Here is a 57671-nt window from a genome sequence, read left to right on the forward strand (position 1 = left end):
TACTGACGTTATTGATATAATTTTTTATTGTACTTGGGCTATAACCACGTAGTTCCATATCCATTTTCATTCTTTTTCTTAATTCTGACATAAATAATAACACTTCCTCATTTTTTATTTCAACAATAAAAGTTTAAAGGAAGTGTACATTATAATAAAGAAGTATCTTAGTCAAATAGGATACTTCTTTCTATTTTATTTAAGCAAAAATTAAATTAATGTAATTAGCACTCGTCTACCACCGTTTTTAGCGGTTTAGTTCTATAAGAAAGTTGCGAACTTATCAGGATTTAAAACACCAAATACCGTTGCTAACTAAGGAAAGTAAAAGTTACACAAATGCATTGTGTAACTTTCAAAACACTCAAAATCCACATTAATAATATATTTTGACCCTAATATACCTTTTGTATATACTAATTGAAAACTCCCCCACTTTATAATTGAATTATTCCCCCACCTAATTTGCAATTGAGAATTTTAGTGTGGGTTGGCAAAGCGTACCATTTACATTGAGAGTGCATGTGGTAGCCTATAACTATTGCTAAGCCATTGTTTACAATGGTTTGATTAATGGCATATAACCATATGCACAGAGGCTCAATGTCAATGGCAACCCACATGTGCTATCAATTGATATAAGGGTGGAGGGAATTTTCGATTATAATATGGGGGAGTTTTCAGTTAGAAAATACACCTTTTTGGCGGGATAGGCCAAAATACCCTAATTGCTATTTTGGTTCTCTTCTAGCCTTATATTTTACTAGTTCATCTATAATTGTTTCTAAACAACTGTTGGTTGGGATATGTCCACTATTGGGGATTACTTTTATACTCAAATTCTTATTTTTTGTATTATCTATAAATTTAGTTACCTTCTGGGTTGAAGTTACCAAATCATTATCACTTTGAAGAATATAATAAGGTATACTTATATTCTCCAATTCTTCAGATATATTGCTTTCTATTAATTCCATGGTAATATCACATTCTTTATAATACGCGGAAGCATCAACCACAGTTCCAAACGCTTCTCGTAATGAATAGTCAGGACTGAATAGTGTTTGAAGCATTGTTTTATATATCATAGAATTACTCTGACCATTTTTTTTATAAAAATAACCATCCGTATGTGATTGTATAAATCCATCAATCTTAATTAAATCATCGTAGGATAATTGTTCTTTCTTTTTGATACCCTCAACAAATAACTTCTCTTCTGTACTCATATCACTACTTAAAAATGTATTCAATAATTCCTCTGACCGATATAATTCATCTATTACTTGACCATAAATAATAACCCCATCTATCTTTTCTGGAATTCGATTTGCTGCTCTGCAAGTAAGTAAGGATCCCCAAGATGCTCCGAAAACATATAGTTCATTATCTGGATATCTAATTTTCATCTCAGTTACTAAATCGGTAAGCATAGTAACATATGTATCAATTGTAAAATTATCATTTAATACCGCATGATTTTTCCCAACTCCATATTGATCCCAATACACCATAATATATTCACTTGATAATTCTTTAAACAATCCTCTACAACCTGCATTAAATGGAATCGATTGTCCAGGACCACCATGAACATAAACCATAACCGGAAGGTCTTTACTTTCCCCCTCTAATAATACTTCTTGTTTAATTTCCCCTAAGTCAACAGTAATAACCTCACTTACCTCATTCATTGATATCGCATTCCTCTTTCTTATACCTCGTACAACAAACCTCACAACTAGAAAGAATACAAACAATGCTACTAATGTGATTATTAGCCACTTTAAAAACGCAAATATTTTCTTGCCTACTTTTTTCATAATTCATCATCCTTTTATTTTATTAGCGATTTCCCACTTTTGGGCACCTACTTTGTTCCTCAGAGATATTTCTCTATTTTGCATTGCTCATATATTTTTTTCCTAACAGGATTCTCACCAACATTTCCGACTTATCTATACTAAAGAGTAAGAAACGAGTAATTTGAACCTAACTCTATCAGCACCATAAACGACCGTTTATGGTACTTAAAGAAAAAAAATAAGATCATTTATTTAAACTCCTGTCGCACAACATTATATAAATATTGCGTCATATAGAAGGATGTGCCTATTGTTAGGAGACATCTTAATTTGCAGTAATCCTTAATTTTTAGACACGAATGTTAGCAGTTAAAAATATATAAACGAAAAGCACAGGATGTATTGAATACAACTTGTGCTTTTTGCTTAGGCTTAAATTACAAAAGAAAACCTATGAATATAATAATACATTTACCCATTAATTTCAATACGTTTTTGAAAGAATATGAAGAAAAGTATTTTAAAGGTATTTGAAGGCATCAATCCGAAAGGAATTAAATATACCAGAATTAGATAAACTCAAGAAAAATGGTACTTTTGAACGTGGACTTTATTATATAGTAGAGAACAACTTAAATTATACAAAGATTAGCATACAAACTATGTTATGGGAAAAAGCCTCCGGCGAAAAAATCTACATAAGTATATTCCCATCATTTGCAATTAAATATAATAAAGTTTCCACGGATTTAATAGAGTTCATCAGTAATAATGTGAGAAAGGATGAGAGTGTTTTTAGTTACATAGATGATTTTGGGAATTTATTAGAGTGTGAAACAGAGTAGATAAAGCGGTAGCTTGCAAAAAATTCACTGCATTAGTTAATGCTAAGTATATAGAAATTTTTAATAGTATTCTATGCCCTATTAATTTTGTTCAGTATATGGAGCTTACGCTACGATTCAAAGATATTTTTGTATTTATTCATTCATTTAAAATATCAGAAGAAATTAGAAAAGGTATGTTAAGACCTTTTCTTACTTTAGAAACTGAAATAGAATAATTTTAATATGGTAATACCTAATAAGTATAGTATATTACCATATTTTTACATTATTATATCCGTTTTCTGTTCCATTACTACCTGTTCCCCAGTTACTGAACTTGTGTGAAAAAAAAAACTGCAAGCCCTAATCGCTCCTAAAAATTCCGAAACATCTTTCTTTTCATCCCTGTAAAAATCCAACTCTCTGTATTTCCTCATTTAATTTAATAATTTCTTTCTATTTAATTTAGATAGAGTCAAACGAAGCCAGATAGAAATGAGTCAATTTCACTCCATATGGATTTTTTTATCTGCTATTGTTATTAGTTTCTATAAAAACAGTTGGGGATTTCTCTTCGGCTACGTCTTACTACATATAATTGTCTATTTTTTATGCCAGTTATAAAACTCCTTGAGTTCTACTTTTCTCTCATCAGGCAACAATGTTTTCTTTATGCCCGGAATAGCACAGAGCATAGAGCCTATTAATACAAGCTATTTCATCAATCTCTTGAATTTCAACCACAATGCTTTTGCCCCAAGCAGTATTAATTGTTCATAAGTTGTTATTTCTACTTCGTTCAGTTGCCGTTCTACTTCTTTGCCTATATTAGTTATGTTAGATAAATGTTCACTGTTACTTTCAATCAATGAAAAACATGTATGGGATGCCATAGTCAACGAGAACCTGTTGCAGGACATGATAATAGCCATTCAGGGTTTCCTGTTGGTCAAAATATGCGCCTGAAATATGTATCTGACTCTTCTCAATACCAAACCATTTATGAAGAGAATCATCCATCTGAAGCATTTCACCAGTATAGGCACATCTGGGACGTCCTTGATGTGAATCTTCTGCATCAAGCGTCGCCAATTGTATTTCTTTTACTTTTTTTTAACTTTGTTTATTTAGCTAATTCTTTCAATTGAACTTTCACCCTTTTCTTTGTAGAACGGTTCGCCTTAGGAGACAGGATGATTACTATATTTTTGAAATTCGGGACATAATCAAAAACGGTATACAAGTACATTATCATAAATCAATCATAAATTTTTTGGATTATTTTTTATTTTGTTGACAAAATTAATATCTCTGCATATAATAAACGTATGAACATATATTCATCTGTTCAGATGAAAGAGATAAAAATATAAAAGAAAAAAATAATTTAGATCATTGTAGTTGTTTTACTATACATGAAAGTTAATAAAGTTAAAGAATACATACCACAAGAGGAAATACTTTATGACTTAGCTGATTTATTTAAGGTATTTGGATATACAACTAGAATAGAAATATTATGTTCTTTATTTCAAGCAGAAATGTGCATCTGTGAAATAGCTGTATTACTTGGAATGACTCAATCAGCTATTTCACATTAATTTAGAGTATTGAAACAAGCTCGACTCATAAAGTACATAAAAGATTGGAAAGTAGTTTATTATTCATTGGATGATGAACAGGTTAAGGGTATTTTTGACCAAGGCTTAATTCATGTATCTGAGAAAAGATAAATTTTATCGGAGGGGAGTAAAATAATGGACAAAGAAGTAAAAAAATCTAATACAAAAGGTAATATTAAAATATCAGCAAAAAATATTAAATTAATTAATGAAAATATGAAACCGTTAGAAAGTAGTATTAAACTAAGTACTAAACTTAGTTTAAAAAAAGAATTTATATTAGAAGGATTAGGATGTGCTAACTGTGCTACTAAAATGGAACAAAAACTTAGTAAATTAAAAGGCATCAAATCAGCAAGTATAAGCTTTGTAACTAAAACATTATTTTTAGAAATTGAAGAAATTAATAGAACAAAAGAACTAATTACTGCAACAACTGAAATTGTTAAAAGTGTAGAAAGTCATATATAAGTAATAGAAAAACAGGCGGCAAAGGTGTTAAAAAAAGAAGTATTGCTTCAGGGACTATGTTGTGGTAACTGTGCTGCAAAGATAGAAAGAGAATCAAATAATATAGACGGTGTAAAATCTGCGGTTGTGGATTTTGTATCTACTAAACTTATTATGGAGATAGATAGTCCATCTAAACAAAATGCAATTATTGAAAAAGTTAGGGAAATTGTTAAAAGAATTGAACCAGATGTTAATGTGATTGTTCTTGAGGGTAAAGTTAAAAAGGTAAACAATAAAAATGAAGAAATTAAAGAAGAAAATACTAAGAATGAAATAATTAAATTGGCTGTTGGTGCAACGATCTTTGGAGTAGCAACTGCTATGAAGTTTCCTAGTACTTTAGAACTTATTCTATATGTAATAAGTTATTTAATTGTAGGTGGAGAAGTAGTCTTAAGAGCTTTAAAAAATATAAGTAAAGGTCAAGTATTTGATGAAAACTTCTTAATGGGTATAGCAACCATCGGTGCGTTTACAATTGGTAATTATCCAGAAGGTGTAGCGGTAATGCTTTTCTATCAAGTAGGAGAAATATTCCAAGGGATAGCTGTTAATCGTTCAAGAAAATCTATTACAGCACTAATGGACATAAGACCTGATTTTGCTAACTTAAAATTAGGTGATGATATTAAAAAAGTATCACCTGAAGAAGTTGCTGTGGGAGATATTATAGTTGTTAAACCTGGAGAAAAAGTTCCAGTAGATGGTAAAGTAATTGAAGGTAGCTCTATGGTAGATACTTCTGCTTTAACTGGTGAATCAGTGCCTAGAAGAGTAGGGGCAGGTGACAGCATCTTAGGTGGAGTTATTAATACAAATGGACTTTTAACAATAAAAGTAGAAAAAGAGTTTGGAGATTCTACTATTGCAAAGATATTAGACTTAGTTCAAAATGCAAGTAGCAAGAAAGCTCCTACAGAGAATTATATAACAAAATTTGCTAGATACTATACACCTGCTGTTGTTTTCTCAGCATTAGCATTAGCTGTAATACCACCACTTGTTATAGAAGGCGCAACATTTTCAGAGTGGATATATAGAGCATTGGCATTTCTAGTAGTATCTTGTCCTTGTGCTTTAGTTGTATCTATACCACTTGGTTTCTTTGGAGGTATAGGTGGTGCTTCGAAAAATGGTATTCTTATAAAAGGAGGTAACTACCTTGAGGCATTAAATAATGTTGAAATTGTAGTGTTTGATAAAACTGGAACGCTTACAAAAGGTGTATTTAAGGTAACAGAAATAGAATCACAAAATGATATTTCAAGTGATGAACTTTTAACCTATGCTGCCTATGCTGAAAGCTATTCAAATCACCCAATAGCTACTTCAATATTAAATGCTTATGGCAAGGAGATAGATAAGGGTTTAGTAGAAAATTATGAAGAAATAACAGGTCATGGTATAAAGATTATTGTGGAAAGCAAAGAAGTATTAGCTGGTAACTGCAAATTAATGGACAAAGAAAATATTGTTTATAATCAAATAGACACTATAGGTACAGTGGTTCATGTTGCTGTGGATAACAAATATGCTGGATATATAACAATATCTGATGAGGTTAAAGATGATTCAGCAAAGGCAATTAAAACTTTAAAAGCAATAGGTGTTAAGAAAATAGTTATGCTTACAGGCGATAATAAAACTGTTGGAACTAAAGTTGCAAAGGAATTAGGTTTGGATGAAGTTTATGCTGAATTACTTCCAGACCAAAAAGTTGAAATGTTAGAATTGCTGTATAAAGAGAAATCAACAAAAGGTAAGTTAGTGTTCGTAGGTGATGGAATAAATGATGCACCAGTTCTAGCAAGATCTGATATAGGTATAGCCATGGGTGGAATAGGCTCTGATGCTGCAATTGAAGCTGCTGACATAGTAATAATGACCGATGAACCTTCAAAGATTTCTACTGCAATAAAAATAGCAAAGAAAACAAGAACTATAGTAATGCAAAATATATTCTTTGCTTTAGGTATTAAACTTATTTTATTAGTCTTTGTTGCATCAGGATTAGGTACTATGTGGGAAGCAGTATTTGGTGATGTTGGAGTTACACTTATTGCAGTGTTAAATTCCATGAGAGCTATGAAAACAGAAAATATATAATCATCTTTTGTACATTCTTTTTTTGTATGAATAAATGGTATTGGTATCTATTGTAATAATAAGTTAGGATGAATGGTTTAATGCAAAGACTACTAAAAGATGTTATGCAGCAAATGTTGGAAGGGTAAATGGAGAAGTTGTTAGGTAGATTAGGTAGAGAAAAGTACAAAGGAGTAGAGGAATGTTAGAGTGAAAAGAAATTTACACCCAATACAACGTAAGCTGCTTTGATAGCGTGTAAATAATTTTGTGTATTCTCTCTATTTAGGCTAAAATTAGATTTAAGCGGTTATTCATCTTCTATACAGGAACATGTAGCCATTTAGGTTGCCCGTTTTTATCGTTCCTGTTAGAACTAAAGCGATAAACCTCAGGGATTAGGGGACGGAGTCCCCTAAGCTACGCTCCAGCATTTAAAATTCCACTAAATAATATATTGAGTTGGCTGATAACAAGATCCCAATTTGTATATACGCGAGTTCATTTCTTACTTACTTTTTCAGTTGCTAAATATAACATTTTCATAAGACTCCCGTAATTAGGAAATATAAGCTTCGTTTTTGTGACCTTTCTAAACCTACTATTGAGGCTCTCTATAATATTTGTGGTATATATACTTCTACGAATATACTCTAGAAATATAAAGAAAGCTGAGAAGATTATCCCAATTATCTTCCCAGCTTTTTATTGCATTTGGATATTTATTGCCCCATTTTTCTTTTGCAAAATTTAGATTTTCAAGTGCAAGATCTTCATTTACTGCACCGTAAACAGCTTTCAAATCTTTTGCAAATGCCTTCGTATCTTTATGTAGTATATATTTCATACTTGCTTTCAATTGGTGTATTATACAACGTTGTATTTTTGCAAAAGGATATACAGCACCAATTGCTTCTTTGAAGCCACTTAGGCCATCTACACAAAACACCAAAACATTCTTCATGCCTCTGTTTCTAAGGTAATTAAGCACTGAAAGCCAGAACTTACTGCTTTCATGCTCCTATCCAAATAACAATCACCTCTTTTTCAACATCCATATTCACGCCTAATACAGCGTAAGCTGCTTTGATTATAATATGCTTGTCATCACGTACTTTGTAATGTATAGCATCTTATCTGTAGTAAATTATTATGTGGAGTTGTTGGATAAATTGTACCATGTTACTATAAATTTTCTTTTTCAACTCCACATAATATTATGCTTATATGATGGTTTTCAACCAATCGAGCATAGATTTAGTTTCCTCTTTGGTATATTTATTTTTTGAAAGAATACCTTGGCTAGCCTTTTCAATTGTCTTACGTTTTAATTCTGGATTTGCCTTGGCATAAATTTCTGTAGTAGATACTGATACATGGTTTAAAAAATCCCTTATGTATATAATGTTTACATTGTTCTGTACTAATATCATTGCTTTGCAGTGTATCAGTACTGGTGTAATTTTTAGTTTGAATAAGTCTGGAGATTTAACTCGCGCTACTTCAACATATTTGTCTAATATATAGGCAATGCCTTCTCTTAACAGCTTTTTTGTTTTTATTAAAAAAAGAGGAATATTCTGATCATCACTCAAAGTATATTATAATCCTCCATGTACATTTTTAAAATCTCAATAGTTTGAGGCATTAATAGAATTATTCTACTTTTATTGCCCTTCCCTGTAAGGGTTATAGATGGCGGCTTACTGAATCGTATATTTCCAACTGTCAGGTTGGTAAGCTCTGATACACGTGCACCAGTTTCTAAAGAAGTGCGATTGTAGCAAGCTCCCTGCGCCCCTTTTTACTTGTCGTATCAATAGTTGCAAGAAGTTCTTTTATAGCCTCTAGCGTTAAATATTCAACTGGTTTTTGTGATACTTTTTTTGAGCGAACAGATAGGACATGACTACATAAACTCATATATTTTGGTGCTTGTGTTTGGATATATCTAAAAAGTACATGGACTGCAGCAAGTCGTTGGTTTCTAGATGGCTGAGTAGTTTTTTTCTGATTCAAGCCATAAAAGAAACTCATAGAGTAACTGTTCAACATCAATCCTAATGTATGTCTAGGTACTGTTAAAATTATCATGTCCCAAAATTCCTGTAATCACATGAATTGGTGTGTTATTTACCAAAAGATTTCCCGCCAAGCTACTTCTCATGGAATGCATACCATGCTTTTTTTTACCACTATTCCCGATGACGTAATATATTGGTTAATGCAACCATAAAGTTTATTACCATTTACAAATGTTTCAAAAAGTGCCCTGTGTCGCAAGAATATATGATAATCACTAGATGCCAGTCTGCTGTTCTTAATGTAGTCTATGATTGCAAACTTAAGGTTGTCTGGTATAAATGGATATGTTTACCTGTTTTCCTTTATGAAAATTCAATGCAGTTCCTATCCCATTTAATATGTTCTATTTTTAAGTTTTTAATGTCGCTTACACGCATACCTAACTGAATGGCAAGAATCATCATTGCATAATCTCGGCATCCAGTCGCCATATTCCTATTAATTGATTCTACTATCTTATTAAGTTCACACTTTTAATAAAGAGATGGGTTCTTTTCGTATCTATATGTGGTAATTACATGAAACAGTTCACCTAATGGTTCTGTTATATATCTATTTTCGAACATAAAAGTGAGAAATTCACATAAGGTACATAAAAGTGTTGATTTAGTTCTACTTGAATATTTGTATAAAGATTTTGAAAATCCCAATACTTATTCTAAATTTAGATTTAAAATGCTGTCTATGTGCTCGAATTCTAGATATTCCATAAAGAGTTTCATCTGATCGTATTTAATCATAATAATATTATGATGTAGACCTTTTCTCATTCCACACTCTGAAAAATCAGATAGAATACCCTTAAATTGATTGGGAGCATCTTTTTTTGTATACCTATAACATTTTTTTAATTGGCCATGTACCATATAATCATAAATCACCCTTATAATTCTGACTTTATATACCTGGGAAGGTTTTAATTTAATTTCTTTAGTAATCTTGTAATAATCTTCTGAGAATTCATCTCCCAATTTGGGAGAATAGAAGCTATGACTTTTAGACGACTCTGAATAATCAAGGAAATGTTTCCATAGTCAATTATAGTCCAAAATGCTTTTTCTACTGTAGTTCAGTTTATCCATATATACAGTAGCATCGGATATTAAATTGGTTAGTGAATAATTAACAGTATTATTAGACATAAATAAATGACCTCCATTCTAATTAGTCATACTGATATTTTACTATCTTATTATGCAAAGTTAAACGAATAAAAACAGTTGAAGATAAAAATTATTATATAGTTACTCCACATAATAATTTACTACAGATAAATTTAAAACTTGTTCAGCTATATCTCGTTAGTCATTCGAGCTGCATAAAGAGCAATTATTTTATCTCAAATACCAGTTACATTTATTTGATGCTTAGTCAATATTTCGGGTTCAAATTCACCTATTTTTACCACGTGGTATATTAAGTTCTACTGTTCCAAGTTCTGCTTTTACAGTTTTTTTAGAGTGACCATTTCTACTATTTAAGGATTGTTTTTCTAATATATCATATTTGTCATAATCAAGTTCTAGATCCATCACCGCTTCTAAATCATCCTGAAGAACGTCTCTGAACATACTCTTTATTGCAGCTACAACCTCATTTGGTTTTGTAAACTTTCGCTCGTTGATATAATTTCTTAAAATTTTCTTTGAATTATCTTACATAAAAATACTCCTCCTTACAATATTGGATAATTAGCTTATCTCAATTATTGCCAAGAAAATTCGCTACGCTCATGACCTTTTACAACTCCCTATAGGGAGCCTTTTTTTATACCTTCAAATAATCCATACCCTCTAATAATAGACCTTGATTCTTTTTCTTTCATTATACCAATATCACATTTTTCACATTTAAATTGATGACCTCCCAAAAGTAATTGTTCTGGATATAGTTCATCAAGTTCCTCTAAAACTCCTACTGGTATTTTTTCTTCTATTCCACAGTTAGAACATACATAACTGACTCCATTCTGCCTTTTCGTTACATTGATTTTTTTCTTTTTCTTTGTTTCTGCTTCCTTTTCAAGCTCATATACTTCCCTCACTCCTAATTTTTTTAACAACAAATTAACCCCACCATATTTCTTCATTTCTCCTTTTTTATTACAGTAGGCTATTTCAAATAACTTCATTTGTCCTCCACACTTCGTGCATTGCAGTGGATCTTTTCCTGTATATTCTATTATGTGCTTTCTCCATGAAAATGAGTTTATTACGTACTTTACAAGCTTACCTAACTTACCCATTACTTTTCTCACTCTTTTTTTAGCTCTTCTCGCATGGATTCCATAGTATCTTACCATCTTAAAATTCGCATCTGGAATATGTTTTATTACACTATGAATAAACTCATATTTATCCATTATCACCTCATGAGATATCCCATCCCTTTCATATTTAAATATTACATTCTTCGTATCATATCCTATTATCCTACTATCCGCTATCGCAGGATGCCTTACATACCTTGCCATATATCTTGCCGCTTGCTTTGTTTTTCCTTCTATTCTTCTTTTTGCTTGTATGTTAAATCCATTTGTTCTCTCTTTAAAACACCAATCTATTATTTTATTTAATTCACTATTTCCTGGCATTGCTTTTCTCATTGCTGTCAATATTCCATACTGCCATTTCTTTCTTATTATCCTATAATCAATATATGGCATGCTTATCCATTCTTCTTTCTTTGTTAACCCACCTTCGGTCATAAGCATATGCACATGCATATTTGTTTTTAAATCTCTCCCGAATGGATGTAGCACCATTATTATTCCCGGTTCTGCTTCTTTATTTTTACCATTATATTCTGAAACTATTTCTTTCATTACTTTTGATGCTGTTTCAAGCATTACTTTCTGCATCATTGAATTACCCTCAAAAAATCTCCATAACTTATCTGATACTGTAAATATTATATGTCTGTAGGGTACTGCGTACATTTCCGAATTTATCTTTTCTGCCCATTCATCTGCATGCCTTTTACCACAAGTACTGCATATATTCTACTTTTACAACTATGCGGTATATATATTATTTCTCCGCATGCTTCGCATATATAACTTGTGTATCCTTTTTTAACATCCATGCAGCCTAACATTTTTTCTACTTCTTTAATTTCCACCTCTCTTACTTCATATTTATCATTTTTCTTATATTCTTCCCAATTATCATTTAAATTCAATATTAATTTAAACGTTAGCATATCTGATTCTACATTCTTATTTATCCAACTCATAAACTTTATTTTACTCTTTTCCCTTACATTTTTCTAGTTTAATTTCATCATGTATATTAAACCCATTTTTATTGATTATATGGATATTCTATAAATTCCTATACTTCAAGAAAAAAACATAATAAAGTATGGTACCCATTACGCTAATGAAAATTACATTTACAAAGAACGTAATAGGACCTATACAAATACTGACCTTTTATCTACACGAGAAAATGGTGAACTTATTTCGACTGAGAGTTTGAAATACCTAAGCCGAGTAATTAATTATGAGCTTGGAATTAAATATAGTTTTCACTCATTTCGGCATTATGTAGAGTGTTTGATTATGGTGAGTGTAACTCCACAACATCAGCTGTTTAACAACTTAACCTAAAAACACTCACCATAATATTACACATTTTTACTCACATAGGCTGTTAAGCCATTTCATTAAACCTGCATCTTTCTCCCACTTTGGCAATTCATCAGTGACTAAATCTATATATGAATTTTCTAATGCCTTTCGTTTCATTTCACTATCTGCCCTTGCGTAAATCTCACTTGTCGCCACATCAACATGACCCAAGAAATCACGAATATATATTAGATTTACACTCGCTTGGAGCAAACACATAGCTTTGCTATGGCGAATAACATGTGGCGTTACAGGAAAGTCAATGCTGAAGTGTGGATTCTGTTTTGCCTTTTCTACATATTTATTTATAATATATGATACGCCCCAACGTGAGAGTTTTCTATGCTGTTGATTATAGAAAACGGGCAATTCCATTTTTGAGATTCCAGTGCTTTGTTTACTTTCATCTAAATATTGTTGGAGTATCTTCTGAGTTCTTCCCATGATTGGAACCTGCCTGCTTTTATCGCCTTTTCCATGTAATGTTATTACGGCTGGAGACGTAAGACGAATATCATGTAGCCTTAAATCGACCAATTCCTGTACCCTTGCAGCTGTATCATACAATGTGGCCAACAATACTAAATCTCTACGCCCATCTTTTGTTTTTAAATCGGGCTGCTCCATTAGAATTTTTAATTCATTCACAGTAAGATATGGAATCATTGGCTTCGCCGTCTTTTTATTCGGGATATAAAGTATTTTTTGTATTTCATATAAATTCTCTGGACTTTCCTTTTGAATATAATGAAAAAAAGAATGGAGTGCAGCAAGCCGTTGGTTCCTCGTAGATATAGAACATTTTCGTTCACACTCTAACCATTTAAGAAACTCAATAACCAGATCTTTTGTCAGTTTTTCTAATGTTATCTTTTCAGGTTTAATTTTTTTGATTTTTTCACAGAAAATAAGCAACAACTTAAATGCATCCCGATAGGAAGAAATGGTGTTTATGCTGACATTTTTTTGACCGGGTAAATAACGTGACAAGAAGTTTGTTAAGTACCTTGAGAAATCATTCTCCTTCATAACTGTCACATCCTTCAGGAATTAAATATCCAAATTGGGCTTCTGTTTTGTTTATTATGTCTGGATATAAGTCTGCTGTTAAACGAAGATAATATTGTGTACCCCTAAAATCTGAATGCCCCATGTATGCAGCAAGATAAGGCATTAAATTAGTCAGCTCTTTACCTGAAAGCACCCATTTTTTTAAGCAGTGAACCGCAAAGGCATGCCTTAGATCGTGTACCCTTGGTCCACGTTGGGTGTGAGATATCTCAGCCATTAAAAGATAATCACGGAATCTACAGTATACGGTGCTTTTATCAATTCTTCCACCGGTCGTACTGATAAAAAAGTAGGTGGATTTATCACTAAAGGTGTGTAATTCGGAGAATAATTTTCGAAATCTTTAGTTAGACTTGCTGCAATAGGTACAAGTCTATCCTTATTATTTTTCGCTTGGAGTATAGTGATAGTACCAGTTTCAAAATCTATGTCTTTACATTGTAGATTCAAGGCTTCTGACACTCGCAATCCAGAACCATATAACAGTCGGAACAATACAGGGTCAATAGTATTGCGATTTGTTCTAGTAGTTTGTGGATACTGATCGATTGCCAAAAAAAATCGTTTTAACTCTTCTTTGGAAAAAATATATGGTATATGTGAGCAACGTTTCTGCTGTGCAGATTTAATTAAAGGTATATAAACTGAATGTCCCTGGCGCATTATGAACTTTGCTAAACTGTTTAATAGGACTTCTTTTTTGTAATGAGTTGATGACTTTTCATAATTGATGCCATAAATAAATCCATCCGCCATAGACTTTGTTAGCCGGATACCTGTATATCCATTTCTGTGGTAATAACTATCAAAACGTTCTAGTTCTCGGCCTTGTTTTTCAAATTTAAATCCTGTCATCTGTTTTTCTGTCAAATATAGCTGCAAAAGTTGTGCCATATCACTTATCCATTTATAGGTGTTTTTCATAACTCAAACACCTCCTCCGGATCTAATGCACATTTTTGCAGACCTATCAAATCAATTTTAATATAAATGCTTGTAGTCTGAATGCTCTGATGGCCAAGAACTGCTGAAATAGTAGTAGGAGGAGTTTTTGCTTCTAACATATTTTTTGCCAATGTACTTCTTAATGAATGGAGTCCACAATGTACATCCAACGGAATTTTAAGCTGAGCTTTTACCATATAGCGATGTAGTTCACGATAAAAACTTTCATTTTCGCCAAATGAATCAAAAGGTGCCCGATGTCTCACAAATACCCTATTGGATTTTGTTTCTGGTCGTCCATTCTTTAAATAATCTATGATTGACCAACCAATATCTTCGAGCAGCGGTAATTCCAGTGGTTGCTTTGTTTTCTGCATCACAAATGAGATTGTTTTCCGACTCCAATTTAAGCTTTGAAGCTCTAATCCCCGAATATCGCTAACGCGCAATCCAAGACGTACTACTAGAAGTATGATTGCATAATCCCTCTTTCCTTTTGGATCACCTCTATCAATAGCTTTAAGAAGTTTCTTAACATCCTCTGAATTCCATGAATAAGGAATAAATGCATTTCTCATAATTCTTACTTTTGGAAGTGACTTGCTTATGTCTTCATTTATAAATCTATGATCATATAAAAAAGTTAGATAGTTTCTTAAAACATAAATAATTGTAGAAATATACTTAGGTTTGCATTTTTTATATTCAGAAAGAAAAAGAGAAAGATACTTCGCATAAATTAATTTTGAAGAATAAATTTTATGCGAATCTAAAAGTATTAAAAATTTATTTATTAATTGTGTGTTAGAAATGACAGTTGATCTAGCGTACTCCCTATAAATGAGCTCTTCTTGAAAAGCAGAATATTCTTCTTCAAACTGAATAGGGCATTGGTAAGTATTAATTTTAGATCGCATCTTAAACTTAACAGTTCCCGTCTGGATATAATCCAGTAGTTCTTGGAGTGGTTTCATTACAGTATTAACTTTACGATTGCCAGTACCATAAAATCCATCGATATTATAGCCTGTACGAAAAAATACATAGTTAATGCAAACTTGTTCATTGATAGAAGAAATCTTATTTACATTTATGTATTTTAAAATTCCATTATAAATCATACTATGAGTTTTAATAGCACCTTTCGAATATTTTTGGCATTCCAGCTCTCTTAAAATTGATTTCATAAATTCTTGGATTACTTGAATTTCATTCATAATAAGCTCCTTTCATAAAACATTGATATGCTTATTATGAACAATTATGGTGAGTGAATAACAGAAGAAGCCCACAGATAGGCTAATTTATTAAAACACTCACCATAATCAAACACTCTACATAATCGCCACACTCATGCAACTATGCTTCTAGATTCTGATGCTGGTTATAAATACACTCAACTTAGATTAGGTCATAGTAAGTTAGCGACAACCATGGATACCTATTCTCATATTACAACAAAGATGAAACAATCAGCTATAAATAAATTTGAAAACCACTTTTCCGACATGCTAACGTAACCGTCGGAAAAATGTCGTAAATTACTCCATAAATAGCATTAATACTATTGTCAAATCCAGTTATGCCTTCATTAAGTCCACAATAGTCTCAATGTGAGGAGTGTGTGGGAACATATCCATTAGTATTACCTTTTGCACCTTATATCCTGTATTTATCATTTCCTTAAGATCAACTACTAGACTTTTAGGGTTGCAAGAAACATAAACTATGTGCCTGGCATCAAATTTTATTACATAATCTAATGCTGTAGGATGTACTCCAGCTCTTGGAGGGTCTAGAATAATGCTATCTGGTTTATCTTTTACCTCTTTAATAACCTTCGCTATATCCCCTGCTATAAACTCACAATTGTCTAATTTATTAATTTTTGCATTTTCATTTGCAGCAGCAACTGCTTCTTCTATTAATTCAATTCCCAAAACTTTTTTTGCTTTAGCTGCAACAATTTGTCCTATAGTTCCCGTTCCACAATATAAATCAAAAACTACCTTTGATTCTGATTCACCTAAAAAATCTCTAACTAAGCTATAAAGCTTTTCTGCTCCTTTTGTATTAGTTTGAAAGAAAGCAAAAGGATTAATTTTGAACTTAAGATCTAATAATTCTTCCATAATATATTCTCTTCCATATAATGTTTCAGTTTTATCTGCTTGAACTATATCTGATAATGAGTCATTAAATGTATGTATTATTCCTGTAATGACTCCCTCACATTTTAAATCCTTAAGCATATTAGTTATTTCACTAAAATCAAAATCTACTTGAGATGTAGTTACTATGTTTACTAATATTTCACCAGTGTTTTGGGCCTTTCGAATAACTAAGTTTCTTAAATATCCCTCACGCTCCATTACATTATAGTGTGTAAATTTTAACCCTTTAAAATAGTTTAATACTAATTTCAGAATTTCTCTAAAATCCACATCTACTATTCTACAATCATCAACAGTAACTATACTAAAGCTTCTTCCTTTGGTATGCATTCCTAGAGTTAATTCTTCACCCTTTCGAAAGTCACCAAATGTAAATTCCATCTTATTTCTATATTCGAACTGTTCAGGACTCTTTTCTATACCTAGAAACTCAAAATCTTTTATTTCTGCTTGTTCAAACAACTTTAATACCTGTTGCTTTTTAAATTCTAATTGTTTTTCATAAGAAAGAAATTGATGGCTACATCCTCCACATAAATCTGTAATCTTGCAAAGAGGCTCAATTTTGTAGTCTACATCTTCAAGTATTTTTACAAGCTTTGCTTCTACTACATCTTGTTTCTTTTTTGCTACTTTAGCAATTACCTTTTGCCCTGGCAATGTATTTTTTATCAAAACTTTTTCACCTTCGTAAAATGCTATGCCCTGTGCTGGAAATTCTAAGTTTTCTATATAAAATTCATATTCTTTTCTTTTTTGCATATTGTTTTCTCAAACTCCTATCTTTTTGTAATAATTAGTCCAGATACTTTGTTACCAAATGTAGCAGACGTTTTTCCACTTTCCATAATGCTCATGTATAGTACCATAACAACCATAAAGATTATAAATGACATTTGGAACTTTTGAGCTACAGCATATCCTGCTAATTTAATCACCGCATCTATCACAAATACTCCTACTGTTGATATTGCCCCTATAACTATCAAATCTATAAGGCTAGCTGTAAAAGCATCTACAAAAGTAGGTTTAATAGCTTTGACCTCATTTGAATTTCCACATCTAATACCCTGTTTGTTACTATCCGCTTCAATTGTTTTTTCATTTTGTTCTACCATTTTAAATCCTCCCCATATTATATTATTTTCATAAAGTTTATTTTGTTAATTTCGCATTAGAGAAATATTTATAATTTTTTAATCCCATCTATATATAATACGTATATATTACATATAAATCAATAGGCTATTAAGGAGTATTCAAATAAATTACAAATTAGTATGCTACTCTATTTTGATTATTACTTGACTTAAATCATCACTGTACTCCTTTACAACATCTTAGAAATCATATATATTAATAGTAGGACTTTATATTCATTCTTAAATAATAAAACTTAGGTAGGTGCCATATGATTACTAAAATTATTCTTCTATGCATAGCTGGTTTTTTAGCATCCTTTGTAGATTCCATAGCAGGGGGTGGTGGTTTAATAAGCGTCCCTGCCTTTATGCTTGCAGGTCTGCCTCCTCACATGGTGCTTGGCACTAACAAATTCAGTGCCACTGCTGGTTCTTTTACTAGTTCTCTCGGATTTATAAAATCAGGCAAGGCTGATTTTAAGCTTTTAAAATATCTTATTCCCTTTACATTCATAGGTGCAATGTTAGGTGTTAGAACGGTACTAAATATAGACCAAAAATTTCTAAATGGATTGGTATTAATTCTCATCTTATTTATCGGAATTTATACTCTTTTTTCTAAATCTTTAGGACTTGAAGATAAATTTCAAGGGCTTACTAAAAAAAATGTTATATACGGTATAATCCTTGCTCTCTCTCTAGGTTTTTATGATGGTTTTTTCGGTCCTGGAACTGGTTCCTTTTTAGTATTTGGATTTATAAGTATCTTCGGGTTTAACTTTGTAGTATCTTCCGCTAATGCCCGCATTTTAAACTTTATAAGCAATATTACAGCCCTAATTTTGTTTGCCATAAGTGGTAAAATAAATTACATGATAGGAGTACCTGTTGCAATATCTATGATTTTAGGGGCTAAAGTGGGTACAAGCGTTGCGTTAAATAAGGGTTCAAAACTTATAAAACCTATATTTGTAACCATGTCTTTAGCTGTTGCCGTGAAAATGCTTATAAGCATTTTTTAATAGTCTTACATAATGAAAAGGTAGATGATTTATAAATCATCTACCTTTTTTGTTATTTTAATATCCCAATATCCATTCTATAGTACATTCCATCAAACTGAATTTTCTTCATATCATCATAAGCTATTTCCCTTGCTTTTTTAAGTGTTTGCCCAAGACCTGTTATTCCCAAAACCCTACCACCAGCTGTCCTCATAATACCATCATCGCATGTGGCACCTGCTAGAAATAGCTTGCCTTCTAATTTACTACGCTCACTTATTTCAAATCCTGTATCGTATTTTCCGGGGTAACCCTTCGATGCCGCAATTAGGCAGCAAGAATATCCTTCATTCCATTCTAATCTAAAGTTTTTAAGTTCACCATCTATAGCGCTAATCACAAGCTCTGTAAAATCACTTTTCATAAGTGGAAGAACCGCTTGCGTCTCTGGGTCTCCAAACCTTACATTATATTCAAGCAAATATACACCCTTTTTCGTTATCATTATACCAAAAAATATTATGCCTGTATAATCCATTTTTTCCTCTTGAATTCCTTTAAGAGTAGGCTTTAATATATTTTCACAAAATTCATCTAATACCTCTTTATCACAATATGGATTTGGTGCTATAGCTCCCATCCCTCCTGTATTAGGTCCATTATCATCGTCAAATATTTGTTTATGATCTTTTGAAGATACAAAAGGAATTATAACTTTTCCATCTGTTATGGAGAGTATCGACGATTCTACGCCTTCTAAAAACTCTTCAATTATAATTTTCTTTCCGCTACCTTTAAATATATCTAACACCATAAAATCATTTATGCCTTTCTCCGCCTCAGTAAAGTCATTACATATAATAACTCCTTTACCTGCTGCCAAGCCATCTGCTTTAATTACTATAGGATATTCACAGTTTTTCAAATACCCTATAGCTTCATTCTCATTTTCAAAAACTTCATATACAGCTGTTTTTATACCATATTTTTTCATAAACTCTTTAGAATAAGCTTTACTTCCTTCAAGCCTTGCCGCTTTTTCACTAGGTCCTAATATCTTAAGTCCTTTTTGTTTAAACTTATCTACTATACCTTGTACCAGCCATTCCTCTGATCCAACTATTGTGATATCTATCTTATTTTTTATAGCGAATGCTAAAAGCTCATCTATTTGCCTAATATTAATATTCTCACACTTATTTTCTCTGCATGTGCCACCATTACCAGGCGCACAATACACCTTCTCGACAATGGAATTCTCTGCAACCTTTGATACTAAAGCATGCTCGCGTCCTCCAGAACCAATAACTAATACCTTCATAAATCAGCCTCCTAATGTTTGAAATGTCGAGTGCCCGTAAACACCATGGAAATTCCATTTTCATTACATGCATCTATTGATTTTTGATCATTTATAGATCCACCTGGTTGTATAATTGCTTTTATGCTGTATTTTGCAGCTAGCTCCACAACGTCTCCAAATGGGAAATATGCATCTGATGCCATTATTGTAGCATCTACTGCCCTTTCTAATGATTGCTCTGCTGCCCATATTCTATTTACCTGACCTGCACCAATCCCCTTAGTCACCCCATCTTTAACCACTACAATAGCATTTGATTTAACATACTTAACTACTTTCATGGCAAATATCAAATCTTTCATTTCATCATTTGTTGGGCCCTTCTTTGTAACTACTTTTATATCATCTATTAATTTATCATCTGAACTTTGTACCAATATTCCACCATCGACGTTAACAATATTTTTTGTGCCAACTGCTTTACTTAAACATTTTATGACTCTTAAATTTTTCTTACCTTTTAAAACTAGTAATGCTTCCTCATCAAACTCTGGTGCAATAATAACCTCTAAAAATATTTTTATAAGTTCTTCTGCAGTTTCTTTATCTATCTTTTTGTTAAAAGCAACAATGCCCCCAAAAATAGACATTGGATCACATTCATATGCCTTTTTATATGTATCAAGTACGCTGCTACCAGTAGCTACGCCGCAAGGGGTATTGTGTTTTAACGCGCAACAAGCAATTTCATCAAATTCGCATACTACCTTCCAAGCAATATCCATGTCCTTTATATTGTTATAAGATAATTCCTTGCCATTTAATTGATTAAAATCCTTCATTGCTCCATTTCCTGCAGCCGATATATAATAAGCTGCGCTTTGATGAGGATTTTCACCATATCTTAAATCCATTTGTTTTTTATAAGAAACAGCCAAATAATCTGGATATGAATCCTCACCCAGTAAAAAATTACTTATTGCTGCATCGTAAGCTGATGTTAAATTGAACACTTTGCCTGCTAGATATTTTCTAGTTTTTAAATCCACTTCTTCTTTAGCATCCATTTTCTTTATAATATTTTGATAATCTGTTGTGTCACTTAGTACAATAACATCTTTGAAATTTTTAGCTGCTGCCCTTAGCATAGTTGGTCCACCGATATCAATAAATTCAACTTTCTCTTGAAAATTTATCTCTTCGCATACTTTATCAAAGAAAGGATAAAGATTAACTACTACCATATCAATAGGTTTTATTCCTTTAGCTTTTATAGTTGCCATATGTTCTTCATTATCTCTCACTGCTAGTATTCCACTATGAATAACTGGATGTAATGTTTTAACTCTCCCACCTAATATCTCTTCAAATCCTGTAACATCAGATATTTCCGAAACTTTTATGCCATTTTCTTTTAAGTACTTAAAAGTTCCACCTGTAGATATAATCTCTACTCCATTTTTTTGAAGGGATGTAGCAAGTTCTAAAATATTCTCTTTATCAAAAACACTTATAAGCGCTGTTTTAATCATTATTACTCCACCTTTCCAATAGCTAATACTTTTCTTCCTTTAATTTCTATTTCATTCTCACTTATTAATTTAATGGCTTCTGGTAGTGCTTTATGTTCCTCATTTAAAACCCTTAGCTTCAAATCTTTTGCTGAATCTTGACTATAAACATCTACAACCTTTTGAATTATAATTGGTCCTGAGTCTGTACCTTCGTCTACGAAGTGGACAGTACATCCTGAAACTTTAACACCGTATTCTATAGCTTTTTCATGAACTTTCATACCGTACATTCCCTCCCCACAAAAAGATGGAATAAGCGCTGGGTGAATATTAATAATTTTATTTTTAAATACACAAAGAAGTTCCCCTTGAAGTATAGATAAAAACCCAGCAAGCACTATTAGATCTACTTTTCCGTCGACAATTCTTAATATTTCATCTGAAACCCCAGTACCTAACTGTTTTCTATCTAATATATATGTCTTTATATTTTTAGATTTTGATCTTTCTATGCCATATGCATCTTTTTTATCACTAATTACTGCTTCTATAGAGCAGTTTAAGTATCCACTTTCTATATTATCTATTATTGCTTGAAGATTGCTTCCGCTCCCTGATATCAGTACAGCTATTTTAAGCAAACTCCTGCACCCCCAGCTTCAACGTGCCCAATTTTATATGCTCTATCCCCTAAATCATTAATTGTCTTTATAATCTTTAAAGTATCCTTATCTTCAACGCATAATACATATCCTATTCCCATATTATATGTATTAAACATATGTTCCTGCGTTACCCCGAGAGACATAAGATGCCTAAAAATATCTGGAGTATTAAAACTATTTTTATCTACCACTGCTGTGAATTTTTCACTAAACATTCTAGGTATGTTTTCATAAAAACCACCACCTGTTATATGTGCCATTCCCTTTATATCAAATTTTTCTAAAAGACTTAATATAGTTTTCACATAAATTTTTGTTGGAGTCAAAAGTGTCTTTCCAATCTTTTCACCATTAAAATCAATATCTAAATCTGGTATTAATTTTCTAACTAATGAATACCCATTGCTATGAAGACCTGTTGACTCAATACCTATAAGTGAATACCCATCTTTGATTGCAGATCCGTCAATAATTTTGTGTTTATCCACTATGCCAACAGTAAATCCCGCCATATCATATTCCCCATCTCTATAGAACCCTGGCATTTCCGCAGTTTCACCACCTATAAGTGCACATCCTGATTGAATACATCCATCAGATACACCTTTTACCAGTTGTGATGATACTTTAGAATCTAATTTACCACAAGCTATATAGTCTAAAAAGAAAAGTGGTTTTGCGCCATGGCAAAGGACATCATTTACACACATAGCAACACAATCAATTCCTACAGTGTCATATTTATTCATTCTAAATGCAATATCAAGTTTTGTACCTACTCCATCAGTGCCTGAAACTAAAATAGGATTTTTATAACCCTCGCCTATTTCGAACATACCAGCAAAACTTCCTAAATGGTTTAAAACACCTTTTGTAAATGTGGCTGCCGCATATTCTTTTATAAGCTTTACTGATTTGTATCCTTCTTCAATATTAACACCTGCATCTTTATAAGTTATCATGAATATCCCCTACCTTTCTAATCTTTCTTTTTCATTTTCATATGGAGCTGATACTGGATATGTACCATTAAAGCACCCTAAACAAAATTCAGTATGACCAAGAGATTTTAATAATCCATCTATGCTTAGATATCCTAAACTATCTGCACCTATTTCTTGTCTAATTTCATCTACGGAAGTATTCGCCCCAATTAAATCTTTTCTATAAGGTGTATCTATTCCAAAATAACATGGATATTTCACTACTGGTGAGCAGACCCTAAAATGAACTTCTTTCGCTCCAGCTTTTTTTAATATTTCAACTAATCTTTTACTTGTGGTTCCGCGAACTATTGAATCATCTATTAGAATAACTCTTTTACCTTCTACATTTATTTTTAATGCGTTTAGTTTTACAGACACTGCCCTTTCCCGAATTTCTTGAGTGGGACTTATAAAGGTTCTACCTACATATCTGTTTTTTATAAGACCCATTCCAAAAGGTATTCCAGATATTTTAGAATATCCTATTGCTGCGGCCATACCTGAATCTGGAACCCCTATAACCATATCGGCATCGACTGGTGATTCTTTAAATAGCTGTTCTCCAGCTGCCACTCTTGAAGTGTACACGTTAATCCCATCAATAGTACTGTCTGGTCTTGCAAAATATATATATTCAAATGAACAAGTTGCATTTTTAATTTTTTCCGCAAAATTAATTGATGTAAGTCCATTTTTATCTATTATTACTATCTCACCAGGCTTTACATCTCTTAAAAAGTCTGCACCTACTGCATCAAGTGCACAACTTTCCGATGCAAGAATATAATTATTACCTATTGTCCCGATGCAAAGAGGCCTAATACCATTTTGATCTCTAACTCCTATTAACTTTTCCTTTGTAAGCATTACTATTGCATAAGACCCTTTAATAGCCTGTATTGCATCCACTACGGCCTTTTCAATTCCTTTTTTTGCGCCTCTAGCAATTAGATTTAATATAACTTCTGAATCTATGGATGTTTGAAACATATATCCACAATCCTCTAGTAATTCTCTTATGACATCTTCATTTACTAAATTACCATTATGCGCTATAGCTATGTCACCAAGACTAAATTTACTTAAAAGTGGCTGTGCATTTTTTACTTCACTGCCTCCTGTCGTTGAATATCTAACATGCCCTATGGCAGCATGACCCTTCATTAGTTTAATCTTTTCATCATTAAAAACATCACACACAAGGCCCATAGCCTTTTCACAAGTGAGGGTAGTTCCATTCGAATATACTATCCCAGCACTTTCTTCTCCCCTATGCTGCAAAGCATAAAGTCCATAATAAGTTAAAGATGCAACATCTAAGTCTTTATCCGGTGAAAAAACCCCAAAAACACCACATTCCTCTTTAAACTTATCTTCATCTTTTAGCTTATTTTCATCATTAATGGATATTTGGTTTAATTCTACAACTTTATTCAAAGAAATCCCTCCCCACTATTTCTTGTATATATCTTATTTATTATTTATTCTACTTAATATTTCCTCGTAAGCTTCTGTAACATTACCCAAATCTCTTCTAAATCTATCTTTATCCAATTTTTCTCCAGTTTTAACATCCCAAAATCTACAAGTATCTGGTGATATCTCATCTGCCAAAATTATTTCTCCATTAAATCTCCCAAACTCTAATTTGAAATCTATTAAATTAATATCTTTTTTAAAGAAAATTTCCTTTAGAATATCATTTATTTTTGAAGCCATTTTATATATTTCTAATAATTCGTCAAAAGTCGAAAGGCCCATTGCTACTGCATGATAATCGTTTATAAGTGGATCACCTAATTCATCATTTTTATAACTTAACTCGAGGACTGTTGTTTTTAGCTTAGTTCCTTCCTCTATTCCATATCGTTTTGCCATGCTACCAGCGGCAACATTTCTTACGATTACTTCTAGAGGCACTATTTCAACCTTTTTACAAAGTTGTTCTCTATCGCTTATTTTTTTAATAAGGTGAGTTTTTATACCTTTTTTCTCTAATAACTCAAATAACATAGTAGTTATGCTATTATTTAAAATTCCCTTTTTCTCAATTTGAGCTTTTTTAATTCCATTAAATGCTGTTGCATCATCTTTATAATATACTCTGACCTCATCCTTATTATCTGTGCTAAACATTTTTTTTGCTTTTCCTTCATATAACAATACTGAATTTTCCACTAACAATCACTCCTCAAATTTTAATTTATAAACCGCATTCCTTAACTTTCATTTTAAAATTCTATATCTTCTTCATTCTCTGCTATAAATTTTTCTTTCATTTCTTCTCTATATTTAATTAATTTATTTTTAAGTTCAATATACTTAAGGGATAAAATTTGAACTGCAAGCATTCCAGCATTATAGCTGTTATTGATGCCCACAGTAGCAACCGGAATTGCTTTTGGCATTTGAACAATTGAAAGTAGTGAGTCTATACCACCAAGAGCCGCTTTAATGGGCACTCCAATCACCGGCATTACTGTATGTGATGCAATTACACCTGGAAGATGCGCTGCAAGTCCTGCCCCTGCTATGATACATTCTACCCCATTATATTCCATTTCATTTATTACTTCCTTTAATTTTTCTGGTACTCTGTGAGCTGAGAGAATATGTACTTCATAATCTACATCAAATTCCTTAAGTGCTATCGCTGCATTTTTCATTATATCCTTATCTGATTTACTTCCAAAAATAACTCCTACCTTCATTTTATTACCTCCCCAATGTAATTAAATAACAACTTTTATAATTTCATCTTAACAGTTTTTTTTCGTTAAGTCAATGCATTAATGCCATTTTTATTATTATCGTTCGTGTTTCTTCTGCATATATGTACGTTTAATTACTATCATTAATAAATTGTTCGCATTTTTAAGTTCAACTAGTTTTTTATATCCGAATTCCAAAAAAATAAAAAAGAAGCAGCAAGGGCACAATTTGTACCCTTACTGCTTCTTATCTTTTATTTAAAATAATTTACTCCTGCCTCAAATATCTTTTGATCCTTCTCACCAATAATATTTTTTAAAGTGTTAACGCCTACTCTTTCAGAGTGACCCATTTTACCGAAAACCCTTCCATCCAAACTAGTGATTCCTTCAATAGCATGCATTGAACCATTAGGATTAAAGTTTATATCATAACTTGGCATTCCGTCGAAGTCTACATATTGAGTGGCTACTTGACCACTTGCGAATAATTTTTTAATTACTTCTTCATTTGCTACAAACCTACCTTCTCCATGTGATACTGGAATTGAATGCACATCTCCAACTTTTAAATTACTAAGCCAAGGAGACAGGGTTGAAACCACTTTAGTTTGCACTGTGCAAGATACATGTCTACCAATTTCATTATACGTTAAGGTTGGGCTGTTTTGTGTTATATCCGTTATTTCACCAAAGGGCAGTAACCCAAGTTTTATTAAGGCTTGAAAGCCATTGCATATTCCGAGCATTAACCCATCTCTATTTTTTAATAACTGATGTATACTTTCGCGTATTATAGGATTTCTAAAGAATGTAGCAATAAATTTACCAGACCCATCTGGCTCATCACCAGCACTGAATCCACCTGGAAGCATAACAATTTGAGAGCTTTTTATTTTTTCTGCTATAGCTTTTATAGATTCTTCAATATGCCTTGATGATAGATTCTTTATTACCATAATTTCCACTTCAGCTCCAGCCCTTTCAAAGGCTCTCATAGAATCATATTCACAATTAGTACCCGGAAACACAGGAATTATAACTCTAGGCTTTGCTATTTTAATTGCAGGAGCCGATTTAAATTTTGGATTTTCAACACTTGCATAAATTTTATCATTTCTGATATTTAATTTACTAGTATTTACTTTCGTGCTAAATACACTTTCTAAAGGTCCTTCCCAATTACTTAACGCTTCTTCTAGACTAATAGTTTCCCCTAAGACTTTGATAAATGGTTCTACCTGAGTATGCCCAAGTATCTTAATATTTAAATTCTCTTTAATTAGCTCTGAAAGCGTGCATTTATCTATTTCCATTACAATGCTGCCATAATCCTCTTTAAATATGCTTTCCACCTGAATATCTTCTTTAAATTCAAATCCTATTTTATTACCAAAGCACATTTTTGATATAGCTTCTGACAGACCTCCCATCCCTACTGCATAGGTTGATAACACCTTGCCACTATCTATTAACTTCTTTACCAATTTATAGTTTTGACGAAGCTCTCCAAAATCAGGTAATCCATCTTCACAAGTATTTGCATAAACTAAAACAACCTGACTATCTCCATTTTTAAACTCTGGAGATATAACCTTATCTGTATTTATAACATCGACAGCAAAGGATATAAGCGTTGGCGGTACATTCATATCATTAAAGGTACCTGACATACTATCTTTTCCACCAATAGCCGCTATGCTGAATTGTTTTTGTACATGTAATGCCCCTAAAAGTGATGAAAATGGTTTACCCCACTTATACGGTTCTTTTGACAATTTTTCAAAATACTCTTGAAATGTTAGTTTAATATTTTCATAATTAGCACCACTAGCCACTACCTTTGTTACAGAATCTATTACTGCATAAGCAGCTCCATGGAATGGACTCCATTTTGATAATTTAGGATTGTACCCATAGGACATTATTGTACCAGTGGTTGTATCTCCGCGAAGTACAGGTAATTTTGCTACCATGGACTGAATTGGTGTTTTCTGAAATTTTCCACCAAAAGGCATTAACACCGTTCCTGCTCCTATTGTGCTATCAAACCTCCCAGCTAATCCTTTTTGACTACAAACATTTAAGTCTGATAGATTAGAATTCCATAAATCTTTTATTGATTTTAAATTACCTTCGCTCCATTTTAAATCTTTTGAAAAGTAGTATTCATTCTCTTTAGGTGCTGCTACTTTTACATTAATACGCTGATTAACTCCATTTGTGTCTAAGAAACTTCTACTCACATCAACAATAGTTTTTCCCTTCCATACCATTTTAAGCCTATTATCATCAGTTATTTTCGCCACCACTACAGCCTCTAAATTTTCTTCTTCTGCTAGCTTTATAAATACGACAGCATCTTCGCGCCTAACAACAACAGCCATACGTTCTTGGGATTCTGATATAGCAAGCTCCGTACCATCTAAGCCCTCGTATTTTTTAGTGACTTTGTCTAAATTTATTATAAGTGAATCTGCGAGTTCCCCTATAGCTACGGATACTCCGCCTGCACCAAAATCATTACATCTTTTTATAAGCGTCGTAACCTTTGGATTTCTAAATAATCTTTGAATCTTTCTTTCTGTAGGCGCATTACCCTTTTGAACTTCTGATCCTGAAGTTAGTATTGAGCTCTCGCTATGCTGCTTAGATGAACCCGTAGCTCCTCCGCATCCATCACGTCCTGTTTTGCCACCAAGAAGTATAACAACATCAGATGCCATTGGTTTTTCACGGACTACGTTCTTATAAGGTGCAGCTCCAATAACTGCCCCTACTTCCATTCTTTTAGCCACAAAGTCTTCATCATAAACTTCAGAAACGAGTCCTGTAGCAAGTCCTATCTGATTTCCATAAGAACTAAATCCATGAGCAGCTTCAAGGGTTATTTTTCTTTGAGGAAGTTTGCCTTTTATTGTATCTGAAATTTTCGTCCTTGGATCACCGCAGCCAGTAACACGCATTGCCTGATACACATAGCTTCTACCTGATAATGGGTCTCTTATTGATCCACCGAGACAAGTAGCTGCACCACCAAAAGGTTCTATCTCAGTAGGGTGGTTGTGGGTTTCATTTTTAAACATTACTAGCCACTTTTCCTTCTCTCCTTCAATGTCTGCTTTCACAATTATACTACAGGCGTTTATTTCGTCTGAAACATCAAGGTCCTTTAATTTCCCTTGTTTCCTTAAATCTTTCATGGAAATAACAGCCATATCCATAAGTGTTACGTCCCTATTTGATTTATCATAAACAAACTCTCTAGTATTTAAATATTCCGCGTAAGCCATCTTAATTGGTTTAGAATATTTACCATCTTCTATGTAAACATCCTCAATTACAGTATTAAAAGTTGTGTGCCTACAGTGATCTGACCAATACGTATCTATAACTTTTATCTCCGTTATAGATGGGTCTCTCTTTTCAGTTTCTTTAAAATAATCTCTACAATATCTCAAATCCTCAAAGCTCATAGCAAGTCCATTACTTTTTAAGAACTCTTTTAAATCCGTATCATTCATCTCAATAAAAGATTCTACTGTTTTTACTTGTTCTGGCTCATTAAACCTTTGCTGTAAATCATTCTGTTTATCAAACCCTGTTTCTCTAGAGTCTACGGCATTTATGCAATACTCTTTAATTTTATTTAGTTCGTCATTAGTAATATTTCCCTTTAACACTATAACTCTTGCACTTTTAACTATATGTTTATCCTCTTGAGTTAAAATTTGTATACATTGAGCAGCTGAATCTGCCCTCTGATCATATTGTCCAGACAAAAATTCAATAGCAAATACAGTATCGTACTTTTGAATATCTAACTCTCCATCATAAACCTGATCTACTGTAGGTTCTGAAAATATTGTATTCCTTGACATTAGGTACTGCTCCTTGGTTATTCCCATAACATCATATCTATTAACTAGTCTAAGCCCATCCAAGTTCGATATACCTAAATTTATTTTTATATCTCTTAATTTTTTTTCACCTTCAACATTATAGTTCGCTTTTTTCTCTACATATAACCTATATATCTTATCTTTCATGATTAATACCTCCAAAATTTATATTTATACGAATATTAAACAATGATTTTCTTTTATAATTCGTTATAATCACATTATAATATACTTCATCTAATTATAAAAGCATATTTTAGAATAAAGTTGTTTTTAATTTTTCTATAATATTATTAAATTACGAAATTTAATAATATTATAGTAATTATGAAATTTCTTATCTTAATGTAGTTTCATACTTCATTGTTTTAATACTAACAAAAAAACAGGATGGCATAAATCTGCCATCCTGTTTTTTTCTAAAAAGAAAATTATAAAATTTAGTTTTTCTTTTCAAAATCATTTTCGTAATTTTTCAAAGTCTTTTTAACTAAAGCTCCAAGACCTAATAATGCAATTAAATTCGGTATAACCATTAATCCATTAAAAGTATCAGCGAGTTCCCAAACTAGATCAACCTTTAGAGCTGCTCCTAATACTATAAATACAAGAACCAATCCTCTATATGTCGTTAACGCTTTTTTTCCAAATAAGTATTTAACATTTGCCTCTCCAAAAAAATACCAAGCTACTATGGTAGAAAAAGCAAAGAAAAATAACGCTATAGCTACAAATGGACCTCCAAGACTTCCCATACCATTCGAAAAAGCTTTTTGAGTTAACGCTATACCAGTAGTTTTTCCATCTAATGCTCCTGTAGTTAATATAACAAGTGCAGTTAATGTTAAAATTATAAAGGTATCAATAAATACACATACTATTGCAACGAGTCCCTGCTCAGTTGGATGATTAACTTTTGCAACTGCGTGTGCATGTGGTGTTGACCCCATTCCAGCTTCATTAGAAAATAAACCTCTTGCAATGCCGTATCTCATAGCTTCTTTTACGCCAACTCCTATTAAACCGCCAGTAGCCGCTTTAGGGTTAAAAGCTCCTACAAATATCATTTTAAATGCTGGTCCTAAATTAGCAAAATTCACTATAATGATTCCTAAACTACCCAGTATGTAAAATATAGCCATAAACGGAACTACTTTTTCAGTAAAGGCTGCAATTCGGCCTACTCCTCCAATAAAAATCATACCCGCTAATGCTGCAACTATCACACCAATGATTATACGAATATTGGTATTTGGGCTTATTGCTGCACTTATTGAGTTAGATTGTACCATATTCCCTATAAATCCTAATGCAATTATTATAGTTACTGAGAAAAATGCTGCCAACTTTTTACTCCCAAGGCCTTTACTAATATAGTAAGCAGGTCCTCCCGTCACCTCACCGTCAACTGTCTGTTTATACTTTTGACCAAGCACTGCTTCCGCAAAAATAGTTGCCATGCCAAAGAAAGCACTTAGCCACATCCAGAATATAGCACCCGGTCCTCCTGATGCTATAGCAGTTGCGGCTCCTGCTAAATTTCCTGTTCCTACTTGAGCCGCTATTGAAGTTGTCATGGCTTGAAAGGATGACATTCCATCTTTTCCTGCTTTATTGCCGAATTTAGCTCCTCCAAAAGTCTTTTTAAATGCATCTTTAAATTTTCTTACTTGAACAAATTTTAACGTTATTGTAAAGTAAATTCCAGTACCACATAACAAAAATATTAGTACATACCCCCACAAAACACCGTTAATACCTTTAATAATTGATAAAAAATCCATAAACACACGCTCCTTCTAGTTATTAAAATTTTTTCAGATAAAAAATTTCTTGTGTAAAGAATATATTTATACCAATTAATACTCTGTGAGACCATTATTTTTTAAAGCACACAAAAAATAGAGATCAAAATAAAATGACCTCTTGAAAATAACCCTGTCCTTTTACCTGAGAGTTTCACTAATGCACTATTAAATTTCATACAAATAATATGTAATTAAATAATGTTTAGCTTTCTCCTTCGGTGCTTATATAAGTCTCTCCAGAGGTTCGTCCGATATCAGTACTTCTCCAAAAATGGATACCTGAAAGTTTAACTTCTTCGGTGGATGTTATACATCTCTCTCCAAATATCTTCATCCGAAATTATTAATTTGTAATACTTCGCATGACTATAACATATTTTGAATTTTTAGTCAATAAAAAAAACACTCACTGTAAAGTGAGTGTTTTTTGGTACGACTAAGCCTATAAGCCGAGTCCTGTATTAGACAATCATCTATCTAGGCCCATTGTTACCAATAGGCTCAAGCGATACACCCGAGAACGAGACGGGCAGCCTCATAATGTTCTCCTATTCGATCTTGCTCCAGGTGGGGTTTACATAGCCGCAAAGTCGCCATTGCGCTGGTGAGCTCTTACCTCGCCTTTCCATCCTTGCTAGTACATTCAAAAATTTAGAAAAACTAAACTTTTGAATGCCTTTAGCGGTATATCTCTGTTGCACTTTCCTTAAAGTCACCTTCACTGGGTGTTATCCAGCACCCTGCCCTATGGAGCTCGGACTTTCCTCTCCTAATTATCGCACGCAATAATTAGCAGCGATTGTCTGGCTTACTCGTAAAACCAATGATATCATACTATTAAAATAAAAGCAAATAGTATTTTATTATTACTTAACTTTATATGGATCATGTGTATTTTTAGAAATTATAACCTCATTGTCATATCCATTTTCTATCAGTTGCTTTTTGAACTTTTCTGCAAATATTATGAGTGGTGTCCACTCAGTTGCAAAATGCCCAGCATCAATCAGCGCTATGTTTTCTTCTAATAAATCACTAACATGATGGTATTTAGTATCTCCTGTAATAATGCAATCTGCACCCAATTTTATGCTCTCCTCAAAAAAGTCTTCTCCACTGCCATTTATAATCGCAATGGTTTTTATTACTTTATTATGGTCGCCTGCATACCTAATATACTCAGTATTTAAAAGTTCTTTAACCTTTTCACATAAGGGCATTAATAAAATTGGGGTATCCAGAATCACTAGCCTTCCAATACCATTATCACCATTATTATACCCTTGAATTGTTGAATTCTCTATTACCTTATAATTAGTAAACCCTAAAATTTCTGTGACAATATCATTAAGTCCGCCTTTAACTGAATCTAAATTTGTATGACTAGCATATACATTTATACCATTCACAATTAGCTCAATAATTTTTTTTCCTACTAAAGTGTCTGTGGTAATAGTTTTGGGTTTAACAAAAAGAAGAGGATGATGAGTCAATATAAAATTGCACCCCTTATTCTTTGCCTCGCGAATTACGTCCATTGTACAATCTAATGCAATTAAAATTTTTGTAACCTGCGCATCTTTGTCCCCAACCATTAATCCTACATTATCATAATCCTCTTTTAGTATATGTGGAGCAACCTGCTGCATAATATGCTCAATAGTACTTACTTTTAAAAGCATTTCAAAAACTCCTTAAGCCGTATTATAACAAGATAAAGTTGTTGTTTTCTATTTTTAGATAAAATTGTATCTTCATTTAAAGTATCATATATTTTTGAATATTTTTGCAACTTATATTCTATAAATTTTTGCATTACTAATTGTTTTTTATCTAATAATATTTTACTTATCTCGTAATATATACTGTCTACTTCTACTGGTTTAGTATTATACCTTGCCTTGATAATTTCATAAAACCTACCATCATCATTGCAAATTTCTTCATCAAGGATATCATACCCAGCGACATATAAATATTCTCTCAAAACCTCAGCATTTTGAACTGGCTGAAGTATCATATAATTAAATTGTTTAACAACATCTAAGTCAGCTTCTAAAATGTCTCTTATTAAATTGCCACCCATTCCTGCAATAATAGCTACCTGGACTTCTCCCTTTTCAACTGTAGATAGTCCACTTCCCAGTCTACAAGTAATTTGACCACGCATATTATTGTGAATAATATTATTTTTGGCCTTCTCAACAGGCCCTTTATTTATATCAGAAGCAATAGCTTTTTTTATTACACCATTTTTCACTAAATTAATAGGAACATACCCATGATCCGTGCCTACGTCGATAACACTATCACATTCTTCTATCATACTTGCAATCCATTTTAATCTTATACTAAGCTCCATATCTCTCATCCTTATCTAAAATTTATTAATATTTTAAACTGCAATATTAAAAATATCATTGCCACAATTAGTGCCATATAAATATATTTATATGCTGATTTCCTATCATGTTTTGCGCAAAAATAACTTGCATAATACATACAAAAAAGCAACGCCATATTTAATACCCCGTAAATCATCTGAGTAAATGCAAATTGTTTGCCTGTCCCCATTTGTATTGGATTAAAATTCGCATCAAAGTTTAAGGGCATAATATTAGGTATATTACGTTTCAAATATAATATAAGTGGATTTAAGGTTAATATTATTATTATTATACTTACACCCATTAAAGGTAAAATGAAGTGCTTGTCTTTATGAAGATTATAGCTATTATTTACTTTATATTTCCACTCTACCACATGTATATCATGATGTATTAAAGTTTCCTCAAATTTTTTATAATCTAGAGGCGAAACTGCATAATTCATGTTTTTAGTTTTTATGTAAAAAACATTTTTATTATTTGTAACAAACATTCTACACATTCCTATTTTTTCAATTACAAATCTACCCATTGCAAAATTATTAGTAGCTATACCATTAAGCTTAACCCCCTCAATTGTACCAGTTGAGATAGTGTATCCTCCAATTTCATTTAATGGTATAATTATTTTTTTTAATGATCCAACAGCATAAATTTTAAGATTTTCGTCATCAATAGTACATTTAAGTGATGCATAAAGCAAGATGTAATATCCTTGATATATATTACAAGACACTAATAATACCTTTAATAAACTAACTACGATGTATGAATTAGTAAACCTGAGCACTATTAATATTAATATATTATATAATGCAGTCGTGAGCAAAATAAACCCTAAACCGCGTCCCCTCTTTGATATGTACTTTCCCATTTAATCACCTTCTAAAGCATATTATAGCATATTTAAACCGACCTTGTAAATATTCATACATGATTCTACATGGAGTAGAAAAAACACCTTAAATAAGGTGTTTTCTCAGGTTGTTTACAAACCCAGTATATTTTTTTTATTATACTGGTTTTTTTACATGCAATTATGCGATAGCATTTTGAGTTATGGATAAATTTAAAATAACAACTATCTTCTTAGTTAGAAAATCAAAAAACAGTAAAGATAGCAGGCTAGCTATCTTTTTCATATTCTGCACTGCTGCTGTAAGCAGACACTGCTCTTGCACATTTTCTAATCCACGCATATGGCAATAGCGAAGCCCATGCAGTTGTTTTGAATCTGCGAAGCTTCGCTCTATAGTTTCTTTTCTTCTTCTATATATATTTCTGCCTTTATCTGTTCTGGTGAACTTTACAACATCTTCTTTATACGTTTCCCAAACATGTCTTCTAATAGTTTTAAACTTGCTTTTTGCAGAAAAGCATTGAGCTCTATTTGGACATATCTCGCAATATTTTGCATTACCAACATATTCTTTATATCCTTCTCTTGTTGTCGTTTTATAATGTAAAGCCCTTAAGTCAGGGCATACGTAAATGTCCTGCTCTTTAACATATTGGAATTTATTTTTTGTGTACATTCCTTTTGTATGTGGAGACCTACGGTATCCCATTACAGATTTTAATTCCCTCTCATATAGTTCTTTACATATAAGATTTGTAGCATAACCAGCATCTGCACCAACATATTTTGTATTAAAATTAAACTTTTTTATTTGCACATCTAATCTATCGATATAAGGATCAACATCATTTATGTTTCCAGGAGTAACATACACATCAGTAATTATATTATGTCTGCTATCGACAGTTCTGTGATCTAAATATGAGAAGCCTTCCGGCTTGCCATCTCTCATCATATATCCACTGTCGGGGTCGGTTGTGCTAACTTTAGTTTCTTTTATTTTGGTAACAGGTTCTTTTTCCTTTAAAGGTTTTTTACCATGGTTTATTCTATCTTCTTCCACTGCTTTATTAAGTTCAGCTACATATTCTTTCGGCGTTTTTTCAACTTCAATTTTCACAAGCTTTCGCTTATTAGCATTTGCTTTTAGGTGTGTAGAGTCTGTGTAAAGTATTTTACCGGTTACCATCTTAAGATTTATAGCCTTAAATACTACTTCGTCAAATATTTTTTGAAACACATCTGTACCTTTAAACCGTCTACGTCTATTTTGGCTAATTGTTGAATGATCTGGAATAGGATCAGTAAGACTTAGTCCTAGAAACCATCTATAAGCCACATTTACTTCAATGTCCTTTACAAGTTGTCGTTCAGATTTTATTCCAAATAAGTACCCAATAAACAGCATTTTAAAAAGTATAATAGGATCTACGCCAGGTCTTCCATTATCTAAGCAGTAATATTTTTTAGTCAGTTCTCTTATAAAAGAGAAATCCATGTATTTATCTATATTTCTCAGAATATGGTCTTTAGGAACTAAATCTTCTAAATACACCATTTCTAGTTTTTGTTGTGTGAAGTTCTTTTCATTAATCATAATAATGCCCTCCGAATTATAAAGTTTGTATCCTATATATATTCGACATTGATGTCCTAAAATCCTTTTTGAATATGAAAAAAACACTCCAATTTTAAATTAGAGTGTTTTACATTTTATGTTTGTCAACGGTCTGAAAAAACACCTTAAATAAGGTGTTTTCTTAAGTATACTGTTCTAATCTAAGTAATCTTTTAGTTTTTTACTTCTACTTGGGTGCCTTAATTTACGTAAAGCCTTTGCTTCAATTTGTCTAATTCTTTCACGAGTTACATTAAACTCTTTTCCAACTTCCTCGAGGGTCCTTGCCCTTCCATCATCTAGTCCAAATCTTAATCTTAAAACCTTTTCTTCTCTAGGAGTCAAAGTATCTAAAACGTTGATTAATTGCTCTTTTAACATTGTAAATGCAGCAGCTTCTGCTGGTGCAAGAGCATCATCATCAGGAATAAAATCGCCTAAATGACTATCTTCTTCTTCACCTATAGGAGTCTCTAGCGATACTGGCTCTTGTGCAATTTTCATAATTTCTCTAACTTTTGCTACAGGCATTTCCATTTTTTCAGCAACTTCATCTGGTTGGGGTTCACGTCCAAGTTCTTGTAGCAATTGCCTTGAAACTCTAATAAGCTTATTTATAGTTTCAACCATATGTACAGGTATCCTTATAGTTCTTGCTTGGTCGGCTATTGCTCTAGTTATTGCCTGTCTAATCCACCATGTAGCATAAGTACTAAATTTAAAGCCTTTTCTATAATCATATTTTTCTACGGCTTTTATTAGTCCTAAATTACCTTCTTGAATAAGATCTAAAAATAGCATTCCGCGACCAACATATCTTTTAGCTATACTTACCACGAGTCTTAAATTAGCCTCTGCTAGTTTTTTCTTAGCAGCTAGATCTCCTTCTTCATTTCTTTTAGCAAGATCAATTTCCTCACTTGATGATAATAAAGCAACTTTTCCAATTTCTTTTAAATACATCCTAACAGGGTCGTCTATAGATACGCCTTCGGGTATGCTAACATCCAGTTCTTCAGTTTCTGGTTCAGTTTCAGCTTGAGCTCCAGTCGCAGGTGCAGCAGCTTGATGCATATCACCAATAACCTCTATCTCCATTGATTCTAAAACTTCATAAACCTTTTCTATTTGTTCTGGACTTAAATCTATCTCATAAAGTTCTTCCATTATTTCTTTATAAGTTAAAGATCCTTTTTTCTTCCCTTTTTCCATAAGTTTTTTGACTATAGTCATTTTCGAACTTTTATCCTTCATCATATTACCTCCTTTCAAATTACTATAATTGTTTTAGATCTTTTTGCATTTCTATAAGTTTTTGGGCTAATTGTATAGATTCTTCTAGCAAACCTTTTGATTCATATTGTTTGATTTTATTCATAATTTCTTTTTTCGACTCCTCTAACTTGAATTTTTTAAGTTCTTTAATGCAGTCATTTATAAGTTTTTTATGATCCTCTTCATCTCCTGAAAATTCAATTTCCATAGTATTTATCCACTCTTTTGTACATTCTATATCATTACATATAAATTCAATTTTTTTAGTTTTTTCATCTTTTGTTAAGTTTTTATATTTAACAATTAATGTATATATACTTTTATGACTTTGAAGTACCAATTGTTCTAGGTCCAAGTTTTCTGTGATATAATTACAATTTTCTTCATTTATAAACATAAATTTCAACAAATTTCTTTCAGCCTTAATATAAGCTGGCTCTAAGTATAATTTTTGTCCAAAATCTTGTTGCATATTCATTTTTTTGGTTTTTTTTGCATTTTTGTTGATTTCGTCACTTAGTAGGTCATATATTGCCTGTTCTTTGATGCCTGTTTCCTCAGAAACCTTTTTTATATAAACATCTTTTTCGACAGGATCTAAATCTGCAATAATTTCAGTAACCTTTTTCACATATTGTATTATCATTTCACTATTCGAAAAATTTATTCCGTCACCTGCTCTTTTAATCCTATAATATATTAAGGGGAGAGCATCATCCACTAATTTCTGAAAAGCCTGCTTTCCGTTGTTTTTTATATATTCATCAGGATCCTTATCCTTTGGAACTATCAGCACCCTTAAATCAAAACCTTCAGTCCTTAATATCTCAAGGCCCCTTAATGTTGCTGCTTGGCCTGCTACATCAGCATCATATGAAATAATAACTTTGTCTACATGTTTTTTCAATAATTTTGCTTGATTAATAGTAAGTGCCGTCCCCAGGGACGCAACGGCATTTGAAAACCCATATTGATGAAGTGAAATACAATCCATATATCCCTCTACAATTATTATTGTTCGAGACCTATTATTTTTTATTACAAAATTCAATCCATAAAGATGTAGCCCCTTATGAAATAATGGTGTCTCAGGTGAATTTAAATATTTAGGTTTTGAATCATCTAAAACCCTTCCTCCAAATCCGATGACGCTGCCTTTATAATCAAACACAGGAAACATTATTCTATTTCTAAACCTATCATAATAGGAATTTTTAGGACTTTTAATAATTAATCCTATACTAAGTAAATCTAATTCGGAGTAGCCTTTCCTTTTCAGGTATAATAACAATCCATCCCATTTATCAAACGAAAACCCTAAACCAAATTTTTTCATAGTAACTTCCGTAATTCCTCGGTTTAAGAAATATGTTTCAGCCTTCTTGTCCTTTCTTAAATTGTCATAAAAATACCTAGCCGCTGCTACATTAATATTGTACATTTTTTTATACATGTCTTTTTGAACATTATTTTCCTCTTTGTCCATTTCTATACTAATGTTAGCTCTCTCAGCGAGTACCCTTGCTGCTTCAGGAAAATTTACATTCCTATCCTTCATAATATAACTAATTACATTCCCAGCTTCACCACATCCAAAGCATTTATAAATTTGCTTTTCCTCAGACACTGTGAAAGAAGGACTCTTCTCATTATGAAAAGGACAAAGACCAATATAATTTCGCCCCGCTTTCTTAAGTTTAACCCTTTCAGATATTACATCCACAATATCATTTTGTTCCTTAATTTTTCGGATAACATCTTCAGCAATCAATAGATTATTACCACCTTACTTATATAAGTTCACAATATAATTTTATTCGACAAAAAAGTGTATTATCCTTCTTTAAAATCATTTTTTTTAAAAAAAATTATGTTTGCTTATACTATATTCTTTATAAAACACAAATTTCCTTCAATATTTGTATTTTTTATTTTTTATTTATAAATTTTATATTAATATGTTTTCCAAACCCAATATTTGTTTCTATCATATTTTAATAAATAACAACCCTAGGCACATATAAATCATTAAAAAGCATTAAACAATAGTCATCACTCATACCAGAAATATAATCTGCTACTCCTATATGTAGACCTTCATACTTAACTATGCTTTTATAAAAGTCCGGCATAGCCAGTGGATTATTATAGTAATGTTTAAATACATGAGTTACCACAAATTGTGATTTTTGTCTTTCTGCCTTTAAGATTTCACCTTTGTATATATTTTCAAACATAAAATTTCTTAATTCACCCAATGCACTTCCAACACCTTCACTAAGTGATACACCTATATCCCCTATATCTAAGTTATTTATGGTGTTATAAATACAGTCTTTAACTAAAGTATCAATTCGCTTGCCATGATTTGCCCCTAATACTTCAATAGCACCTGGAGGTAGCATTGCTTCAGTTAACAATCCTACTCTTATAGAATCGTCTATATCATGATTTACGTATGCAATCTTGTCACTATACCTAACAACCTGACCTTCAAGTGTTGAAGCCTTTCCAATTTTAGAAGAAAACCCACTATGATTGAGAATTCCATCTAGCACTTCCGCGCTCAAATTAAGACCAGCACCTAATTTTTCAATTTTTGTTAAAACTCTAATACTATTTTCATTGTGCCTAAATCCTTGTGGCAAAATATCATTAAGCACCTCTTCACCATTATGAGCAAAAGGTACGTGCCCTATATCGTGACCCATTGCTATAGCTTCTATTAAATCTTCATTTAAGCCTATGCCTCTCCCTATAGTTTTAGCTATCTGTGCAACTTCTAAGGTATGTGTTAATCTTGTTCTATAGTGATCACTACTAGTCTTTATGTATACTTGAGTTTTATGCTTCAATCTTCTAAATGATTTACTATGTATTATCCTATCTCTATCCACCATATAACAGGTTCTTACCTCATCCTTATCCTCTAATACTTTCCTTCCTTTTGAGTTTAGAGATAACGCCCCATATCGTATAATGCTATTACCTTCATTAGTTTCTATTTTTTTGCGAATATCCATGGTTTTCCTCCTAAATTTAGGCATCTTCTAAAAACGGTTGATAAGTATGCATATTATTTTTTAAAGACGCTTTAGTTAGTATTCTACGAATCAAATTAATTTCCCTTTTTTAATGTTAAATGTATAATATTAAAGTTTTATTAATATCCTAATAATGTAATAATTTTTTAGGAGTGTTAAGATGCCATCTACGGCTAAAAACTTTAATAACATAAATTTATTGTCTGCCGAAAATGTAAAAAGACACATTCTGCCTCAATATAACTTAACTAATGCTGATATCACGCAAATCAAATTTAAAGATACAGATAAACAAAGGGCTGTATATAAAGTGCAAGACTTTGGTAAATGCTATTGTTTAAAAAAAGTTTATTATTCTATAAACGATTTATTATTTGTATACTCAGCTATAGAATGGTTATACAGAAATAATATCCATGTACCTCGCATACTTCCTACAAACACAAATAACAGATTTGTAAACTATAATAATATGTTATTTATACTCACCCCCTGGATTAATGGTATAAAATGTGATTATGATAATATTAATCATATTCTATTATGTAGTACCAACCTTGCAAATATGCATAAAGTCAGCATTAACTTTATGCCTATATATGGAAGTTCCATAAAAGAGGACTTTAGCCCTTTGAGCCCTTCCATATATAAACACTATGAAGGCCTTCTTAATTCCTCTAATTTGGCTTATAAATATAATGATGCCTTTTCAACTCTATATCTTAATCATTTTGAAACAAGTAGTAAGCTAGCTAAATATTCTGCAAACATTGCTTATGATATCAACCCCAATAATCTTACAAAATCATTATGCCACCTTGACTATGTTAATAAAAATATTATATTTGATACTAATAATGAAATATGGGTAATTGATTTTGATAAATGTAGAAATGACTTTTGCGCCCATGATATTTCCTATTGTTTAAGGCGCCTACTGAAAAGAGATAGTACAAAATGGGATTTAGAGCTAGCAATAAATTTTTTAGAATTATATGATAAAATCCTACCTTTAACCTTGGATGATTACAAATATATTTTTGTTTATTTGGCTTTCCCCCAAAGATATTGGAAAATATCAAGAGATTATTATAGTAATATTAACAAATGTAATAAAAAAGCCTTCTTACGCCTGCTAGATAACGCAACTAACAATAATGAATATCAATTAGATTTTGTTGAAAAGTTTAAAACGTATATTAAAAGTAAATTTAAAATAACATAATAAATTTGATATTTTAATTCTGTTAAAAGTAAAAAGCCACTGCTTTGCAGTGGCTCAGGTTGTTTACAAACCCAGTATATTTTTTTTATTATACTGGTTTTTTTACATGCAATTATGCGATAGCATTTTGAGTTATGGATAAATTTAAAATAACAACTATCTTCTTAGTTAGAAAATCAAAAAACAGTAAAGATAGCAGGCTAGCTATCTTTTTCATATTCTGCACTGCTGCTGTAAGCAGACACTGCTCTTGCACATTTTCTAATCCACGCATATGGCAATAGCGAAGCCCATGCAGTTGTTTTGAATCTGCGAAGCTTCGCTCTATAGTTTCTTTTCTTCTTCTATATATATTTCTGCCTTTATCTGTTCTGGTGAACTTTACAACATCTTCTTTATACGTTTCCCAAACATGTCTTCTAATAGTTTTAAACTTGCTTTTTGCAGAAAAGCATTGAGCTCTATTTGGACATATCTCGCAATATTTTGCATTACCAACATATTCTTTATATCCTTCTCTTGTTGTCGTTTTATAATGTAAAGCCCTTAAGTCAGGGCATACGTAAATGTCCTGCTCTTTAACATATTGGAATTTATTTTTTGTGTACATTCCTTTTGTATGTGGAGACCTACGGTATCCCATTACAGATTTTAATTCCCTCTCATATAGTTCTTTACATATAAGATTTGTAGCATAACCAGCATCTGCACCAACATATTTTGTATTAAAATTAAACTTTTTTATTTGCACATCTAATCTATCGATATAAGGATCAACATCATTTATGTTTCCAGGAGTAACATACACATCAGTAATTATATTATGTCTGCTATCGACAGTTCTGTGATCTAAATATGAGAAGCCTTCCGGCTTGCCATCTCTCATCATATATCCACTGTCGGGGTCGGTTGTGCTAACTTTAGTTTCTTTTATTTTGGTAACAGGTTCTTTTTCCTTTAAAGGTTTTTTACCATGGTTTATTCTATCTTCTTCCACTGCTTTATTAAGTTCAGCTACATATTCTTTCGGCGTTTTTTCAACTTCAATTTTCACAAGCTTTCGCTTATTAGCATTTGCTTTTAGGTGTGTAGAGTCTGTGTAAAGTATTTTACCGGTTACCATCTTAAGATTTATAGCCTTAAATACTACTTCGTCAAATATTTTTTGAAACACATCTGTACCTTTAAACCGTCTACGTCTATTTTGGCTAATTGTTGAATGATCTGGAATAGGATCAGTAAGACTTAGTCCTAGAAACCATCTATAAGCCACATTTACTTCAATGTCCTTTACAAGTTGTCGTTCAGATTTTATTCCAAATAAGTACCCAATAAACAGCATTTTAAAAAGTATAATAGGATCTACGCCAGGTCTTCCATTATCTAAGCAGTAATATTTTTTAGTCAGTTCTCTTATAAAAGAGAAATCCATGTATTTATCTATATTTCTCAGAATATGGTCTTTAGGAACTAAATCTTCTAAATACACCATTTCTAGTTTTTGTTGTGTGAAGTTCTTTTCATTAATCATAATAATGCCCTCCGAATTATAAAGTTTGTATACTATATATATTCGACATTGATGTCCTAAAATCCTTTTTGAATATGAAAAAAAACACTCCAATTTTAAATTAGAGTGTTTTACATTTTATGTTTGTCAACGGTCTGAGCCACTGCTTTGCAGTGGCTTTTTACTTTTAATTGATTAATTACATTTAAATATTATTTTTTTCTCGGATTATTTATTTCAGCCTGAGCCGCTGCAAGTCTTGCAACCGGAACCCTAAATGGTGAACATGATACATAATCAAGTCCTACATTATGACAGAATTCAACAGAAGATGGATCTCCACCATGTTCTCCACATATCCCAAGTTTTATACCCGGATTAGCCTCTCGTCCAAGATCAGCTGCCATTTTGACGAGTTTGCCTACTCCTGTTTGATCTAATTTTTGGAATGGATCAAATTCATAAACTTTCTTTTCATAGTAATGTTTTAAGAAGTTTCCAGCATCATCTCTTGAAAATCCAAAAGTCATTTGCGTTAAGTCATTTGTTCCAAATGAGAAGAAATCTGCTTCTTTTGCTATTAAATCAGCTGTAAGTGCGGCTCTTGGTATTTCAATCATTGTACCAACCATGTATTTTAAATCAATGCCTGACTCAGCTATGATTTGATCAGCTACCCTTACTACTATATCTTTAACATATTTTAATTCTCTAACTTCCCCAACTAAAGGAATCATTATTTCTGGAACAATATTGTATCCTTTTCTAGTTTTAACATCTATAGCTGCTTCAATAACCGATCTAGTTTGCATCTCAGCTATCTCAGGATATGATACTGCAAGTCTGCATCCTCTATGTCCCATCATTGGGTTAACTTCATGCAATGATTCAACAGTAGCTTTTAACTCTGCAAAAGTTATTCCCATGTCTCTTGCTAATTCTTTTATATCTTCATCAGCATGCGGTAAAAATTCATGTAGCGGTGGATCTAAAAATCTGATTGTAGTTGGTCTTTCTTCAACTTCTTCATAGATTCCTATAAAGTCCTCTCTTTGCATTGGTAATAATTTTTGTAATGCTAATCTTCTTGAATCTTCATCTTTAGCAACAATCATTTCTCTTATAACCATTATTCTATCGGCATCAAAGAACATATGCTCTGTTCTACATAGTCCTATACCCTCAGCTCCATATTTAACTGCTTGAGCAGCATCCCTTGGAGTGTCGGCATTAGTTCTAACTTTTAATCTTCTTATTTCATCAGCCCAGCCCATAAATATTTCAAAATAACCATTTATTTCAGGCTCAACCGTTTTAATTGTTCCAGCGTATACATTTCCTGTACTTCCATCCATTGAAATAAAGTCGCCTTCATTATATATCGTTTGTCCAATTTGGAAACTCTTAGCTTCTTCATTAACTTTTAAGTCTGAGCATCCAGCAACACAACAAGTCCCCATTCCTCTTGCAACAACCGCAGCGTGCGATGTCATTCCACCTCTCACTGTTAAGATACCTTCTGCAGCAACCATACCTTCGATGTCTTCTGGTGAGGTCTCAAGCCTTACAAGGATAACTTTATTTCCAGCTTCATGTTTAATTTTTGCATCTTCAGCCGTAAAGTAAACTTTTCCACAGGCAGCTCCAGGAGATGCTGGTAAGCCTTTAGCTATTACTATAGCTTTCTTTAATTCTTTTGCATCAAAGTTAGGGTGGAGTAATGTATCTAGTTGTTTTGGCTCAACCTTCATTATAGCTTCTTTCTTTGATAACATTCCTTCTTCAACGAGTTCTACCGCAATTTTTAATGCGGCTTGCACCGTTCTCTTACCGTTTCTTGTTTGTAAAAAGTATAATTTTCCATCTTCGATTGTAAACTCCATATCTTGCATATCTTTGTGGTGAGTTTCGAGGGTCTTAACAATTCCCATGAATTCTTCATATACTTTTGGCATATCTTTTTCAAGTTGTGATATATCTTGTGGTGTTCTTATCCCTGCAACAACGTCTTCCCCTTGTGCATTCATTAAGTACTCAGCATATATTCTTTTTTCTCCTGTAGATGGATTTCTTGAGAAAGCAACACCCGTTCCTGATGTTTCTCCTTTGTTACCAAATACCATTTCTTGAACGCTTACCGCAGTTCCCCAATTTCCTGGAATATCATTTAATCTTCTATATACATTTGCACGAGGATTATCCCATGATCTAAATACTGCCGAAACAGCCTCTATTAACTGACTTTTAGGATCACTTGGAAATTCTTCACGTTTATATTCTTTGTAGAATTCTTTAAATTGTTTAACTAATTCTTTTAGGTCACTCGCATCTAATTCTGTATCAAATTTTACGCCTTTTTCTTCTTTCATTTTATCCATCATGTTTTCAAAGTTTCTTTTTTCAATATTCATAACAACATCAGCAAACATTTGGATAAACCTTCTGTAAGAGTCATAAGCAAATCTTGGATTATTCGTTAATTTTGCCATAACTTCTACTGTATCATCATTTAATCCAAGATTTAAGATCGTATCCATCATACCAGGCATCGATGCTCTTGCCCCAGATCTAACTGATACAAGTAATGGATTTTCTAAACTTCCAAACTTCTTTCCTGTAATGTTTTCAAGTTCAGCCATTTTAGCATGAATTTCATGAATAATCTCGGATGCGATCAATTGACCATCTTCATAGTATTTATTACAAGCTTCTGTAGTTACTGTGAATCCCTGTGGAACTGGAATCCCAAGACTTGTCATATCTGCAAGATTTGCACCTTTCCCACCTAAAAGGTTTTTCATTGACATATTACCTTCACTAAATAAGTATACATATTTTCTGTTTTCCATTTTAACCCAACTCCTTCTAAATTATATATGATAATTAGTATATAAATATACCATTAACTACATTAACACCATATTAACGAGATTTCGGAAGGAAAGTCTCCTTATGAATTCGTTAATGTTACAGCTTCGCAGAAGATTATTTAACCTTACTCAGGCTTTTTAAAATGGTATATACTTGAAATAAAACGTTTCCACAAAATGATGTTATACTAAATTTTTACATACCCTTCCTAACATTATACCACGTTTTTACAATCAAATGTATCATGATTTAATCACTTTTTGTTTAAGATATAGTTAGATTTTCACTTATATAAAGCCAGCAACTAATAAGTTGCTGGCTTTATATAAGTGAAAATAGCATTGATCAAAGTTTTAAAATATAGAAAAGAGAATACATTAGTTACTCTTTTCTTCTTCTTTTTTCTGCTCATCAAATTTAACAGTATATTGATATACATTTTCATTATTGCTATCTTTGATATCTTTGCTACCTTTGCTAAGACTGTCTTTTGTTTCATTAATTTTTTCTATTACATCTTCACTTATATCACTCACTTTGCCTTTTACTTCTTCAACTGTGTTTTTAATAATAGTATTAATAAACTCCACAGAACCGTCCTCTTTAGTTATCTCAATATTAACCTTTGTGATTACTGCTGTTAATAATCCTATGCCAATTAAAGAGGGCATATATAATCCAACGAGACCTGCTGCAATACCAGCATTAACAGGTATATCTATAATCACAGTTTCATCTTTTTTTATTTTTATTCTTGTTACAGTTCCTTTTCGTGCTGTATTTTTTATCCAAGTTACAAATTCATCCTTAGTCGTGTACATTTCTTTCATATTAAATTTTTCAGTTTTTTTTTGTTTTGCTTCGATATAAATCAAAGCATTAACTACATCACCATCACATTCTTCTAATGCTTCCTTAGCATCAGTGTACGTAACTCCTGTTCGTTCTTTAACAATATCAATCTTCTCTAGTGTAATTTCTGCCATTAAAATATTCCTCCTTATAATTTGTCCAGTTGTAAATAACAATTATTCATTGTTATTCACCCACTTATAAAAGTGGGCGACTTTCCTTTTGAAATGTCATTAAGTAATTAAACATTTCTAAGCTCTTCGGCTTACGTGTATAATTTTGGGAAATAATAAAGGATAAAATTTTATACAACTCGAGCTTGGATGTTTTTGAAACAATAATTCTATTAATTTTATCCATACCAAAATTGTTTAAGAATTTTAATGTATTATATGTAGGATTTGAAATATATATACTATTTAATTTTTCACACTCTTTACAAATTGGACCATAAGATATTAAATCAATGTTATTAGACATGGTTATTTTTTTTCTACATTTAACGCAGTAGTTAAAATTTAATGCATAACCTGTTGCCTTTAGAATTCTTATTTCAAAAGTTCTGGCTAGGACTTCTATATCCATAACGTCATTTTTTATGAAATAAAAGGCAGTAACTAAATTTATAAAAAGTTCTTTATTAACCTCTTCATTCTCCATTGTTATATCAATTAATTCATTAAAATACGAGGCATAAGTAATTGTATCTAGGTCCCTTAATAATTGCTGAAAAGAATCTATAATTGTAATTTCATTTATTGTATATAAATTTTTCCCTTTAAAAAGCACAAATTCTCCATAGCAGCAAGGTAAGGTCGATGATATATATCTGCTTTTATTTTTTCTGCCTCCCTTTGCTATGGCTGTTATTTTTCCAAATTCTTCAGTAAAAAGCCAAACTAACTTGTCAGTCTCTTTAAACTCTTGTGTCTTTATAACAATGGCCCTAGTTTTTAAAATTGACAGAAAATCATCCCCTATTTATATCCTAACTCTTTCAAAATACTCGAAGTATCTCTCCATTCCTTCTTTACCTTTACCCATAATCTCAGATGTATGTTTTCTCCTAATAATTTCATTATATCTTGTCTTGCATAAGTAGAAATTTGTTTTAGGGTTTTTCCACCTTTTCCAATTATTATTCCCTTATGAGAATCTTTTTCGCAAAGCAAGTTAACTTCAATATTGTAGATCTCTTTTTTATCTCTTTTCATAGAAATAATTTCTACTGCTATTCCATGAGGCACTTCTTGCGATAATAATTTCAAAGCTTTTTCTCTTATAATTTCAGTAATAATGAATCTTTCTTGCTGATCTGTAATCATATCTTCTGGGTAATATAAAGGTCCCTCTGGAATGTGCTCTTCTACAAGTTTAGTAACTATATCAATATTTTTACCTTTTATAGCTGCAATTGGTATTATTTCTTTAAAATTAAAATACTCAGAATAACCTTGAATAGTTTTAGCTACCCTCTCTTGAGTATTCTCATCAATCTTATTAACTAATAAAAACACGGGTATCTTAGTATCTTTAAATTGTTCAAGAATATGCATATCACCTTTATCAATTTCATCTCCTGGCGTAGTTATAAATAATATAACATCTACTTCACTAGCAGATTGCTTTGCTACTTTAACCATATATTCTCCTAGTTTATGTCTAGGTTTATGCATTCCTGGAGTATCTACAAATATTATTTGAGATTCTTTAGTAGTTAAAATGGTTTGTATGTTATTTCTTGTAGTTTGGGGTCTATTAGACACAATTGATAATTTCTCCCCCATAATATAATTTATTAATGTAGATTTTCCTACATTAGGTCGTCCTATAATAGTTACGTATCCCGATTTAAACATATATCCTCCTTTTGATTATCTTTAGTAAATAGTATTTATTAATTATTTGTTATCTTACTTTAATAAATCTTCTTTAGTAAAAGCACCTGGTAAAATTTCATCCATAGTCTTAATTATATAATTTTCTTCATTTTTTACCAATATAATATCAATATCATTTGTGGCAAATTCTACTATAACTTGTCTGCAAATACCACATGGATAGGTATTAGTTGACATATCTCCAACTATAGCAATAGCCTTGATTTTTTTATGCCCCTCAGATACAGCTTTGAAAATTGCTGTTCTTTCGGCACAATTAGTAGCTCCATAGGAAGCATTCTCAATATTGCATCCAGTATATATTGACCCATCTTCAGTAACAACTGCTGCGCCTACCTTGAATTTCGAATATGGCACATATGCATTTGCTCTAGCATCTATTGCTATTCTAGCTAACTTTTTATAATCCATTAGTACACTCCTATTCAAATAATTTGACAGTTATTCTTCACATATACACGAAAAATCACGTATACCAATTATATCACTAAATATTAGTATTTCAATAATATTATAATTATATTTCGGATATTAGTCATTAGACATAAAAAAATTAATTATCCTAAAATTTTAAATAGTAGCAATGTTAATAAAGTCCCAAAAACACCACCAAAAACCACTTCCAAGATAGAATGAATTTCTGAATCAACCCTACTTTGTGCAACAATTACAGCTAGCAAGTATGATAACACCATAATTAAAGGTTCATTCGTTAATAATGTTATGGCTGTAGCTACTGAAAAAGCTATGGTACTGTGACCGCTAGGCATTCCTCCTCTGAGTGGTGTTCCTTCTCCATAAATTGCCTTAACTATTACTGTAGCAATGCAAATTATAACCAGCATAAAAAAGATCATGTCAGGGTCAGATTTTTTAAGTTTTAACATAACTGTCATGTTAAAAGGAGTTATTCTATCCCAAAATATCACATAACCAACTAAGACTGAATTTATAGCGGTTACTAGTACTGCGCCAGCAGCGACATTTTTAGCAATTTTGGCTAGTGGATGATAAAAATTTGTTGTAGCATCTATGGCACATTCTACTGCCGTATTTATCATTTCAGCAACTATGACCATTGTTATAGTCATGGTAATAATTAAAAGTTCAATCTTTGACAAATCATAAAAAAAAGTGGCAGTAAGCACTACTATTGTAGTTAACATATGTATCTTCATATTTCTTTGCGTGCGAATGGAATATATGATTCCTTCAATAGCATAATTAAAACTATCAACTAATTTCTTAACCTTCATCCTTAACCACCTTTAAAAATATTCTCATGCAGTAAGACACATGAAACTAACCATAAGTGTATCCTACCTAGATATTTTAAAATTGTTCAATATTTCTTCTTCTCTTTTTCTCATAATATCTTTTGGGTCTTCCTCCATGTGGTCATAACCTAACAGATGTAAAATTGAATGCACTGTAAGATACGCACATTCGCGAGTAAATGAATGACGGAACTCTTCACTTTGCTGCTTCGCCTTTTCCAGGGATAATGCAACATCCCCAATTACTAGCCTTTCATCATATAAATCACTTTGGTCAAATTCATAATTTACATACACATCTTTAAACACCTTATTTTCTGGATAATGTAACATAGGGAAAGATAGCACATCTGTAATTTTATCTATTCCCCTATGCTCTAGGTTTATTTTTCTGATTTCTTCGTTGTCAATAAAGATAACACTTACCTCATTATCTATAAAAAGTTTTTCTTCTTTAAGCGTATACTCAATGACATTTTTTATAACAGTTTCAAGTTCACTCGAAACTTCAATCTTATTTTGCCTATTATCAATAAAAATCATACTTATTTTTACTCCTTTATTCTAGCCTCATTTTTTTATCTTCATGTTCCTTATCTTTTTGCCATTTGTCCATTGGATACTCTATTCTCTCATGGTATATTCCAGAAAGCGCTTTTAAAAATGCCTTTCTTATCTTTTCTAAATCTTTTAAAGTTAAATCGCAATTATTTAGTTGTCCATCATTAAGTCTGCTTTTTATTAGCTTATTAACCATTTCCTCAACTTTACCTTTCGTAGGATTTGGAATTGATCTTACAGCTGCTTCCACTATATCTGACAACATTATAATTGCCGCTTCCTTGCTTTCAGGACTCGGTCCCTGGTATCTAAAATCTTCTTCTTTAACTTCATCTGGATTGTCACTAGAATTTTTCATAGTTATATAAAAATAATTAACTAAAGTCGTCCCATGATGCTGCCTAATGATATCTTGAATTACTTTAGGTATTTTAAATTCTTTTGCAAGCTCTAACCCATCCTTTACATGAGAGATAATTATAAGTGTACTTAAATTTGCAGTTATTCTCTCATGTGGATTATCATTTCCTAATTGATTTTCTTTGAAAAAATATGGTCTCTTTATCTTCCCAATATCATGATAATATGCAGCAGCCCTTGCAAGAACAGGATTCGCTCCAACAGCTTCTGCTGCAACCTCTGACAAGTTAGCTACAAGCACAGAATGATGATAACTTCCTGGAGCCTCCAAAAGTAGCCGCTTTAGTAGTGGGTGATTAGGGTTTGATAGTTCCAAAAGTTTCACTGTAGTCACTATATCAAAAAAGCTTTCAAAAAACGGCAAAAATCCTATAGTAAGTACTCCAGATATAAGACTTGCGAGATACACTAGTCCTGCCTTTTTTAAAACATCAATTATACTATTGCTTAGCAAAAATCCCATAGATAGATACACCATAAGGTTTATTATTGCAATATATATAGCTGAATATAATATATCGTTTCTTTGTTGCATTTTCTTTAATATCATAACCCCAACAATAGAATTTAGCACAGCTAATATTGTTATTTCAAAATTAAAATTAACTGCAACACTAATTAGAATGCAATTAAGAATATTTAGAGCTATTGATACTTCATCATCAATTAAAATGGTCATAAGCATTGGCACGCAGGCTAATGGAATTACAAACAAAGAAATTATACCTAATGTTCTAGCCAGTAGTATAGCTATGATGCTAAGAAGATTAATCATAACTAATTTTTTTGTATCATTAAAAATTGCCGTATGATACTTATATAAATAAAACCATTGAAGTAATATTACTAGACATACAAGCGCTGCTACACTTGTATATAATGACCATTCAAAATTACTAGTATTATCTAGAAGCCCTAAGGATTCTAAAAGTGCCTTTTGCTCAGAGGTTATTGGTTCCCCCTCTTTTACAATGATCTGTTCCTTCTTAATCATAACAGGTTTAACACTTTTCCTTGCTTCTTCTATTAACACATCTGTACTTTTTTTATCATAAATTGAATTAGGACGAACCTCTACATTTGCGATAGACATCCCTATTGTTCTTATTTCCTTAGGAAAATTTGAGTTATTAATAAGTGTAGCAATAATCCCCTTTGCCAATATAATTTCCTCGGGTTTATTTTCATTTATTGTGGTTATATCATAAAGGGTTGTTATCGTATCTTTAAGAAATATTTCTAATTCCTTGGCTTTTTTAATTTCTAAATTTACTAAAGTCTGATAATTCTCATCGGTAAAATTAGGAATTGGGTTGCTCTTTTTGAGTGAATCTATTTTTTCCTCTTCCGATAATGTTTTTTTAGATGCGTCTACGCTATTATTCTCGGGTGATTTACTAGTGTTTAACTGGGACACTGCTGAAAATAATTTACCGATATTTTCTATAGCCTTGTCATTTACTGAAACTTTAATTGTTTTTTTTCCTACGCTCTCTACAGCTTTTGTTCTATTGATTTCTGTGGCTCCTTCATTTTCAACTTCCCTAGGAGCTTTTATATCTACTTTTGCAATACTTCCCACATTTATTGTATACTTTTTTGGAACTAAAGCTGTTACTAAAATTGAATACATTATAATCGCCGTAACTATAAAAATCAAATATGATTTTGCTTTATTAAGCTTCATAAGTTCCCTTATATTTTTCATATCCCATCCCCACCTTTTCTTCTCGAGTAAACTATAAAAACATATTTTCTTTCTTAATGTTTAATGTTTTTTGAGATGCACTATTTTTTTTCGGGTATACTCACTTTTTCGGGTGTTATTTCTCCTTCTGAAGCAATATTTTCTTCAGCAACTACCACCACTCTTATTAGATACTTATCTTTCTCCTTTTTTACATCTTTAATTTTATCTATTATTTTTACACTTTTGTCTAAATTTTTTAAAATATTAGAATACATCCCCTCTACTACCTTACCCTCATCCGCAGGTATATTTTTTTCTTCAATTTCATAGTAGATTTCTTTTTTTATAAACTTACTGTTATTTTCTATTTTATCATAATTACTATATGGAATTATGTTATTTTTTAGATAAATTTTTTTATTTGCAAATTTAATATATAAATTGCTTATACTGTTTCCTGTTTTAACCTTTGATATATTGTTTAATGGCACTTCTTTAATCTCCTCGTAAAAAGTTTTTGCTATAACTTCCCCCTTCGCATGTACAGGATAAACATTTTCCTCCTTGCCCTGCTCTCCTTTAACTAACAGCTCCCCCTTTTGTATCATTTTCCCGGCTTCTACAACGGCTGTACCTTCCGTAGTGTATACTCTAACTACCATACCATGTTTGCTTGCTACTAAATTACAGGGTGTTTGGTTACTAATTATAATAGGCGGTGATTGTCTTTCTATTACATCAACCTTTAGCTTAACACCGTCAATCCTTGCTTTTACCCACATTATTTCATCATTACTTCTTGTGATTTTATTTTCAATATCATAAACATCTATATTTTTCTTTTTAAGTCCTGGTCTTATCCCAAAACCTTTAATTTGTTGACGCAATTCATATGGGCTTATATAATTTTCCGTATTGATTTCTATATTCCATACAAATGTAGATAAATAATATATTACGCTCCCAAACAAGATTACTCCGAGTAGAAGTGCAGATCGACTTCTTAACTTTATTAAAAAAAATGCTGCTCCGCTCCTTACTATAATTTTAACTCTAGTGTCTGTTCGTTTTGCCACTTTACTAATCTCTCCATAGTCGCTTAATCTCACTTCTAAAACTACAGTTGTTATATTTATTTTTTTTATGTTCTTAACTTGAATACCATTTCTCCACAATAAATTTATAAACTTTTCTGGCATTAATGATTGTATTTCCATTGTGATATTACCTTTTTTATATTTTTTAAAATTATTCATGACTTTCATACACAACCGACTTAAAGTTGCCACTCAAAGTTATTGTGTTTCCCCCTATAAATAGTATTTTAAAATTTTTACCGTATATCGAAATCGGACCCACATTGGAATTTATTTTTATTTCTTCTTCTTCAAAGATTACTACACCCTTATGGTTTTCTATATTTATTTCACTGTTAGCTAAAATAGTTATTTTCGGTAAATCTAACAGGATATCTCTTGGCAATTCTAACTTACTTGCTATAATTTCTTTCGTTTTATAAAATTTATTATCCATACACTCACCTCATAAAATACTTCATATTAAATTTATGAAAAAAAAGTCTAACAAATTACAGTTTTTAAATTTTATAATTTTTTTCAATAAAAAAAAGACTCAGCAATCGCTGAGTCTTTCATTTATTCAAATACTATTTTACTATTTTACTATTTCACTAATAAGCTTACCATCTGCATTACTTATAACTTTAAGCAATAAGGCAAACATAATTTTTTCAATGTATTTTATGCCATTATCCACCAATTACACAACTGCCTTTTTGAATAGCTCTATAATTTCTAATCTAGTTAACTGCTGAGGAAGGCACTCTAACATTGCCTGTTTCCATTTTAAAAATTTTATTTAAATTTTCTCTTTCTTGCAGCTTCTGATTTCAACTTTTTCTTAACGCTTGGTTTTTCATAGTGTTCTCTTTTTCTTACTTCTCCGAGCACTCCACTTCTTGCGCACTTCTTCTTAAACCTTCTTAAAGCATTCTCAATTGTCTCGTCTGCTCCAACCTTAATTTCTGACATCATTATCCCTCCCTCCGCTAGCTCAATTCAATTTAAAAGCAGCTAATGCGGGGCCTAAATAGCACATTTTTTATTATACAACACACTTTTACATTATGTCAACATTTTCATTGCTGTTTTGTTATATATAAAATACTTTTAAAAATTCAACATTTTGTAAAGTAAATTAGAATACCGCCTCATTATTTGTTTGAATAAACCTTATATGCTAACCAGGTGGCCACTTAAGCATTCTTCCACCCAACAGATGAAAATGTATATGTTGAACGGTTTGTCCCCCTTGTTCTCCACAATTAGTTATAATTCTATATCCACTATCAGCAATTCCTAGAATTTTTACAATTTTCTTTGCGACAATAAATATATGACCTATTATTTCTGATTCCTCTTGTTTTAAGCAATTTAAGTCAGCAATATGCTGCTTTGGAATAATTATAACATGTACTGGTGCCTCAGGGCTTATGTCCTTAAATCCTATAATTTTTTCATCCTCATAAACCATTTCACAAGGGATTTGCTTTTTTACTATTTTACAAAAAATACAATCTTCCTCTTCCACATAATCACCTCCTTGCATAACCTGAGCTTTCACGGAAACTCCTTAGCTCCTGTGATTACTCATTTTTAGTATCATTAATTTTTGTTGATTCCCCCACTTTTTTTGCATAAAACACTTGACAAGCCTGTAAAATTTTGCGGTCCTCCTCTTAAAGACATGTTTTAATAGGAGGATTATTTTATGCTTAAAAATTGGAGCTCTCATGCTGATTATCAGCAATTTATTATTTTAAATCTCTCATGTTTCTACAAAGCTTTTCCTAAAAAAATTATAGAACTTGAACCTTCTATCTCTAAGTTGTATTGCTTAGACTTAGATATTCTTAGAGAGATATTAAAACCTTATTATTCTAATATTGGTAGACCTGCAACTCTTCAACCTGAGATATTTCGTTCATTTTCTTTAATGCTTTTTCAAAAGGAAACAAGCATTACCAACTGGGTTAAAAAGATTCATGCCTGTGAGTTACTTGCAACCTGTATAGGCTGCACTAAAAATAATGTCCCATCACTTGGTGCTCATTATGATTTTATCTCTAGATTATGGCTTTCAAATCTGTCTACCGACAGGGTAAACCTAAAAAAAATATATTCGTATAAGAAGAAACCCTCTAAAATTAAGGCACCCGGGAAAAATAAAAAGCTTCCTAATAAAAAAACTGGTGTTGTTAAGAGAATTTCAGATTTTTTTGAAGCTGGTCGCTCATTTTCCCTAAGAGCCGAAAGGCTGCTTCAAAAAATATTCTCATTAGTTGCTGTAGAACCCTCTTTTAATCTTAACTTAATAGAAAAAGATAACCTTACAGTTGGCGGCGATGGTACTTGTGTTCACTGTAAGTCTTCTTACTATGGTTCTAAAGTTTGTGACTGCCGTGAAAATGGAATTTACGATTGCAAATGCCCTCGTAGACTTTCTGACATAAATGCTAATTGGGGTTGGGACAGCCATGAAAATCGTTGGTTTTATGGCTACACTCTCTATGCTTTATCTGTCTATAATAAAAAATATAAGATAGATCTACCTATTTATCTACGATTTGTAGAGGCAAGCAGACACGACAGTGTCACTGGAATAGTAGCATTAGCTGAATTTAGAGAACTGTTACCGCAGTTCACTATATCAAATTATGTTCTTGACTCAGCTAATGATAACTACCCTACATATGAATTATGTTCTAAATGGAACATTAATCCCTTTATTGATCTGAACTCCAAAAACAAAGGAAATTCAAAATATCCAGTTACTCTAGATATTAATGAAAAAGGATTTCCTATCTGTATTGGTGGCCATGAAATGGTCTATAACGGTTATGAAAAAAGTCGTTCACGCCTTAAATGGCGTTGCCCTTTAGTTTTAAAAAAGGTTGCTAGTTGCTCTTGCTGTGAACAGTGCTCACCTTCACCTTATGGGCGAGTAATCTACACTAAACCATCATGGGATTTGCGGTTGTTTACTCCTGTGCCTCGCGGCTCAAAACAATGGAAAACTATTTATAAAACTAGAACCTGCTCAGAACGTATAAACAATCGTATTCTAAATGATTATAAAATTCATACTTTACGAATACATGGTAAAAAACGTTATTCATTTATGACTATGATTGCTGGAATTAATATTCATCTAGATGCAAGACTTAAAGTTTCAGGTTTTAGTATTTTAAATTTATTAGAGTAGCTGTTTGACAATTAAGTACTTTTTTCTGAAAATTCCTGCATCGTGTAGGCTTGTTTGCTATACCTATTTTTATTCCTAACTGCTCTCTGAACATAAAATTTATA

The 57671-nt window shown here is 31.9% G+C and carries 51 protein-coding genes, 1 other RNA gene, 4 pseudogenes and 1 riboswitch (1 of these 57 only partly in view); of the genes and pseudogenes, 8 read left to right on the forward strand and 48 right to left on the reverse strand.

What is annotated here, in order from left to right:
- Both ACWJKS_RS12015 and ACWJKS_RS12020 read right to left on the reverse strand, forming a co-directional pair.
- On the reverse strand, nucleotides 1-91 hold the start of the coding sequence (locus tag ACWJKS_RS12015; RefSeq protein WP_462959521.1) for a site-specific integrase. The gene continues 713 nt to the left of window position 1, outside the view; only the first 91 of its 804 coding nucleotides appear in the window; the start codon lies at nucleotides 89-91; the stop codon falls past the left edge of the window.
- A 640-nt stretch (nucleotides 92-731) separates the two neighbouring features.
- Nucleotides 732-1823, reverse strand: coding sequence for an alpha/beta hydrolase (locus ACWJKS_RS12020; RefSeq protein ID WP_462959656.1), 1092 nt, complete (start codon nucleotides 1821-1823; stop codon nucleotides 732-734).
- Between the two features lie 512 nt (nucleotides 1824-2335).
- Between ACWJKS_RS12020 and ACWJKS_RS12025 the strand changes: the two genes are divergently transcribed.
- Nucleotides 2336-2650, forward strand: coding sequence for a hypothetical protein (locus ACWJKS_RS12025; RefSeq protein WP_462959657.1), 315 nt, complete (start codon nucleotides 2336-2338; stop codon nucleotides 2648-2650).
- 584 nt (nucleotides 2651-3234) lie between these two features.
- Here ACWJKS_RS12025 and ACWJKS_RS12030 read toward each other — a convergent pair.
- Nucleotides 3235-3525, reverse strand: a pseudogene (locus ACWJKS_RS12030) (TfoX/Sxy family DNA transformation protein).
- Between the two features lie 476 nt (nucleotides 3526-4001).
- Between ACWJKS_RS12030 and ACWJKS_RS12035 the strand changes: the two are divergent.
- The 3 genes and pseudogenes from ACWJKS_RS12035 to ACWJKS_RS12045 all read left to right on the forward strand — a co-directional run bounded on the left by ACWJKS_RS12035 (nucleotide 4002) and on the right by ACWJKS_RS12045 (nucleotide 6873).
- A pseudogene (locus ACWJKS_RS12035) lies at nucleotides 4002-4365 on the forward strand (ArsR/SmtB family transcription factor).
- A 24-nt stretch (nucleotides 4366-4389) separates the two neighbouring features.
- Complete coding sequence (locus tag ACWJKS_RS12040; protein WP_462959658.1) at nucleotides 4390-4725, forward strand: cation transporter; 336 nt, start codon at nucleotides 4390-4392, stop codon at nucleotides 4723-4725.
- Between the two features lie 24 nt (nucleotides 4726-4749).
- Nucleotides 4750-6873, forward strand: a complete 2124-nt coding sequence (locus tag ACWJKS_RS12045; protein ID WP_462959659.1) for a heavy metal translocating P-type ATPase — start codon at nucleotides 4750-4752, stop codon at nucleotides 6871-6873.
- Nucleotides 6874-7272: 399 nt separating this feature from the next.
- Here the strand turns inward: ACWJKS_RS12045 and ACWJKS_RS12050 are convergent.
- The 13 genes and pseudogenes from ACWJKS_RS12050 to ACWJKS_RS12110 form a co-directional block, all read right to left on the reverse strand.
- Nucleotides 7273-7985 (reverse strand): annotated as a pseudogene (locus tag ACWJKS_RS12050) (IS256 family transposase); the annotation flags it as partial.
- A 90-nt stretch (nucleotides 7986-8075) separates the two neighbouring features.
- Entirely contained in the window at nucleotides 8076-8447 is a 372-nt protein-coding gene (locus ACWJKS_RS12055) for a site-specific integrase (RefSeq protein ID WP_462959660.1), read from the reverse strand.
- Nucleotides 8444-8584: a hypothetical protein gene (locus tag ACWJKS_RS12060; protein ID WP_462961073.1), complete on the reverse strand. Its 141-nt coding sequence runs from the start codon at nucleotides 8582-8584 to the stop codon at nucleotides 8444-8446. The genes ACWJKS_RS12055 and ACWJKS_RS12060 overlap by 4 nt, the downstream gene beginning before the upstream one ends.
- A 32-nt stretch (nucleotides 8585-8616) precedes the next feature.
- Nucleotides 8617-8946 carry a hypothetical protein gene (locus tag ACWJKS_RS12065; protein WP_462959661.1) on the reverse strand — a complete coding sequence of 110 codons (330 nt, stop codon included), beginning with the start codon at nucleotides 8944-8946 and terminating at the stop codon, nucleotides 8617-8619.
- A gap of 293 nt (nucleotides 8947-9239) precedes the next feature.
- Nucleotides 9240-9392, reverse strand: a complete 153-nt coding sequence (locus ACWJKS_RS12070; protein WP_462961074.1) for a tyrosine-type recombinase/integrase — start codon at nucleotides 9390-9392, stop codon at nucleotides 9240-9242.
- 198 nt (nucleotides 9393-9590) lie between these two features.
- Nucleotides 9591-9803 carry a hypothetical protein gene (locus ACWJKS_RS12075; protein ID WP_462959662.1) on the reverse strand — a complete coding sequence of 71 codons (213 nt, stop codon included), beginning with the start codon at nucleotides 9801-9803 and terminating at the stop codon, nucleotides 9591-9593.
- A 525-nt stretch (nucleotides 9804-10328) separates the two neighbouring features.
- Complete coding sequence (locus ACWJKS_RS12080) at nucleotides 10329-10577, reverse strand: transposase (protein ID WP_462961075.1); 249 nt, start codon at nucleotides 10575-10577, stop codon at nucleotides 10329-10331.
- Nucleotides 10578-10687: 110 nt separating this feature from the next.
- Complete coding sequence (locus ACWJKS_RS12085) at nucleotides 10688-11935, reverse strand: IS91 family transposase (RefSeq protein ID WP_462961076.1); 1248 nt, start codon at nucleotides 11933-11935, stop codon at nucleotides 10688-10690.
- Nucleotides 11884-12171, reverse strand: coding sequence for a transposase zinc-binding domain-containing protein (locus ACWJKS_RS12090; protein WP_462959663.1), 288 nt, complete (start codon nucleotides 12169-12171; stop codon nucleotides 11884-11886). The genes ACWJKS_RS12085 and ACWJKS_RS12090 overlap by 52 nt, the downstream gene beginning before the upstream one ends.
- A 403-nt stretch (nucleotides 12172-12574) precedes the next feature.
- The gene (locus tag ACWJKS_RS12095; protein ID WP_462959664.1) at nucleotides 12575-13597 is read right to left on the reverse strand and encodes a site-specific integrase; all 1023 of its coding nucleotides are present in this window, start codon (nucleotides 13595-13597) and stop codon (nucleotides 12575-12577) included.
- The gene (locus ACWJKS_RS12100) at nucleotides 13584-13922 is read right to left on the reverse strand and encodes a site-specific integrase (protein WP_462961077.1); all 339 of its coding nucleotides are present in this window, start codon (nucleotides 13920-13922) and stop codon (nucleotides 13584-13586) included. The genes ACWJKS_RS12095 and ACWJKS_RS12100 overlap by 14 nt, the downstream gene beginning before the upstream one ends.
- The gene (locus ACWJKS_RS12105) at nucleotides 13856-14563 is read right to left on the reverse strand and encodes a tyrosine-type recombinase/integrase (protein ID WP_462959665.1); all 708 of its coding nucleotides are present in this window, start codon (nucleotides 14561-14563) and stop codon (nucleotides 13856-13858) included. The genes ACWJKS_RS12100 and ACWJKS_RS12105 overlap by 67 nt, the downstream gene beginning before the upstream one ends.
- Nucleotides 14560-15801 (reverse strand): site-specific integrase, encoded by a 1242-nt coding sequence (locus ACWJKS_RS12110; RefSeq protein WP_462959666.1) that lies wholly within the window; start codon nucleotides 15799-15801, stop codon nucleotides 14560-14562. Before ACWJKS_RS12110 ends, ACWJKS_RS12105 begins: the two co-directional genes overlap by 4 nt.
- Nucleotides 15802-15927: 126 nt before the next feature.
- Here ACWJKS_RS12110 and ACWJKS_RS12115 point away from each other — a divergent pair.
- Nucleotides 15928-16104 (forward strand): annotated as a pseudogene (locus ACWJKS_RS12115) (site-specific integrase); the annotation flags it as partial.
- Between the two features lie 60 nt (nucleotides 16105-16164).
- Here ACWJKS_RS12115 and rlmD read toward each other — a convergent pair.
- Together rlmD and ACWJKS_RS12125 are read right to left on the reverse strand one after the other, a co-directional pair.
- Nucleotides 16165-17520: a 23S rRNA (uracil(1939)-C(5))-methyltransferase RlmD gene (gene rlmD, locus ACWJKS_RS12120; RefSeq protein WP_462959667.1), complete on the reverse strand. Its 1356-nt coding sequence runs from the start codon at nucleotides 17518-17520 to the stop codon at nucleotides 16165-16167.
- A 17-nt stretch (nucleotides 17521-17537) separates the two neighbouring features.
- Nucleotides 17538-17876, reverse strand: coding sequence for an RDD family protein (locus ACWJKS_RS12125; RefSeq protein ID WP_220285945.1), 339 nt, complete (start codon nucleotides 17874-17876; stop codon nucleotides 17538-17540).
- Between the two features lie 293 nt (nucleotides 17877-18169).
- Here ACWJKS_RS12125 and ACWJKS_RS12130 point away from each other — a divergent pair, with 293 nt between their 5' ends.
- Nucleotides 18170-18922 carry a TSUP family transporter gene (locus ACWJKS_RS12130; RefSeq protein ID WP_216303986.1) on the forward strand — a complete coding sequence of 251 codons (753 nt, stop codon included), beginning with the start codon at nucleotides 18170-18172 and terminating at the stop codon, nucleotides 18920-18922.
- Between the two features lie 52 nt (nucleotides 18923-18974).
- Here ACWJKS_RS12130 and purD read toward each other — a convergent pair whose 3' ends face one another.
- The 17 genes from purD to ACWJKS_RS12215 form a co-directional block, all read right to left on the reverse strand.
- Nucleotides 18975-20225, reverse strand: coding sequence for a phosphoribosylamine--glycine ligase (purD, locus tag ACWJKS_RS12135; RefSeq protein ID WP_462959668.1), 1251 nt, complete (start codon nucleotides 20223-20225; stop codon nucleotides 18975-18977).
- Between the two features lie 11 nt (nucleotides 20226-20236).
- The gene (purH, locus tag ACWJKS_RS12140) at nucleotides 20237-21739 is read right to left on the reverse strand and encodes a bifunctional phosphoribosylaminoimidazolecarboxamide formyltransferase/IMP cyclohydrolase (RefSeq protein WP_220319475.1); all 1503 of its coding nucleotides are present in this window, start codon (nucleotides 21737-21739) and stop codon (nucleotides 20237-20239) included.
- A 2-nt stretch (nucleotides 21740-21741) separates the two neighbouring features.
- Complete coding sequence (purN, locus tag ACWJKS_RS12145) at nucleotides 21742-22362, reverse strand: phosphoribosylglycinamide formyltransferase (RefSeq protein WP_220285948.1); 621 nt, start codon at nucleotides 22360-22362, stop codon at nucleotides 21742-21744.
- Nucleotides 22350-23348, reverse strand: a complete 999-nt coding sequence (purM, locus tag ACWJKS_RS12150) for a phosphoribosylformylglycinamidine cyclo-ligase (RefSeq protein ID WP_216303982.1) — start codon at nucleotides 23346-23348, stop codon at nucleotides 22350-22352. Before purM ends, purN begins: the two co-directional genes overlap by 13 nt.
- A gap of 9 nt (nucleotides 23349-23357) precedes the next feature.
- Nucleotides 23358-24782, reverse strand: a complete 1425-nt coding sequence (gene purF, locus ACWJKS_RS12155; protein ID WP_216303996.1) for an amidophosphoribosyltransferase — start codon at nucleotides 24780-24782, stop codon at nucleotides 23358-23360.
- A 60-nt stretch (nucleotides 24783-24842) separates the two neighbouring features.
- Nucleotides 24843-25550, reverse strand: a complete 708-nt coding sequence (purC, locus tag ACWJKS_RS12160) for a phosphoribosylaminoimidazolesuccinocarboxamide synthase (protein ID WP_165412153.1) — start codon at nucleotides 25548-25550, stop codon at nucleotides 24843-24845.
- Between the two features lie 53 nt (nucleotides 25551-25603).
- On the reverse strand, nucleotides 25604-26083 hold the full coding sequence (purE, locus tag ACWJKS_RS12165; protein ID WP_216303980.1) for a 5-(carboxyamino)imidazole ribonucleotide mutase: 480 nt from the start codon (nucleotides 26081-26083) through the stop codon (nucleotides 25604-25606).
- A 254-nt stretch (nucleotides 26084-26337) separates the two neighbouring features.
- A complete protein-coding gene (locus tag ACWJKS_RS12170; protein ID WP_462959669.1) occupies nucleotides 26338-30132 on the reverse strand; it encodes a phosphoribosylformylglycinamidine synthase in 3795 nt (1264 codons plus the stop codon).
- Nucleotides 30133-30425: 293 nt separating this feature from the next.
- A complete protein-coding gene (locus ACWJKS_RS12175; protein ID WP_216303978.1) occupies nucleotides 30426-31769 on the reverse strand; it encodes an alanine/glycine:cation symporter family protein in 1344 nt (447 codons plus the stop codon).
- 144 nt (nucleotides 31770-31913) lie between these two features.
- Nucleotides 31914-32043, reverse strand: a riboswitch (glycine riboswitch).
- A gap of 179 nt (nucleotides 32044-32222) precedes the next feature.
- An RNA gene (rnpB, locus tag ACWJKS_RS12180) (RNase P RNA component class A) lies at nucleotides 32223-32608 on the reverse strand.
- Between the two features lie 51 nt (nucleotides 32609-32659).
- Nucleotides 32660-33475 carry a Nif3-like dinuclear metal center hexameric protein gene (locus ACWJKS_RS12185; protein ID WP_216303977.1) on the reverse strand — a complete coding sequence of 272 codons (816 nt, stop codon included), beginning with the start codon at nucleotides 33473-33475 and terminating at the stop codon, nucleotides 32660-32662.
- On the reverse strand, nucleotides 33466-34155 hold the full coding sequence (locus tag ACWJKS_RS12190; RefSeq protein ID WP_216303976.1) for a tRNA (adenine(22)-N(1))-methyltransferase: 690 nt from the start codon (nucleotides 34153-34155) through the stop codon (nucleotides 33466-33468). The genes ACWJKS_RS12185 and ACWJKS_RS12190 overlap by 10 nt, the downstream gene beginning before the upstream one ends.
- A gap of 11 nt (nucleotides 34156-34166) precedes the next feature.
- The gene (locus ACWJKS_RS12195) at nucleotides 34167-35054 is read right to left on the reverse strand and encodes a PH domain-containing protein (RefSeq protein WP_216303975.1); all 888 of its coding nucleotides are present in this window, start codon (nucleotides 35052-35054) and stop codon (nucleotides 34167-34169) included.
- Nucleotides 35055-35217: 163 nt separating this feature from the next.
- Nucleotides 35218-36636: an IS1182 family transposase gene (locus ACWJKS_RS12200; protein WP_268064117.1), complete on the reverse strand. Its 1419-nt coding sequence runs from the start codon at nucleotides 36634-36636 to the stop codon at nucleotides 35218-35220.
- 177 nt (nucleotides 36637-36813) lie between these two features.
- Nucleotides 36814-37911, reverse strand: a complete 1098-nt coding sequence (rpoD, locus tag ACWJKS_RS12205) for an RNA polymerase sigma factor RpoD (protein ID WP_165414745.1) — start codon at nucleotides 37909-37911, stop codon at nucleotides 36814-36816.
- A gap of 22 nt (nucleotides 37912-37933) precedes the next feature.
- Nucleotides 37934-39703 carry a DNA primase gene (dnaG, locus tag ACWJKS_RS12210; RefSeq protein WP_462959670.1) on the reverse strand — a complete coding sequence of 590 codons (1770 nt, stop codon included), beginning with the start codon at nucleotides 39701-39703 and terminating at the stop codon, nucleotides 37934-37936.
- A gap of 223 nt (nucleotides 39704-39926) precedes the next feature.
- Complete coding sequence (locus tag ACWJKS_RS12215) at nucleotides 39927-40955, reverse strand: deoxyguanosinetriphosphate triphosphohydrolase (RefSeq protein WP_462959671.1); 1029 nt, start codon at nucleotides 40953-40955, stop codon at nucleotides 39927-39929.
- 181 nt (nucleotides 40956-41136) lie between these two features.
- Between ACWJKS_RS12215 and ACWJKS_RS12220 the strand changes: the two genes are divergently transcribed.
- Nucleotides 41137-42201 (forward strand): CotS family spore coat protein, encoded by a 1065-nt coding sequence (locus ACWJKS_RS12220; protein ID WP_462959672.1) that lies wholly within the window; start codon nucleotides 41137-41139, stop codon nucleotides 42199-42201.
- A gap of 112 nt (nucleotides 42202-42313) precedes the next feature.
- Here ACWJKS_RS12220 and ACWJKS_RS12225 read toward each other — a convergent pair whose 3' ends face one another.
- From ACWJKS_RS12225 to ACWJKS_RS12285, 13 genes are all read right to left on the reverse strand, one after another.
- On the reverse strand, nucleotides 42314-43732 hold the full coding sequence (locus ACWJKS_RS12225) for an IS1182 family transposase (protein WP_268064117.1): 1419 nt from the start codon (nucleotides 43730-43732) through the stop codon (nucleotides 42314-42316).
- A 191-nt stretch (nucleotides 43733-43923) separates the two neighbouring features.
- Nucleotides 43924-46560, reverse strand: a complete 2637-nt coding sequence (ppdK, locus tag ACWJKS_RS12230) for a pyruvate, phosphate dikinase (RefSeq protein ID WP_216301807.1) — start codon at nucleotides 46558-46560, stop codon at nucleotides 43924-43926.
- A 399-nt stretch (nucleotides 46561-46959) separates the two neighbouring features.
- Nucleotides 46960-47568, reverse strand: a complete 609-nt coding sequence (locus ACWJKS_RS12235) for a DUF4342 domain-containing protein (RefSeq protein WP_216301806.1) — start codon at nucleotides 47566-47568, stop codon at nucleotides 46960-46962.
- 64 nt (nucleotides 47569-47632) lie between these two features.
- On the reverse strand, nucleotides 47633-48415 hold the full coding sequence (gene recO, locus ACWJKS_RS12240) for a DNA repair protein RecO (RefSeq protein WP_462961078.1): 783 nt from the start codon (nucleotides 48413-48415) through the stop codon (nucleotides 47633-47635).
- Nucleotides 48412-49293: a GTPase Era gene (gene era, locus ACWJKS_RS12245; protein WP_165414665.1), complete on the reverse strand. Its 882-nt coding sequence runs from the start codon at nucleotides 49291-49293 to the stop codon at nucleotides 48412-48414. The genes recO and era overlap by 4 nt, the downstream gene beginning before the upstream one ends.
- Before the next feature lie 54 nt (nucleotides 49294-49347).
- Nucleotides 49348-49746, reverse strand: a complete 399-nt coding sequence (locus tag ACWJKS_RS12250; RefSeq protein WP_216301805.1) for a cytidine deaminase — start codon at nucleotides 49744-49746, stop codon at nucleotides 49348-49350.
- A gap of 146 nt (nucleotides 49747-49892) precedes the next feature.
- On the reverse strand, nucleotides 49893-50591 hold the full coding sequence (locus ACWJKS_RS12255) for a diacylglycerol kinase (RefSeq protein ID WP_165414663.1): 699 nt from the start codon (nucleotides 50589-50591) through the stop codon (nucleotides 49893-49895).
- A gap of 63 nt (nucleotides 50592-50654) precedes the next feature.
- A complete protein-coding gene (gene ybeY, locus ACWJKS_RS12260; protein WP_216301804.1) occupies nucleotides 50655-51155 on the reverse strand; it encodes an rRNA maturation RNase YbeY in 501 nt (166 codons plus the stop codon).
- 16 nt (nucleotides 51156-51171) lie between these two features.
- Nucleotides 51172-53301 carry an HD family phosphohydrolase gene (locus tag ACWJKS_RS12265; protein WP_462952893.1) on the reverse strand — a complete coding sequence of 710 codons (2130 nt, stop codon included), beginning with the start codon at nucleotides 53299-53301 and terminating at the stop codon, nucleotides 51172-51174.
- 80 nt (nucleotides 53302-53381) lie between these two features.
- The gene (gene yqfD, locus ACWJKS_RS12270) at nucleotides 53382-54539 is read right to left on the reverse strand and encodes a sporulation protein YqfD (RefSeq protein ID WP_253198057.1); all 1158 of its coding nucleotides are present in this window, start codon (nucleotides 54537-54539) and stop codon (nucleotides 53382-53384) included.
- Entirely contained in the window at nucleotides 54532-54816 is a 285-nt protein-coding gene (gene yqfC / locus ACWJKS_RS12275) for a sporulation protein YqfC (RefSeq protein ID WP_165414659.1), read from the reverse strand. Before yqfC ends, yqfD begins: the two co-directional genes overlap by 8 nt.
- 341 nt (nucleotides 54817-55157) lie before the next feature.
- Nucleotides 55158-55334, reverse strand: coding sequence for a 30S ribosomal protein S21 (gene rpsU, locus ACWJKS_RS12280; protein WP_165413737.1), 177 nt, complete (start codon nucleotides 55332-55334; stop codon nucleotides 55158-55160).
- A 208-nt stretch (nucleotides 55335-55542) separates the two neighbouring features.
- On the reverse strand, nucleotides 55543-55893 hold the full coding sequence (locus ACWJKS_RS12285; RefSeq protein WP_462959673.1) for a histidine triad nucleotide-binding protein: 351 nt from the start codon (nucleotides 55891-55893) through the stop codon (nucleotides 55543-55545).
- Nucleotides 55894-56073: 180 nt separating this feature from the next.
- On the opposite strand from ACWJKS_RS12285, the gene ACWJKS_RS12290 reads away from it, so the two are divergent.
- The gene (locus ACWJKS_RS12290) at nucleotides 56074-57567 is read left to right on the forward strand and encodes a hypothetical protein (RefSeq protein ID WP_462959674.1); all 1494 of its coding nucleotides are present in this window, start codon (nucleotides 56074-56076) and stop codon (nucleotides 57565-57567) included.
- Nucleotides 57568-57671: the final 104 nt, after the last annotated feature.

The sequence above is a fragment of the Clostridium sp. CM038 genome, assembly GCF_055081105.1.

Bases quoted from the DNA above. Each gene is read 5' to 3' on its own strand.
- purM (WP_216303982.1), bottom strand. From the start codon at position 23,348: ATGATAACTTATAAAGATGCAGGTGTTAATATTGAAGAAGGATACAAA.
- ACWJKS_RS12110 (WP_462959666.1), bottom strand. From the start codon at position 15,801: ATGAATGAAATTCAAGTAATCCAAGAATTTATGAAATCAATTTTAAGA.
- rlmD (WP_462959667.1), bottom strand. From the start codon at position 17,520: ATGCAAAAAAGAAAAGAATATGAATTTTATATAGAAAACTTAGAATTT.
- ybeY (WP_216301804.1), bottom strand. From the start codon at position 51,155: ATGATTTTTATTGATAATAGGCAAAATAAGATTGAAGTTTCGAGTGAA.
- ppdK (WP_216301807.1), bottom strand. From the start codon at position 46,560: ATGGAAAACAGAAAATATGTATACTTATTTAGTGAAGGTAATATGTCA.
- purH (WP_220319475.1), bottom strand. From the start codon at position 21,739: ATGATTAAAACAGCGCTTATAAGTGTTTTTGATAAAGAGAATATTTTA.
- ACWJKS_RS12235 (WP_216301806.1), bottom strand. From the start codon at position 47,568: ATGGCAGAAATTACACTAGAGAAGATTGATATTGTTAAAGAACGAACA.
- rpoD (WP_165414745.1), bottom strand. From the start codon at position 37,911: ATGAAGGATAAAAGTTCGAAAATGACTATAGTCAAAAAACTTATGGAA.
- ACWJKS_RS12040 (WP_462959658.1), top strand. From the start codon at position 4,390: ATGGACAAAGAAGTAAAAAAATCTAATACAAAAGGTAATATTAAAATA.
- ACWJKS_RS12250 (WP_216301805.1), bottom strand. From the start codon at position 49,746: ATGGATTATAAAAAGTTAGCTAGAATAGCAATAGATGCTAGAGCAAAT.
- ACWJKS_RS12125 (WP_220285945.1), bottom strand. From the start codon at position 17,876: ATGGTAGAACAAAATGAAAAAACAATTGAAGCGGATAGTAACAAACAG.
- ACWJKS_RS12090 (WP_462959663.1), bottom strand. From the start codon at position 12,171: ATGAGTTGGATAAATAAGAATGTAGAATCAGATATGCTAACGTTTAAA.
- ACWJKS_RS12215 (WP_462959671.1), bottom strand. From the start codon at position 40,955: ATGGATATTCGCAAAAAAATAGAAACTAATGAAGGTAATAGCATTATA.
- rpsU (WP_165413737.1), bottom strand. From the start codon at position 55,334: ATGTCAGAAATTAAGGTTGGAGCAGACGAGACAATTGAGAATGCTTTA.
- ACWJKS_RS12065 (WP_462959661.1), bottom strand. From the start codon at position 8,946: ATGATAATTTTAACAGTACCTAGACATACATTAGGATTGATGTTGAAC.
- ACWJKS_RS12255 (WP_165414663.1), bottom strand. From the start codon at position 50,591: ATGAAGGTTAAGAAATTAGTTGATAGTTTTAATTATGCTATTGAAGGA.
- ACWJKS_RS12190 (WP_216303976.1), bottom strand. From the start codon at position 34,155: ATGGAGCTTAGTATAAGATTAAAATGGATTGCAAGTATGATAGAAGAA.
- yqfC (WP_165414659.1), bottom strand. From the start codon at position 54,816: ATGGATAATAAATTTTATAAAACGAAAGAAATTATAGCAAGTAAGTTA.
- purD (WP_462959668.1), bottom strand. From the start codon at position 20,225: ATGAAGGTATTAGTTATTGGTTCTGGAGGACGCGAGCATGCTTTAGTA.
- ACWJKS_RS12200 (WP_268064117.1), bottom strand. From the start codon at position 36,636: ATGATTAATGAAAAGAACTTCACACAACAAAAACTAGAAATGGTGTAT.
- ACWJKS_RS12290 (WP_462959674.1), top strand. From the start codon at position 56,074: ATGCTTAAAAATTGGAGCTCTCATGCTGATTATCAGCAATTTATTATT.
- ACWJKS_RS12220 (WP_462959672.1), top strand. From the start codon at position 41,137: ATGCCATCTACGGCTAAAAACTTTAATAACATAAATTTATTGTCTGCC.
- ACWJKS_RS12170 (WP_462959669.1), bottom strand. From the start codon at position 30,132: ATGAAAGATAAGATATATAGGTTATATGTAGAGAAAAAAGCGAACTAT.
- ACWJKS_RS12175 (WP_216303978.1), bottom strand. From the start codon at position 31,769: ATGGATTTTTTATCAATTATTAAAGGTATTAACGGTGTTTTGTGGGGG.
- ACWJKS_RS12105 (WP_462959665.1), bottom strand. From the start codon at position 14,563: ATGAAAAACACCTATAAATGGATAAGTGATATGGCACAACTTTTGCAG.
- ACWJKS_RS12185 (WP_216303977.1), bottom strand. From the start codon at position 33,475: ATGCTTTTAAAAGTAAGTACTATTGAGCATATTATGCAGCAGGTTGCT.
- purE (WP_216303980.1), bottom strand. From the start codon at position 26,083: ATGAAGGTAGGAGTTATTTTTGGAAGTAAATCAGATAAGGATATAATG.
- ACWJKS_RS12020 (WP_462959656.1), bottom strand. From the start codon at position 1,823: ATGAAAAAAGTAGGCAAGAAAATATTTGCGTTTTTAAAGTGGCTAATA.
- ACWJKS_RS12095 (WP_462959664.1), bottom strand. From the start codon at position 13,597: ATGAAGGAGAATGATTTCTCAAGGTACTTAACAAACTTCTTGTCACGT.
- yqfD (WP_253198057.1), bottom strand. From the start codon at position 54,539: ATGAATAATTTTAAAAAATATAAAAAAGGTAATATCACAATGGAAATA.
- era (WP_165414665.1), bottom strand. From the start codon at position 49,293: ATGTTTAAATCGGGATACGTAACTATTATAGGACGACCTAATGTAGGA.
- ACWJKS_RS12195 (WP_216303975.1), bottom strand. From the start codon at position 35,054: ATGGGAAAGTACATATCAAAGAGGGGACGCGGTTTAGGGTTTATTTTG.
- ACWJKS_RS12225 (WP_268064117.1), bottom strand. From the start codon at position 43,732: ATGATTAATGAAAAGAACTTCACACAACAAAAACTAGAAATGGTGTAT.
- ACWJKS_RS12075 (WP_462959662.1), bottom strand. From the start codon at position 9,803: ATGGTACATGGCCAATTAAAAAAATGTTATAGGTATACAAAAAAAGAT.
- ACWJKS_RS12130 (WP_216303986.1), top strand. From the start codon at position 18,170: ATGATTACTAAAATTATTCTTCTATGCATAGCTGGTTTTTTAGCATCC.
- ACWJKS_RS12265 (WP_462952893.1), bottom strand. From the start codon at position 53,301: ATGAAAAATATAAGGGAACTTATGAAGCTTAATAAAGCAAAATCATAT.